53 protein-coding genes (2 of these 53 cut by a window edge) are annotated in these 56,649 nt (G+C 71.2%); 28 read left to right on the plus strand and 25 right to left on the minus strand.

The window, feature by feature from the left end:
• Positions 1-579 carry the 3' portion of a TetR/AcrR family transcriptional regulator gene (locus DFR69_RS17100; protein ID WP_110038550.1) on the plus strand. The gene continues 42 nt to the left of window position 1, outside the view, so only the last 579 of its 621 coding nucleotides appear in the window; its start codon lies off the left edge, out of view; the stop codon is at positions 577-579.
• On the opposite strand, the gene DFR69_RS17105 is transcribed toward DFR69_RS17100, so the two are convergent.
• Genes DFR69_RS17105 through DFR69_RS17115 form a run of 3 tightly spaced genes read right to left on the minus strand, consistent with a single transcriptional unit; the run spans position 545 to position 2,824 of the window.
• The gene (locus tag DFR69_RS17105; protein ID WP_167456299.1) at positions 545-1,375 is read right to left on the minus strand and encodes an SDR family oxidoreductase; all 831 of its coding nucleotides are present in this window, start codon (positions 1,373-1,375) and stop codon (positions 545-547) included. The genes DFR69_RS17100 and DFR69_RS17105 overlap by 35 nt on opposite strands.
• A gap of 5 nt (positions 1,376-1,380) precedes the next feature.
• Positions 1,381-2,025 carry a LysE family translocator gene (locus DFR69_RS17110; protein ID WP_110038552.1) on the minus strand — a complete coding sequence of 215 codons (645 nt, stop codon included), beginning with the start codon at positions 2,023-2,025 and terminating at the stop codon, positions 1,381-1,383.
• Between the two features lie 19 nt (positions 2,026-2,044).
• Positions 2,045-2,824 carry a crotonase/enoyl-CoA hydratase family protein gene (locus DFR69_RS17115; protein ID WP_110038553.1) on the minus strand — a complete coding sequence of 260 codons (780 nt, stop codon included), beginning with the start codon at positions 2,822-2,824 and terminating at the stop codon, positions 2,045-2,047.
• 191 nt (positions 2,825-3,015) lie between these two features.
• Between DFR69_RS17115 and DFR69_RS17120 the strand changes: the two genes are divergently transcribed.
• The 3 genes from DFR69_RS17120 (at position 3,016) to DFR69_RS17130 (ending at position 6,229) form a co-directional block, all read left to right on the plus strand.
• Entirely contained in the window at positions 3,016-3,435 is a 420-nt protein-coding gene (locus tag DFR69_RS17120; protein ID WP_110038554.1) for a YciI family protein, read from the plus strand.
• Positions 3,408-4,739: an RNA polymerase sigma factor gene (locus DFR69_RS17125; RefSeq protein ID WP_373867042.1), complete on the plus strand. Its 1,332-nt coding sequence runs from the start codon at positions 3,408-3,410 to the stop codon at positions 4,737-4,739. The genes DFR69_RS17120 and DFR69_RS17125 overlap by 28 nt, the downstream gene beginning before the upstream one ends.
• Positions 4,740-4,867: 128 nt before the next feature.
• The gene (locus DFR69_RS17130; protein ID WP_110038661.1) at positions 4,868-6,229 is read left to right on the plus strand and encodes an MFS transporter; all 1,362 of its coding nucleotides are present in this window, start codon (positions 4,868-4,870) and stop codon (positions 6,227-6,229) included.
• A gap of 42 nt (positions 6,230-6,271) precedes the next feature.
• Here the strand turns inward: DFR69_RS17130 and DFR69_RS17135 are convergent, their stop codons facing one another.
• The 6 genes from DFR69_RS17135 to DFR69_RS17160 form a co-directional block, all read right to left on the minus strand.
• Entirely contained in the window at positions 6,272-6,748 is a 477-nt protein-coding gene (locus DFR69_RS17135) for a nucleoside deaminase (protein ID WP_110038556.1), read from the minus strand.
• Entirely contained in the window at positions 6,745-7,725 is a 981-nt protein-coding gene (locus tag DFR69_RS17140) for an ornithine cyclodeaminase family protein (protein WP_110038557.1), read from the minus strand. Before DFR69_RS17140 ends, DFR69_RS17135 begins: the two co-directional genes overlap by 4 nt.
• Before the next feature lie 28 nt (positions 7,726-7,753).
• Complete coding sequence (locus DFR69_RS17145) at positions 7,754-8,680, minus strand: ABC transporter permease (RefSeq protein WP_110038558.1); 927 nt, start codon at positions 8,678-8,680, stop codon at positions 7,754-7,756.
• Positions 8,677-9,747 (minus strand): ABC transporter permease, encoded by a 1,071-nt coding sequence (locus tag DFR69_RS17150; protein WP_244198324.1) that lies wholly within the window; start codon positions 9,745-9,747, stop codon positions 8,677-8,679. Before DFR69_RS17150 ends, DFR69_RS17145 begins: the two co-directional genes overlap by 4 nt.
• 107 nt (positions 9,748-9,854) lie before the next feature.
• A complete protein-coding gene (locus DFR69_RS17155) occupies positions 9,855-11,420 on the minus strand; it encodes an ABC transporter ATP-binding protein (protein ID WP_110038560.1) in 1,566 nt (521 codons plus the stop codon).
• 5 nt (positions 11,421-11,425) lie between these two features.
• On the minus strand, positions 11,426-12,418 hold the full coding sequence (locus DFR69_RS17160; RefSeq protein ID WP_110038561.1) for a BMP family protein: 993 nt from the start codon (positions 12,416-12,418) through the stop codon (positions 11,426-11,428).
• A 160-nt stretch (positions 12,419-12,578) separates the two neighbouring features.
• Here DFR69_RS17160 and DFR69_RS17165 point away from each other — a divergent pair, with 160 nt between their 5' ends.
• The gene (locus DFR69_RS17165; RefSeq protein WP_110038562.1) at positions 12,579-13,301 is read left to right on the plus strand and encodes a GntR family transcriptional regulator; all 723 of its coding nucleotides are present in this window, start codon (positions 12,579-12,581) and stop codon (positions 13,299-13,301) included.
• Between the two features lie 76 nt (positions 13,302-13,377).
• On the opposite strand, the gene DFR69_RS17170 is transcribed toward DFR69_RS17165, so the two are convergent.
• Positions 13,378-14,322, minus strand: coding sequence for a LysR family transcriptional regulator (locus tag DFR69_RS17170; RefSeq protein ID WP_110038563.1), 945 nt, complete (start codon positions 14,320-14,322; stop codon positions 13,378-13,380).
• Between the two features lie 71 nt (positions 14,323-14,393).
• Here DFR69_RS17170 and dapA point away from each other — a divergent pair, with 71 nt between their 5' ends.
• Both dapA and DFR69_RS17180 read left to right on the plus strand, forming a co-directional pair.
• Positions 14,394-15,287, plus strand: a complete 894-nt coding sequence (gene dapA / locus DFR69_RS17175; RefSeq protein WP_110038564.1) for a 4-hydroxy-tetrahydrodipicolinate synthase — start codon at positions 14,394-14,396, stop codon at positions 15,285-15,287.
• A 68-nt stretch (positions 15,288-15,355) separates the two neighbouring features.
• The gene (locus DFR69_RS17180) at positions 15,356-16,882 is read left to right on the plus strand and encodes a DHA2 family efflux MFS transporter permease subunit (RefSeq protein WP_110038565.1); all 1,527 of its coding nucleotides are present in this window, start codon (positions 15,356-15,358) and stop codon (positions 16,880-16,882) included.
• Positions 16,883-16,941: 59 nt separating this feature from the next.
• Here DFR69_RS17180 and DFR69_RS17185 read toward each other — a convergent pair whose 3' ends face one another.
• Positions 16,942-17,373: a type II toxin-antitoxin system Rv0910 family toxin gene (locus DFR69_RS17185; RefSeq protein ID WP_110038566.1), complete on the minus strand. Its 432-nt coding sequence runs from the start codon at positions 17,371-17,373 to the stop codon at positions 16,942-16,944.
• 282 nt (positions 17,374-17,655) lie between these two features.
• Between DFR69_RS17185 and DFR69_RS17190 the strand changes: the two genes are divergently transcribed.
• The 5 genes from DFR69_RS17190 to DFR69_RS17210 are packed head-to-tail and all read left to right on the plus strand — an operon-like array spanning position 17,656 to position 21,561.
• Positions 17,656-19,041: an ATP-binding protein gene (locus DFR69_RS17190; protein WP_167456300.1), complete on the plus strand. Its 1,386-nt coding sequence runs from the start codon at positions 17,656-17,658 to the stop codon at positions 19,039-19,041.
• Positions 19,019-19,429: a roadblock/LC7 domain-containing protein gene (locus DFR69_RS17195; protein WP_110038567.1), complete on the plus strand. Its 411-nt coding sequence runs from the start codon at positions 19,019-19,021 to the stop codon at positions 19,427-19,429. The genes DFR69_RS17190 and DFR69_RS17195 overlap by 23 nt, the downstream gene beginning before the upstream one ends.
• Positions 19,429-19,779, plus strand: a complete 351-nt coding sequence (locus DFR69_RS17200; protein ID WP_110038568.1) for a DUF742 domain-containing protein — start codon at positions 19,429-19,431, stop codon at positions 19,777-19,779. Before DFR69_RS17195 ends, DFR69_RS17200 begins: the two co-directional genes overlap by 1 nt.
• The gene (locus DFR69_RS17205) at positions 19,754-20,359 is read left to right on the plus strand and encodes a GTP-binding protein (protein ID WP_110038569.1); all 606 of its coding nucleotides are present in this window, start codon (positions 19,754-19,756) and stop codon (positions 20,357-20,359) included. The genes DFR69_RS17200 and DFR69_RS17205 overlap by 26 nt, the downstream gene beginning before the upstream one ends.
• Positions 20,356-21,561, plus strand: coding sequence for a cytochrome P450 family protein (locus tag DFR69_RS17210; RefSeq protein ID WP_110038570.1), 1,206 nt, complete (start codon positions 20,356-20,358; stop codon positions 21,559-21,561). The genes DFR69_RS17205 and DFR69_RS17210 overlap by 4 nt, the downstream gene beginning before the upstream one ends.
• Before the next feature lie 8 nt (positions 21,562-21,569).
• Here DFR69_RS17210 and DFR69_RS17215 read toward each other — a convergent pair whose 3' ends face one another.
• The gene (locus DFR69_RS17215) at positions 21,570-22,118 is read right to left on the minus strand and encodes a TetR/AcrR family transcriptional regulator (protein WP_110038663.1); all 549 of its coding nucleotides are present in this window, start codon (positions 22,116-22,118) and stop codon (positions 21,570-21,572) included.
• Positions 22,119-22,310: 192 nt separating this feature from the next.
• Here DFR69_RS17215 and DFR69_RS17220 point away from each other — a divergent pair, with 192 nt between their 5' ends.
• From DFR69_RS17220 to DFR69_RS17230, 3 genes are all read left to right on the plus strand, one after another.
• Positions 22,311-23,546: a cytochrome P450 gene (locus DFR69_RS17220; protein WP_110038571.1), complete on the plus strand. Its 1,236-nt coding sequence runs from the start codon at positions 22,311-22,313 to the stop codon at positions 23,544-23,546.
• Positions 23,547-23,971: 425 nt separating this feature from the next.
• Entirely contained in the window at positions 23,972-24,787 is an 816-nt protein-coding gene (locus tag DFR69_RS17225; RefSeq protein WP_244198309.1) for a carbohydrate-binding protein, read from the plus strand.
• Positions 24,788-24,895: 108 nt separating this feature from the next.
• A complete protein-coding gene (locus DFR69_RS17230) occupies positions 24,896-25,288 on the plus strand; it encodes a hypothetical protein (RefSeq protein ID WP_110038572.1) in 393 nt (130 codons plus the stop codon).
• 52 nt (positions 25,289-25,340) lie between these two features.
• Here DFR69_RS17230 and DFR69_RS17235 read toward each other — a convergent pair whose 3' ends face one another.
• On the minus strand, positions 25,341-27,917 hold the full coding sequence (locus tag DFR69_RS17235) for an ATP-dependent Clp protease ATP-binding subunit (protein ID WP_244198310.1): 2,577 nt from the start codon (positions 27,915-27,917) through the stop codon (positions 25,341-25,343).
• A gap of 274 nt (positions 27,918-28,191) precedes the next feature.
• Between DFR69_RS17235 and DFR69_RS17240 the strand changes: the two genes are divergently transcribed.
• Positions 28,192-30,258 carry an AMP-binding protein gene (locus DFR69_RS17240; protein ID WP_110038573.1) on the plus strand — a complete coding sequence of 689 codons (2,067 nt, stop codon included), beginning with the start codon at positions 28,192-28,194 and terminating at the stop codon, positions 30,256-30,258.
• On the opposite strand, the gene DFR69_RS17245 is transcribed toward DFR69_RS17240, so the two are convergent.
• From DFR69_RS17245 to pruA, 4 genes are all read right to left on the minus strand, one after another.
• Positions 30,241-30,852 carry a TetR/AcrR family transcriptional regulator gene (locus DFR69_RS17245; protein WP_110038574.1) on the minus strand — a complete coding sequence of 204 codons (612 nt, stop codon included), beginning with the start codon at positions 30,850-30,852 and terminating at the stop codon, positions 30,241-30,243. The two genes, DFR69_RS17240 and DFR69_RS17245, sit on opposite strands and share 18 nt — an antisense overlap.
• 34 nt (positions 30,853-30,886) lie before the next feature.
• Positions 30,887-32,314, minus strand: coding sequence for an amino acid permease (locus tag DFR69_RS17250; RefSeq protein ID WP_110038575.1), 1,428 nt, complete (start codon positions 32,312-32,314; stop codon positions 30,887-30,889).
• Positions 32,315-32,410: 96 nt separating this feature from the next.
• Positions 32,411-33,370, minus strand: coding sequence for a proline dehydrogenase family protein (locus DFR69_RS17255; protein WP_110038576.1), 960 nt, complete (start codon positions 33,368-33,370; stop codon positions 32,411-32,413).
• Positions 33,370-35,022, minus strand: coding sequence for an L-glutamate gamma-semialdehyde dehydrogenase (pruA, locus tag DFR69_RS17260; protein ID WP_110038577.1), 1,653 nt, complete (start codon positions 35,020-35,022; stop codon positions 33,370-33,372). The genes DFR69_RS17255 and pruA overlap by 1 nt, the downstream gene beginning before the upstream one ends.
• 125 nt (positions 35,023-35,147) lie before the next feature.
• Here pruA and DFR69_RS17265 point away from each other — a divergent pair, with 125 nt between their 5' ends.
• A complete protein-coding gene (locus tag DFR69_RS17265; protein WP_110038578.1) occupies positions 35,148-36,752 on the plus strand; it encodes a PucR family transcriptional regulator in 1,605 nt (534 codons plus the stop codon).
• A 215-nt stretch (positions 36,753-36,967) separates the two neighbouring features.
• On the plus strand, positions 36,968-38,881 hold the full coding sequence (locus DFR69_RS17270; protein WP_373867076.1) for an alkyl/aryl-sulfatase: 1,914 nt from the start codon (positions 36,968-36,970) through the stop codon (positions 38,879-38,881).
• A 49-nt stretch (positions 38,882-38,930) separates the two neighbouring features.
• Here DFR69_RS17270 and DFR69_RS17275 read toward each other — a convergent pair whose 3' ends face one another.
• On the minus strand, positions 38,931-39,734 hold the full coding sequence (locus DFR69_RS17275) for a VOC family protein (protein ID WP_110038667.1): 804 nt from the start codon (positions 39,732-39,734) through the stop codon (positions 38,931-38,933).
• Between the two features lie 259 nt (positions 39,735-39,993).
• Between DFR69_RS17275 and DFR69_RS17280 the strand changes: the two genes are divergently transcribed.
• The gene (locus DFR69_RS17280; protein ID WP_244198311.1) at positions 39,994-42,033 is read left to right on the plus strand and encodes a CocE/NonD family hydrolase; all 2,040 of its coding nucleotides are present in this window, start codon (positions 39,994-39,996) and stop codon (positions 42,031-42,033) included.
• An 88-nt stretch (positions 42,034-42,121) separates the two neighbouring features.
• A complete protein-coding gene (locus DFR69_RS17285; protein ID WP_110038668.1) occupies positions 42,122-42,604 on the plus strand; it encodes a gluconokinase in 483 nt (160 codons plus the stop codon).
• Here the strand turns inward: DFR69_RS17285 and DFR69_RS17290 are convergent.
• The 3 genes from DFR69_RS17290 to DFR69_RS17300 form a co-directional block, all read right to left on the minus strand.
• On the minus strand, positions 42,595-43,341 hold the full coding sequence (locus tag DFR69_RS17290) for a M50 family metallopeptidase (protein ID WP_110038580.1): 747 nt from the start codon (positions 43,339-43,341) through the stop codon (positions 42,595-42,597). The genes DFR69_RS17285 and DFR69_RS17290 overlap by 10 nt on opposite strands.
• Positions 43,342-43,350: 9 nt before the next feature.
• On the minus strand, positions 43,351-43,956 hold the full coding sequence (locus DFR69_RS17295; protein ID WP_110038581.1) for a pyridoxamine 5'-phosphate oxidase family protein: 606 nt from the start codon (positions 43,954-43,956) through the stop codon (positions 43,351-43,353).
• Between the two features lie 79 nt (positions 43,957-44,035).
• On the minus strand, positions 44,036-45,028 hold the full coding sequence (locus DFR69_RS17300; protein WP_110038582.1) for an LLM class flavin-dependent oxidoreductase: 993 nt from the start codon (positions 45,026-45,028) through the stop codon (positions 44,036-44,038).
• Between the two features lie 145 nt (positions 45,029-45,173).
• Between DFR69_RS17300 and DFR69_RS17305 the strand changes: the two genes are divergently transcribed.
• A complete protein-coding gene (locus DFR69_RS17305; RefSeq protein ID WP_244198312.1) occupies positions 45,174-46,589 on the plus strand; it encodes an amino acid permease in 1,416 nt (471 codons plus the stop codon).
• Positions 46,590-46,723: 134 nt separating this feature from the next.
• Positions 46,724-47,731: a hypothetical protein gene (locus tag DFR69_RS17310; RefSeq protein ID WP_110038583.1), complete on the plus strand. Its 1,008-nt coding sequence runs from the start codon at positions 46,724-46,726 to the stop codon at positions 47,729-47,731.
• Between the two features lie 59 nt (positions 47,732-47,790).
• On the opposite strand, the gene DFR69_RS17315 is transcribed toward DFR69_RS17310, so the two are convergent.
• On the minus strand, positions 47,791-48,339 hold the full coding sequence (locus DFR69_RS17315) for a hypothetical protein (RefSeq protein ID WP_110038584.1): 549 nt from the start codon (positions 48,337-48,339) through the stop codon (positions 47,791-47,793).
• Between the two features lie 108 nt (positions 48,340-48,447).
• Between DFR69_RS17315 and DFR69_RS17320 the strand changes: the two genes are divergently transcribed.
• Together DFR69_RS17320 and DFR69_RS17325 are read left to right on the plus strand one after the other, a co-directional pair.
• A complete protein-coding gene (locus DFR69_RS17320) occupies positions 48,448-49,599 on the plus strand; it encodes a sensor histidine kinase (RefSeq protein WP_110038585.1) in 1,152 nt (383 codons plus the stop codon).
• Positions 49,596-50,237 (plus strand): response regulator, encoded by a 642-nt coding sequence (locus DFR69_RS17325; RefSeq protein WP_110038586.1) that lies wholly within the window; start codon positions 49,596-49,598, stop codon positions 50,235-50,237. The genes DFR69_RS17320 and DFR69_RS17325 overlap by 4 nt, the downstream gene beginning before the upstream one ends.
• A 3-nt stretch (positions 50,238-50,240) precedes the next feature.
• Here the strand turns inward: DFR69_RS17325 and DFR69_RS17330 are convergent, their stop codons facing one another.
• The 3 genes from DFR69_RS17330 to DFR69_RS17340 all read right to left on the minus strand — a co-directional run bounded on the left by DFR69_RS17330 (position 50,241) and on the right by DFR69_RS17340 (position 53,508).
• Positions 50,241-51,017, minus strand: a complete 777-nt coding sequence (locus DFR69_RS17330; protein ID WP_244198313.1) for a class I SAM-dependent methyltransferase — start codon at positions 51,015-51,017, stop codon at positions 50,241-50,243.
• A 208-nt stretch (positions 51,018-51,225) separates the two neighbouring features.
• Positions 51,226-52,659: an MFS transporter gene (locus DFR69_RS17335; protein ID WP_110038588.1), complete on the minus strand. Its 1,434-nt coding sequence runs from the start codon at positions 52,657-52,659 to the stop codon at positions 51,226-51,228.
• Between the two features lie 99 nt (positions 52,660-52,758).
• Entirely contained in the window at positions 52,759-53,508 is a 750-nt protein-coding gene (locus DFR69_RS17340; RefSeq protein ID WP_110038589.1) for an IclR family transcriptional regulator, read from the minus strand.
• Positions 53,509-53,720: 212 nt separating this feature from the next.
• Between DFR69_RS17340 and DFR69_RS17345 the strand changes: the two genes are divergently transcribed.
• The 4 genes in view from DFR69_RS17345 to DFR69_RS17360 are tightly spaced (at most 1 nt apart) and all read left to right on the plus strand, a layout consistent with a single transcriptional unit that may run on beyond the window.
• Positions 53,721-54,758: an NrtA/SsuA/CpmA family ABC transporter substrate-binding protein gene (locus DFR69_RS17345; RefSeq protein WP_110038590.1), complete on the plus strand. Its 1,038-nt coding sequence runs from the start codon at positions 53,721-53,723 to the stop codon at positions 54,756-54,758.
• 1 nt (position 54,759) lies between these two features.
• Complete coding sequence (locus DFR69_RS17350) at positions 54,760-55,575, plus strand: ABC transporter permease (RefSeq protein ID WP_110038591.1); 816 nt, start codon at positions 54,760-54,762, stop codon at positions 55,573-55,575.
• Complete coding sequence (locus DFR69_RS17355; RefSeq protein WP_110038592.1) at positions 55,572-56,336, plus strand: ABC transporter ATP-binding protein; 765 nt, start codon at positions 55,572-55,574, stop codon at positions 56,334-56,336. The genes DFR69_RS17350 and DFR69_RS17355 overlap by 4 nt, the downstream gene beginning before the upstream one ends.
• Positions 56,333-56,649, plus strand: partial view of an ABC transporter substrate-binding protein gene (locus tag DFR69_RS17360; protein WP_110038593.1) — the 5' portion only. The gene runs 709 nt beyond the window's last position; the window shows 317 of its 1,026 coding nt (coding positions 1-317); its start codon is at positions 56,333-56,335; its stop codon lies off the right edge, out of view. The genes DFR69_RS17355 and DFR69_RS17360 overlap by 4 nt, the downstream gene beginning before the upstream one ends.

Below are 56,649 nucleotides of genomic sequence, written 5' to 3' on the forward strand. Positions count from 1 at the left end.
GATGCGGAGGCCTCGCGCCGGATCATCGCCGCGGCGGTGGAACTCATCGGCCGGACCGGGGCGGAGATCAGCATCGCCGACGTGGCCGAATCGCTCGGGGTGATCCGCCAGACCGTCTACCGGTATTTCCCCAGCGCGGACGCGCTGATGACGGCCGCCGCGATCGCCTCGGTCGACGGCTTCCTCGACCGGCTGACCGCGCACGTGCGCGGGCTCGACGACCCGGCCGCCGCGATGATCGAAGCCGTCGTCTACACCCTCACCGAGGTCCGCCGGACCCCGCACCTGGGCATCCTGCTGTCGAGTTCCTACTCGAACCTGCACACCGACAGCCTCACCTCCGACGAGGCGCAGGCCTTCGGCATGACGATGATCCGCCGCTTCGACGTCGACTGGGCCGCACACGGTTACGACGACTTCGCGCTGAGCGACCTCGTGGAATACGCCCTGCGGACGATGCAGTCGTTCTTCCTGTCGCCGGGTCATCCGCCGCGCACCGACGACGAGCTGCGGCGCTATCTGTGGCGCTGGATGGGCACCGCGATCAGCGCGCAGGCGGAGTCCGCGCCGGGCCGATGAGGTCGGTCAGGGCGGCGTCGACATCGGGACCGGTGTGGGGGTGGCAGACGCTGCGCAGGATCAGCCGACGCGGGCGCGGGCAATCCGGTGGCGCGGAATCGATGTCGGTGGGCACGATCCGCGTCGCCGCACCGAGCCGGTCGCGCACGCGGACCATCAGGTCGTAGCGGCTGATCGGCTCGACGCCCGCGAGATGGACGACGCCGGTCTCGTCGAGGAGTTCGACGAGCAGCGGTGCGAGCGCGGGCAGGTAGAGCGGGGTACCGACGATGTCGGTGCGGGCCTCGACGACCGGTGCGGTGAAGCGGGCCAGGAACTTGTCGGAGGCGGGGCTGCGGCCGTACACGAGGGGCAGCCGGATCACCAGGTGCCCGTCGCGCTGGAGCACCCGCTGCTCGGCGGCGGCCTTGGTGCAGCCGTAGACGTTGATCGGGCTGCGCAGCGCGGTCTCGTCGTAGGACTCGCGGGTGCCGTCGAAGACGTTGTCGGTCGACAGGTACACCAGCTTGGCGCCCGCGTCGTCGACCGCGTCGAGCAGGGCGGACATCGGGGCGACGTTGGTCGCGTAGGCGGCGTCGGGATCCCGTTGGGCGGCAGCCAGATCCACCAGTCCGGCCGTGTGGACGACCACGTCGAACCCGCCGACGAGCGCGCGGACGGCGTCGGCGTCGGCGAGATCCAGCGGGACGAGACCCCCTCCGCGCCTGCTCGTGCCGACGACCTCGTGGTCGCCGGCGAGCTGGACGAACAGCGCGCTGCCGACGAACCCCGAGGCGCCGAGGATCAGAATCCGCACGGGCGTCAGTCTTTTCGCCCGGTCAGTGCCAGTGACGCGCCCAGCCCGATCATGGCGAGCCCGCCCGTCCCGCCGACGGCGGCGAGACGGCGCGGCGAGCGACCGAACCAGTCTCTGGCCGCGCCGGCCGCCAACGCCCACACCGAGTCGAGCAGCACGCCGAACACGGGGATGCAGACGCCGAGCAGCATCATCTGCAGGGCGATCGATCCCCGTGCGGGATCGGCGAACTGCGGCAGCAGCGCCGCCAGGAAGACGATGGTCTTGGGATTGGCGACGCCGACGACGAATCCGTCGCGCAGCGCCGGCCACGCGCCGGGACGCGCCGAGTCGGTGGCGGGGGAGAGGGCGGTGGCGATGTCGTGCCGGTGCCGCACCGCCTGCACACCCAGCCACACGAGGTAGGCGGCGCCGATCAGCTTGATCGCGGTGAAGATCGTGGCCGAGGCCAGGACGACGGCGCCGAGCCCGACGGCGACGGCCACGACCTGCAGATAGACCCCGACCGCGTTGCCGAGCACCGTCAGCAGGGCGACGCGCCGCCCCACCGTGATCGCCCGGCCGATGGTGAACAGCACACTGGGGCCGGGGATCACGACGAGGACGAACGCCAGACCGGCAAAGGCGAGCAAACTCTGGGTGGACACCACCCGAGCAAGCCTAACCGCCTCAGCGCGCCTGCCAGTTCGGCTTGCGCTTCTCGGCGAAGGCGAGCGTGCCCTCGCGCACGTCCTCGGTGCGGGCCACGGTCATGATCTCGCGGTTGGTGAGATCCCAGGCCGCGTCGTCGTCGATCCTGCCGTCGACGAGCCCGAGCGCCACGCGCTTGCTCGCCTGCACGGCCAGCGGCGCGTTGGCCGCGATCCGGCCAGCGAGCGCGAGCGCGGCGTCGAGCACCTGCTCGGCCGGCACGACCCGGTTCACCAGACCGAGCTCGAGCGCGCGTGCCGCGGTGATCGGCTCGCCGGTCAGGATCATCTCCATCGCGACCTTGCGCGGCAACTGCTCCGGCAGCCGGAAGGCGCCGCCCGCGGCCGCGAACAGACCGCGCGCCACCTCGGGCAAGCCGAAGGTGGCGGTCTCGGCGGCGACCGCGAGGTCGCTGGCGAGGACGAGTTCGGTGCCGCCGCCGAGCGCGAAGCCGTTCACCGCGGCGATCGTCGGCTTGCTGATGGGATGGCGCACGTATCCCGCCAGGCCCCACTCCTCGTGGCCGGGAGCGAGAATGTTCTCGCCGCGGCCGATCGCCTTCAGGTCGGCGCCCGCGCAGAACGCACGCTCGCCCGCGCCGGTGAGCACCACGGCCCGGATCGTCGCGTCGGCCTCGGCGCGCTCGAGCGCCTCGCCCACCCCGGTACTCACCTCGGCGTCGACCGCGTTCATGGCCTGCGGCCGGTTGATGACGACGACCAGCACATGGTCGCGTTGCTCGACGAGGACTGCGCTCACGTTCGACTCCTTGTTTCGATGCCCGTCCGCCGCGTCGCGTGACAGGTCTGATCGAGATGTATCACGTCGGCTCGGCCCCGTCGTAGGCTGCGCAGTACTCGCGGGAAACAAATCTCTGGATCGGTGTCGATCGGTGGCCGCGCCGTTCGACCTAGGCATGAACGAACACCACCAACCCGAGGAGTCCGACCATGAAGTACATGCTGATCATGCGTTCCACCGACGAGGCCGCCGCCCAGTGGGAGAACGTCTCCTTCGACGAGATGCTCGAGAAGATGGGCCGTTTCAACGACGAACTGATCAACGCCGGTGTCCTCGTCGCGGCCGAGGGCCTCGACGACGCGGCCGAGACCGTGGTCGTCGACTATTCCTCCGACCCGCCGGCGGTCACCGACGGTCCTTACGGCGAGACCAAGGAACTCTTCGGCGGCTACTACATCCTGAACGTGGCCTCCAAGGAGGAGGCGATCGAATGGGCCAAGCGCGCCCCGATGGGCGGGTCCGGCTCCAAGATCGAGATCCGCCGGGTGCCCTCGATCGATGAGTTCCCGCAGGACAACGAGTACATCAAGCGGGAGAAGGCCTGGCGCGAGGCCACCGGTCAGCTCTGACCCGGGCGATGCCGCATTCCGGCCGGGAGGCCGTGGCCGCCGTGTGGCGGATCGAATCGGCGCGGATCGTCGGCGCGCTCGCGCGCTACACCGGCGATTTCGCGCTCGCCGAGGATCTCGCGCAGGAGGCACTGGCCGAGGCGCTGGTGACCTGGCCGCGCGACGGCGTGCCACGGCAACCGGCCGGCTGGCTGCTCACCTGCGGACGGCGCCGCGCGATCGACGCCTTCCGGCGCCGCGCCGCCCTCGACGACCGCTACGCCACCCTCGCCGGGACCCTCGGCGAGGGTGGCGTGCTGACCGGGGGTGAGGCCGCCGACCCGGCCCGCGTCGGCGGCGACGTGCTGTGGGATCCCGATCAGATCGACGACGACGTGCTCGCGCTGATCTTCATCTCCTGCCATCCGGTGCTGTCGAAGGAGGCGCGGCTGGCGCTGACACTGCGCGTGGTCGGCGGTCTGACCAGCGACGAGATCGCCAAGGCGTGCCTGGTCCCCACGGCGACCGTGCAGGCACGGATCACCAGGGCCAAGAAGACGCTCGGCGCGGCCGGGGTGGCCTTCGCGGTGCCGCCCGCCGCCGAGCGCCGCGCCCGGCTGGGATCGGTGCTCGGGGTGATCTATCTGATCTTCACCGAGGGTTCGTCGGCCAGCACGGGCGAGGACCTCATCCGCTTCGATCTGGCCGGGGAGGCGCAACGCCTGGCCCGCGTGCTCGCGCGGCTGATGCCGGGTGAACCGGAGGTCTTCGGGTTGCTCGCGCTGCTGGAGTTGACCGCGGCCCGGTTCCCCGCCCGGATCGGCGCCGACGGGGAGCCGGTCCTGCTCGAACAGCAGGACCGGCGCCGCTGGGACCGTTCGGCCATTCGGCGCGGCAGGGCCGCGCTGGCCAAGGCCGCCCAGGTCGGGCGCGGCCTCGGCGCCTACGGGCTGCAGGCCGCGATCGCGGAATGCCATGCCGTCGCGCCGTCGGTCGAGGAGACCGACTGGGAGCGGGTGGTGCTGCTCTACGAGGCGCTGGGCCGCCTCGCGCCGTCGCCGGTGGTGGAGCTGAACCGGGCGGTGGCGGTGTCGATGGTCAGTGGGCCCGCGGCCGCGTTGCCGATCGTGGACGAGCTGGTCGCGGCGGGCGCGCTGGCGGGCTCGCACCTGCTGCCGAGCGTGCGCGGCGAGCTGCTCACCCGGCTCGGTCGCACCGCGGCGGCCAGGCAGGCGCTGACCGAGGCCGTGCGGCTGTGCGGCAACGCGCGGGAGCAGGCGGTGCTCGACCGGAAATTGCGCGCCCTCGACGCGTCGGCCCCGTAGATTGCCTCGAATTCAATAGGGTATTTCCGCAGCACAACCAGCGGATTCGGGTCGTCGTCGCACGCTCGCAAAGTTTCCTCGGCGAACTACCCGGGTAGCCCGAAGAGGCGACGACGAGAGGTATGTGGATGTCACAGGAATCGAAATCGGTGCTGCATCGGGCCATCGGTGCATCGGCGATCGGCAATGCGGTCGAATGGTTCGACTACGGCGTCTATGCCTACTTGGCGACCTACATCGCCGCGTCGTTGTTCCCCGGCGACGGTGCGGGCTCGAGTGTGCTCTACACCCTGCTCGGCTTCGCCGTCTCCTTCTTGATCCGCCCGATCGGCGGCATGATCTGGGGCCCGCTGGGCGATCGGATCGGCCGCAAGCGCGTGCTGGCGACCACGATCGTGCTGATGGCGGCGTCCACGCTGTGCGTCGGCCTGATCCCCAGCTACGAGGTCATCGGGATCGCCGCGCCGATCCTGCTCTACCTGCTGCGCATGGTGCAGGGTCTGTCCGCGGGTGGTGAATACGGCGGCGCCGCGACCTTCATGGCCGAATACGCGCCGGACCGCAAGCGCGGCTTCTACGGCAGTTTCCTCGAGGTCGGCACGCTGGCGGGATTCACCCTCGGTAATCTCGTCGCGCTGCTGCTGGTGAACGTGCTCGACGATCCGGCGATGGAATCGTGGGGCTGGCGTATTCCCTTCCTGATCGCCGCGCCGCTGGGCCTGATCGGCATGTATCTGCGGAGCCGGGTGGAGGACACGCCGGTGTTCCGCGAGATCGACGAGAAGGACGAGACCGAGGAAGCGGTCGGCGTCTACCGCGATCTGGTGACCAGGTACCTGCGCCCGGTGCTCACCCTGTTCGGGCTGGTGATCGCGCTGAACGTGGTGAACTACTCGCTGCTGAGCTACACCCCGACCTATCTCGGCTCCACCCTCGGCATGGAGGAGTCCGACGCGCTGCTGGTGCCGCTGATCGGCCAGATCGCGATGCTGGTGACGCTGCCGTTCCTCGGCGCGCTCTCCGACCGGGTCGGCAGGCGCCCGATGTGGCTGTTCTCCTGCGCGGCGCTGATGATCATGGTGATCCCGGTGTACAAGCTGATCGGCACCTCGCTGACCGGTGCCATCGTCGGCTTCGCCATCCTGGGTCTGCTCTACGCGCCGCAGCTGGCGACCATCTCGGCCACCTTCCCCGCCATGTTCCCCACCATCGTGCGCTTCGCCGGAGTGGCGATCGGTTACAACGTGGCCACGTCGATCTTCGGTGGCACCGCGCCGGTGATCAACCAGGCGCTCATCGACGCCACCGGCGATCATCTGTTCCCGGCCTACTACATGTTCGGCGCCTGCGCGGTCGGCCTGATCGCCGCGTACTTCCTGATCGAGACCAAGGGCATGTCGCTGCGCGGCACCCAGGTACCCGGTACCCCGGAGGCCCTCGAGGAGCAGCGGGAACTGGGCGAGATGGACGACTCCGTCGCGGCACGCTGAGCCGGTCCGCCGGTCGCGCTCGACGCGACCGGCGGGCAGGGGTCAGCGCGCGGCGGCCGCCCGGAAGACGGCGAGCGCCTCCTCGCCCAGGTGTGGCCCGCTCACCTCGACCGGCACATTCGACGAGGCCACGAGCTCCGCGCAGGTGAGGGTGAAACTCGGCCCGCCGGGCAGGATCGGCCCGAACTCGGCGGCCGCCGCGGCGAACACGATCCGCCCGACCTGCGCCCACACCATCGCGGCCGAACACATCGGGCACGGCTCGCCGCTGGCGTAGACGGTGGCCCCGCGCAGGTCCTCGGCCTTGCCCGCCGCGGTGGCGACGGTGATCGCGACCAGCTCGGCGTGCGTGGTGACGTCGCCGGTGCTGCTCACCGCGTTCGCGCCCTCGGCGATCACGGTGCCGTCGCGGTCCACGGCGACGGCGCCGAAGGGCCGGTCGCCGCGCTCGGCGGCGAGTGCGGCGAGGTCGATTGCGCGGCGCAGGTGGGTGCGGTCGATGTCGGTGAGGTCGGTCATGCGCTGAGGTCCACTTCCGTTCCGATGCCGTTGGCGCGAGCCTTGTCGATGAGCAGCCGGGCGGCGGCCAGATCCTGCAGACCGATGCCGACCGAGTTGAACAGGGTGATGTCGGAGTCGGCAGTGCGGCCGGGCGCCCGGCCCGCGATCACCTCGCCCAGTTCGGTGCGCACCGCCGCCTCGGTGATCGCGCCCTCGGCGAGCGCGAGCAGCGTGTCACCGGACTTGGTGAGCGTTGTCGCGATCGAGTCTACGACCACCCGCGCCCGGCGCATGGCCGCCCCGTCGACCTCCCGGTGATCGGCGCGCGGCGGCGCGCCGACCGCGTTGACGTGCAGTCCGTCGCCGAACCAGGCGCCGTGGACGACCGGCTCCCGGGCAGGGGTCAGCGTGCACAGGATGTCGGTGGCGCGGGTCACCGCCTCGGGCGTGGGCAGCGCCCGCACGTCGAGGCCGAGATCGGCGACGGCGGCACGGAAGCGGTCGACGGTCGCGGTGGTGCGCGACCACACCAGCACCGTCTCCAGCTCCCGGACCCTGGCGATCGCGCGGGTGTGCTCGACGGCCAGGCCGCCTGCGCCGATCAGCCCGAGGGTCGAACTGTCCTGGCGGGAGAGGTGTTTCGTGGCGACCGCGCTGGCGGCGGCGGTGCGGACGGCGGTGACCAGCCTGCCGTCGATGAGCGCCTCGCACGCGCCGTCGGCGGCGGAGGTCACCACGATCACCGAGCGCTGGACCGGTAGTCCGCGGTCCCGGTTGGCGGGCAGGTCGGCGAGCAGTTTCACGGCGGCCGCGCCCGCGGATTCGGCGGCGGCCACCATCGGCACGAAGGCGGCGTCGCCGAGGGTCACGGCCGGGGGCGCCGGTACCAGCGCGGTGCCCAGCGCGAGGTCGGCGTGGGCCCGCTCGACCGCGGCGAGCACCTCAGCGCGGTCGAGGACGGCGGTCACATCGGAATGCGACAGGATCAGGGTCACGGGGGCAGCTCCTCGAAGTGGGGGCGGGTCAGGAGGTTCGGGCGAAGGCGACGGTCAGGTCGCGCGGCGAGCGGCTGTTGCCGACCAGGCCGCTGACGGCGACGATCGCGATCAGGTAGGGCAGCATCACCAGCACCGCGAACGGCACGTCGACCCCGAGGGCGGGCAGCGCGAACTGCAGCGCCTGCGCGATGCCGAAGAACACCGACGCCCAGATCACCCCGAGGGCGCGCCAGCGGCCCGCGATCACCGCGACCACGGCGAGGTAGCCGATGCCGCCGGTCATGTTGTCGCTGAAGGAATGCACCTCCGACAGCGCCAGCTGCGCGCCGCCGAGGCCGGCGGCGCACGCGGCCAGCAGCACGCAGCCCGCCCGGACCGCGCGGACGGACAGGCCGGTGCGGTCGGCGGCCACGGCGTCCTCGCCGATCGCGTCGACGACCAGGCCGAGCTTGGTGCGGCGGGAGAACACCACGGCCAGGACGGCCACGACGGCGAGGCACACATAGCCGAGGGCGGTCTGCCCGAACAGGGCCGGGCCGACGACCGGGATACGGTGCAGCAGCGGGATGGGCAGGGGATCGAAGCCGGGCACGCTGTGTCCCTTGCCGTCGGCGAGCAGCAGCCGCGCACCGTAGGTGGTGGCGCCGAGCGCGAGCGCGTTGCTCGCGATGCCGACCACGATCTGGTCGGCCCGCAGCCGGATGCTCCAGATCGCCTGCAGCACACCGAAGATCAGGGCGGCGGCCACGGCGGTGAGGGCGCCGAGCACCGGCGATCCGGTGCTGACGGCCCCGAGCACCCCGGCGAAGGCGCCGGTCAGCATCATCGCCTCGAGGCTCAGATTGAGCACCCCGGCCCGTTCGCTGACCAGCTCACCGCTCGCGGCGACGAGGATGGGCAGGGTGAAACCGATACCGCTGGTGGCGATGTCGGTGACCGTGTCGAGGCTCATCGGGGCGCTCCTGCGAGATCGGTGGTGTCGGTGCTGTCGACCGGGGCGCTCGGCGCGGGATCCGACGGTGCGGAGCCGCGCGTGCTCCTGGTCCACAGGGCGGCGCCGGCGATGAACACGATCATCAGCGACTCGACGACCGAGATCGTCGAGGCGGGGACGTCGACCGCCAGCTGCAGGTTGATCCCGCCGGAGACGAGGAAGCCGAGCAGCAGCGAGACGGCGACCACGGCGGCCAGCGAGCCGCGCGCCAGCAGCCCGACCACCAGACCGGAGAAGCCGTACCCGGAGGAGAAACCCTCCGCGAGCACGAACGGCGCGGTGGCGACGAGCAATCCGCCGGCCAGACCGGCGAACGCGCCTGCGCCGGACAGACTGAGGAAGCGCAACCGCCCCACCGGCACACCGAGCCGTGCGGCCGCGTCGGGATTGAGCCCGACCGCGCGCAGCCGCGTGCCGAGTGCGGTGTGGCGCACCAGGATCGCGGTGCCGAGCGCGGCGACGAGGGCGATCCACAGGGCGACGGTGGCCGGGGAGCGTTCGATCCCGAGTAGCGGCAGATGGGCCGCGGCGGTGAGCGGTTCGGACTGCGGAAGCGTCTCGGAGGAGGTCACCGGCTGGCGCAGCAGCGCGGGCTCGTGCACCACGAGCAGGACCGCCGCCAGGCCCACGAAGTTCAGCAGCAGCGTGGTGATGATCTCGCTGGTTCCGCGCCGGACCCGCAGGTAGGCCGCGATCGCGGCCCACAGCCAGCCCGCCGCGGCCGCGCCGCACAGGACGGCGGGCAGGGTGAGCGCGGCGGGCGCGCCGGTCAGGGTGGTGCCGATGGCCGTGGCGGCGATGCCGCCCGCGCAGATCTGGCCCTCGCCACCGACATTCACCAGCCCGGCCCGGTGCGCGATGGTGAAACCGACGGCGACCAGCATGAGCGTGGCCGCGACATTGAGCGAGGCGCCGACGGCGTAGCCGCTGCCGAACATCCCCTCCCACAGGGCGGTCATCGTCGCGCCCGGCGCCGCGCCCGCCGCGGCGGCGAGGGCCAGGCCGATCACGCCCGCCGCGACCATCGCCGCGACGGCGACGACGACCGGCTGGCGCGTCCATCGCCGGAGGTCGATCCGGCGCGCGGCGGTCTCGGCCGGCGGCGGGGGGAGCGGGTTCTGCGTCGTGGCGGTCATGCCGACACTCCCATCATCAATTCACTGATCTGTTGTGCCGCAGTGGGGTCCGCGGTCTCGACCGGTCCGGTCAGCGCGCCGCGATAGGCGACGAACACCCGATCGCACAGGGCGAGCAGCTCGGGGACCTCGCTCGAGACCACCAGCACGCCGCAGCCGTCGGCGGCCGCGCCGCGCAGCTGGGTCAGGACGAAATCGACCGCGCCGATGTCCAGTCCCCGCGTCGGCTGTCCGGCGACCAGGCAGCGCAGGTGTGCGGCCGACAGCTCGCGGGCCAGCACCACCTTCTGCTGGTTGCCGCCCGAGAGCGCGCCCATCCGCACCCACGGCCCGGCGGCGCGGACGTCGAAGCGGGCCAGCAGGTCCGCGGCGGCGCGACCCATCGCGCGCTTGTCGAGCAGTCCGAAGCGGCGGAACCGGGTCAGCTGTCCGAGGAAGAGGTTCTCGGCGAGGGTCATGTCGGCCACCATCGCGTCGCGGTGCCGGTCCTCCGGCACGACGCCGAGGCCGAGCCGGGTCCTGGTGGCCGGTGTCGCGGTGGTGATGTCGACGCCGTCGAGGGCGACGGTGCCGCCGCGCACCGAGGTGCTGCCCGCGAGGACGGCGAGGAGTTCGCTCTGCCCGTTGCCCTCGACGCCCGCGATGCCGACGATCTCCCCGGGCCGCACGGTCAGGCACGCGTCGTCGAGCGCGGTGCTGCCGTCGTCGCGGCGCACGCTGACACGGTCGACGGTGAGAACCGGCGCGGAGAGGTCGGTGTCGCCGGGCGCACGGCCGATGGTCGGCGCCGGCTCGGCGGCGGGTTCGAGTCCGATGGTCGCGGCGACCGTCGGATCCAGTTCGGCGGCCGTGCGCCCGACCATGGCCGTGAGCAGTTGCGCGATGCCGGTGTTCGACATCCGCCCGCCGCCGGCGACGGTGCCGCGCCGCAGCACCGTCGCGGCATCGGCGACGCGGGCGACTTCGCCGAGCTTGTGCGTCACCAGCACCACGGCCTTCCCGTCGGCCGCCACGGCCCGGCAGGTGTCGATGAGCGCGTCGATCTCGGCCGGATCGAGCACACCGGTGGGCTCGTCGAGCAGGATCAGGGACGGATCGGGCAGCAGCGCCTTGACGATCTCGACCTTCTGCCGCGCGCCGACCGGCATCGTCGCGACCCGCTGGTCGAGATCGACCCGCAGGCGGTAGCGCGCGGCGATCTCGTCGAGCCGGTCGGTCAGCTCACGGCGGCGCAGCCGGGCGCCCCGCTGGGTGAGCAGCAGATTCTCCGCGACCGTCATGGTGGTGACCAGGCTGAAATGCTGATGCACCATCGCCACCCCGGCGGCCATCGCGGCGGCGGGGGAGTCGGGCCGGAACTCGGTGCCGCCCAGCGTCATCCGGCCGGTGTCGGGTCGGCAGCCGCCGAACACCAGGTTGCACAGCGTCGACTTGCCCGCCCCGTTCTCGCCGAGCACACAGTGCACGGTGCCGGATTCCACGGTGACGTCCACATCGTGCAGGGCCCGCACGTCACCGAAACTCTTGCCCAATCCCTGCAGGGTCAACGCGGGTGTGCTCATGCCGGTCAGTACGGCTGCACCGCGCCGGTGGCCAGCGCCGACTTCGCCTTGGCGAGCGCGTCGGCCACGGCGGTGTCCTTGCTGCACAGCACGAAGTCGGTGCCGTTGTTGGGCGAGGTGAGCCCGAACCGGACGTTCTCGGCCTTCCACGAGTTGTCCAGCGCGGCGTTCACCGCGTACTCGAGCTCGGCGCCGATGTCGGTGTGCACGTAGCCGAGGTAGACGGGGTTCGCGCAGTCGCCGGGGATCGGTCCGCCGACCATGGTCGCGCCGGACTGGGCCGCGGCCTGCTCCATGCCCGCCTTGCCCAGGTTCACGATCTGCCCGAGCGCTCCGGCGCCCGCGCCGTAGTCGGCCAGGGCGGCCTGCTTGGCCTTGGCCGGATCGTTGAAATCGCCCACGTACTGCGGGGTCAGGACCTTCACGTCGGCCTTGGCGAAACGGGCGCCGTTGCCGAAGGCGGTGGCGGCGTTGACGATCGCGGGCAGTTCGACACCGCCGACGAAAGCCACCGCGCCGGTCTTCGCGCCCGCCGCCGAGACCGCGCCGCTGAGGAACTCGGCCTCGGCCTGCTGCGGATCGTAGTAGGCGAGATTGGCCATCGGCTTCGCGTCGGCGGGACCACCGATCTCGACGAACTTCACGTCGGGGAACTGGGGGGCGACCTTGCGGACATCGGCGTCGGTCTGTCCGCCGAGGGAGATCACCAGGTCGTTGGTCGAGGCGAAGCGCACCAGCGCCTGCTGGTAGTCGCTCGCGGCGACCTGCTCGACCTTGCTCAATTCCACCTTGTCGCCGAGCTTCTCGGCGATGCGCTGGTAGCCGAGGTACCCCGACTGCATGAACCCGGTGTCCGACAGCGAGCCGGGGAAGAACACGCCGACCTTCAGCTTGTCGCCCGAGCTCGCCGAGTCGGAGGAGCCGCAGGCCGACAGCAGAGCGGCGGCGGCCAGTGCGGCCGAGCCGAAGGCGATCGCGCGCCGAGTGGACTTGTGCACGGGGTACTCCTTGATCTGACGAACCGCACGCTTAGCGGTATACCGTTAAGTGTCAGCCTGGGGCCCGCAGATGACAGGCGGATTACCGAAACGTAAGAAACGGTCGCTCGCCTGCGTCGCCGCTACGGTTGGAGACGTACAGGAGCGGAAGGACGGTGCGGTGGCGGAGGAACCGGCGAAGAAGTCGCTGCGGGATCGGGCCTACGAGGAGTTGCGCGATCGGATCGTGGACCTGCGGCTGAGCCCGGGGCAGCGGCTGGTCGAGCGCGATCTCGCCACCGAGCTCGAGATCTCCCGCATCCCGCTGCGCGAGGCGCTGCAGCTGCTCGAGCGGGAGGGGCTGGTCGTGATCGTGCCGCGCCAGGGCGCGATCGTCGCGCCGTTCACCGTCACCGACGTGCGCGATCTGTTCGATGTCCGCGAGAGCCTGGAGGTCCTGGCCGCGCGGCTGGCCGCCGGGCGCGCCGAACCCGCCGACCTGGCCGCGCTGCGCGAGCAGCTCGACGCCGCCCGCCGCGCCACCGCCGACGGCGATCAGGCCGCGATCGCCGCGGCCAACGCCGGATTCCACGCGCGCATCGTCGAGGCCTCGGGCAACCCGCTGCTGCAATCGTTGCTGCGCCCCTTGGAGTCTCGCGTGCGCTGGCTGTTCCACCTGACCAAGGAGCGCGATCCGGGTACCCAGTGCGACGAGCACGAGGACCTCTACGCCGCCATCGCCGCGGGCGACGCCGAGGCGGCCGCCGGGATCGCCTATCGGCACGTGGCCTCGGGGCGCGAACCCAGCCTGGCGCTCTCGGCGCAGTGGTCCATGCCCGAGATCGACCCCGTCACGGCCACTCGCACCCGGCAGCGCGGACCGCAGCGGGAGAAGTCGGCCTGAGCGACCGCCGAGAGGCGGTGCCGGCGTGGCGGTCGGGCCGGCACGCCGCCTCGGCAGGCCGGACTGCCGTCGGGATTCAGGCGCGCGCGTCGCGCGGGGATTCCGGCTGGTCCGCTGCCCGTGTGATGGTCGCTGCCTCGGTGGCGGTGGCCGCCGCGGCGCGCAGGGCGAGGCGGGCGGCGCGCAGGGCCGGGTGCGAATCGGTGCCGTTGCGGTAGGCGAGATGGCTGTGGCGGCGGGTGGTCAAGGGAGCCAGGGCCACGCCCGGCGGTGCCGGGTGCAGGGCGAGGGCGGGCACGATGGCGGTGCCCGCACCCGCCGCGACCAGGGCCAGGACGGTGCTGAAGTCGTCGGCGTGGTGGCGGATGTGGGGTGTGAAACCCGCGGCCTGGCAGGCGCGCAAGGTCACGGTGTGGCAGAGCGTGCCGGGTGTGCCCGCGATCCAGGGGGAATGGCGGTGGGCGGCCAACGGGTCGTCGGCGGGGGCGGGATCGCGCGCGGCCAGGTGGACGGTCTCGGTGTAGAGGGGTTCGGTGTGGATGGCGGCGTCGGGCGTGGCGGGGACCAGGTCGTAGTCGTGGGTGAGGGCGATGTCGAGGGTGCCCGCGCGCAGGGCGTCGGGCACGTTCGCCGGATCGATCTCGGTGACGGTCAGTTCCAGGCGCGGGTGCTCGGTGCTCAAGCTGACCAGCGCGGGGGAGAGCAGCGTGCGTGCCGCGGTCGGGAAGGCGCCGATGCGCAGGGTGCCGACGAGTTCGTCGCCGACCCTGGCCAATTCGGCGTCGGCGCGTTCGAGGGCGGCGAGGATGGTCTCGGTGTGCCCGACGAGCACGTGCGCGGCGGGAGTCAGCGTGACGCGCCTGCCGGTGCGCACGAGCAGGGCCACCCCTGCCTCGCGCTCGAGTGCGGTGAGCTGCTGGGACACGGCCGAGGGCGTGTAGCGCAGCGCCTCGGCGACCGCGGCGATGGTGCCGCGATGAGCGAGTTCGCGCAGCAGTCGGAGCTTGCGGACATCGAGCATCAGTTCAGCTTACGTACCTCGTCATGAATGTGAACTGGACCTGAAGTATCGCCGGGCTCGACGATGGACCCATGACTTCCCTGCACGGACTCTTCGTCCCGATGATCACGCCGTTCACCGCCGACGGCGCCCTCGCGCCCGCCGCGCTGGAAGCGCACGCGCACCGGGTCCTCGACGCGGGCGCGACCGGACTGGTCGCCCTGGGCACCACCGCCGAACCCTCCGCGCTCACCGCCGGCGAGCGCGCCGAGGTCCTCGATCGCTGCGCCGCGGTGTGCGCCGAGCGCGACGTGCCGCTGATCGTCTGCGCGGGCGGCAACGCCACCGCCGAATCCGTGCGTGCCGTCGGCGCGTTGCGGCATCCGGTGGCGGCGGTGCTCGCGGTGGTGCCGTACTACGTGCGGCCGAGCGAGGAGGGCGTGGTCGCGCACTTCACGGCGCTGGCCGCGGCCGCTCCCGCGCCGCTGCTCGTCTACGACGTGCCCTATCGCACCGCGCGTCCGCTGAGCGGGGACACGCTCGTGCGGCTCGCGGGGATCCCGAACATCGCCGGGTTCAAGCATTCGGTCGGCGGGGTCGACGCGGCCAGCGTCGAACTGATGGCGCGGGCCGGGTCCACGACGACGGTGCTGTGTGGTGACGACCGTTTCGCCTCGGCCCTGCTGGCGCTCGGCGCGCGGGGCGGGATCCTGGCCGCGGCCAATGTCGCGCCCGCCGAGTACGCCGGGCTGATCGCGGCGTGGCTCGCCGACGACGCCGCGCGCGGGCGAGCGCTCGGGCATCGTCTGGACGCGCTCGGCGCCGCCCTGTTCGCCGAACCCAATCCCACTGTCGTCAAAGCGGTCCTGGCCGAGCAGGGGCTCATCCCCAGCGCCGCGGTCCGGCTGCCGCTGCTGCCCGCGGCACCGGAATCGACCGCCTTGGCGCTGCGCGCGGCGGCGAGCGCGGCCGTCGCGCCGGTCTGACCCGCGCGGTCTTCGACGAACAGAAAATTTCACTGGTCATCGGGCGCGAAAGGTGCCAGTGTGAAGCGGTGACGAAACCTCCGGATATCGGCGCCGCCGATCCCGCTCCCGACAAGCTCGACGCCGCCGTTCTCAAGGTGGCCGGCGTGGTCGTCCTCGGTGCCGTGATGTCGATCCTCGACATCACCGTGGTCACCGTCGCGATTCCGACCTTCATGACCGACTTCCAGGCCTCCGTCGAGGTCGTCGCCTGGACGATGACCGGCTACACCCTGGCCCTGGCCTCGGTCATCCCGATGACCGGCTGGGCCGCCGACCGCTTCGGCACCAAACGCCTGTATCTGGCGGCGCTGACCTTCTTCATCATCGGGTCGGTGCTGTGTTCGATGGCGTGGAGCATCGAATCCCTGGTGGCGTTCCGCGTCATCCAAGGCATCGGTGGCGGCATGCTCATGCCGCTGGGCATGACGATCATGACCCACGCCGCGGGCCCGCAGCGGATCGGCCGGGTGATGGCCGTGCTCGGCGTGCCCATGCTGCTCGGCCCCATCTGCGGCCCGATCCTGGGCGGCTGGCTGATCGACTCGTTCAGCTGGCACTGGATCTTCCTGATCAACCTGCCGCTGGGCCTGGTCGCGCTGGTGCTCGCGGTCGTCGTCTTCGAACCTGACAAGCCCAAGCCGTCGGAATCGTTCGACTTCGTCGGCATGCTGCTGGCCTCGCCGGGCCTTGCGCTGTTCCTGTTCGGTGTCTCGTCCATCCCGGAGAAGGGCACCGTGCTCGCCGGGCGCGTGCTGATCCCGGCGATCATCGGCGCGATCCTGCTGGTGGCCTTCGTCTTCCACGCGCTGCGCACCGAGCATCCGCTGATCGATCTGCGCCTGTTCCGCAACACGTCGCTGCGCTACTCGGTGCTCACCATGTCGCTGTTCGCGACGGCGTTCTTCGGCGCGGGCTTCCTGCTGCCGAACTACCTGCAGCAGGTCCGCGGTGAGACCGCCTTCGACTCCGGTCTGCTGATGGCGCCCCAGGGCATCGGCGCCATGCTGACGATGCCGATCGCCGGCTTCCTGGTCGACAAGATCGGACCGGGCAAGATCGTGATGGTCGGCATCACCCTGATCACGCTCGGCCTGGCCGGGTTCACCCAGCTGGGGGCCGACACCTCGTACCTGGTCATCGGCGGCGCGCTGTTCGTGATGGGCCTCGGCATGGGCTGCACCATGATGCCGGTGATGACCGCCGCCATCCAGACGCTCACGCACGCGCAGGTCGCGCGCGGGTCGACGTTGATGAACATCATCAACCAGACCGCCGCCTCGATCGGCACGGCGACGATGTCGGTGGTGCTGGCCGCCCAGCTCAACGACCATCCCGAGGCGAAGATGGCCATCGGCGCCACCGTGAAACCGGAACTCGCCGCGCAGATCCCGCCCTCGATCATCGAGCAGGGGCTGGAACTGGCCGCCGACGCGTTCAGCACCACCTACTGGGTGACCGTCGTGCTCGCGCTGCTGACGCTGGTCCCGGCGTTCTTCCTGCCGCGCACCAAGCCGCAGGCGCCGGTCGACGCCGAGGCCGTTGCGCTGGTCTGATCCCGTCCACCGGAAAGCCCGGGCCGAACACCGTGTTCGGGCCGGGCTTTCGTGTGCGCTCAGCCGTAGAGCTTGACGAAATTCTCCAGGGACCGTTCGATGTCGCCGCGCAGCGCCTTGGCCACCGCCGAGCCGATCGGCCCGAACAGCGGCGCGCCGCCGAGGTCGATGTCGACGCTCACCTTGGAGCCGCTGCCCGCGGGCTCGACGAGCAGGCCGAGCCCGAACTTGGTGCCGCCGATCCCCGCGCCGGTCAGCGCGAGCCGCCGCGGTGGTTCCGCGGTGCGCACGGTCCAGGTGACCTTGTTGCGGAAACCCTTCACGCGCGCGATGCCGACGAGCACGGTGCCCGGGGTCAGGTCGTCGGGCAACTCGCCGCGCCATGCCTCGTGAATGGTCAGCCAGTCGCCGAGGGCGGGCAGGTCGGCCGCGTGCGCCCACGCCTGGTCCGGCGGGACGGGGACATCGACGGAGAGCTTCAGTTTCGCCACGCCCGGATGGTATCCGGTACCCGTGGTTCTGTGACGCCCGGTCCGGGCCCGGCGCGTCAGAATAGTGCATGGTCCAGCCCATCCGGGTCGGAATTATGATGGCGGACAGGATGATCCACGACGAGGTCCGCACGGTGCTGCTACTGTGTGCGAGTCGCAGGCAGCGGGGCATGTGAATCGGATATTCGCGCCCGCCTCGCGGTCGCGCGCACGCCTCCCCGGGCCGACCGGTGAGGGACCCACCGACCCAGCCGTGTGTGGTCGACGACGACGAAAGATCTGATGAACTCAGGAATCGCGGTGCTGTTACTCGTCATCGGAGCGCCGCTGTTGCTGCTCGCGATGGCCGTGACGATCCTGGCCATGCGCAACGAACGCCAGCAACGGCGCCGCGCCGACGCGGCCATCCGCGAGCGCGTCGCGTGCGAGAACGCCCTGATCCAGCTGGCGCACACCACCCTGCCCGCGATCACCGAGGCGGTGCGCCGCCACGACATCCCCGCCGTCGCGGTGGATGTGCCCGTGGAGCTGCGCGACTCGCGCTACGCCGAGGTGCTGCAGCAGATCGCCACCGGCCACGCGGAGGACCTGCGCACGGTCACCGAGGAGACCAGGGTCATGGTCGAGCGATACGGCGAGCAACGCCGGCTCGCCGAGGTGCAGGCCGCCGACGAGGCGGCCAGGGCCGAGGTGGCGGCGACCTCGCGGGCCGCGACGAGTGCCGCGGTGCGCTCGTTCGGCACCTCGGTGGTCAGCCTCGGCACCGACCTCGGCCAGGTGGTGAGCGCCGCCCTGCGCGAGCACCGCGACGACGCGATCTACGAGACGCTGACCCGCATCGACCACACCGTGCAGCAGATGATCCGCCAGGCGCAGTCCTATGTGATCGTCTCCGGCGGTCTGCCGGGCCGCCGCTGGCCGCAGCAGTCGCTCACCGACGTGGCGGGTGGCGCGACCGGACGGGTCAGGGAATTCCTGCGGGTGCGGTCCGGGCAGTCGGATCGCGTGGTCATCAGCCGCGCGGTCGAACCGCTCGTGCACACGCTGGCCACGCTGCTGGACAACGCGTTGCGGTACTCGCCGCCGTCCTCGTTCGTCGAGGTCGGGTTCCAGGAGGGCCACCACGGCGTCACCGTCATCATCGACGACGCGGGCATGCGGATGAGTCCCGAGCAGCTCGAGGACGCCCGCCAGGTGCTCAGCGGCGAACGCGCCGTCGACATCCACGATCTGGGCCCGGCGCCCAAGGTCGGGTTCCCCGGTATCGCGGCGCTGGCGCGCCGGTACGGGTTCTCCGTGCACGTCGACGGGCCCAACATCTTCGGTGGCATGCGCGCGATGGTCTACGTGCCTTCGGCCCTGCTCGTCAGTGGCGCCGCGCCGCGGCTGCCGGAGCCCGAACTCGCCGCGCCCGCCCATGTTCCGGTGCCCGTCCCGGTACCGGCCGAGAACGAGACACCGGGAGCGGAGATCCACGAGATCACCAGTGGGGGATTACCCAAGCGCCGCCGCAGGCCGGTCGCGCCGGATCGGTCGGGGGTGCCCGGCGAATCGGGGCAGCCGCGCCCGGAACTCGCCGCTGCCTGGCACAGCGGTTCCCGTAGCGGCCGCGCGGCGGCCGAGCGAACGACGGAAGGAACAGCCGATGAGCACACCGGTGGCCGATAGCACGAACCGATTGGCGTGGCTGCTCGAGGATCTGCAGATCCCCGGGGTCCGTTTCGCGGTGCTGCTGTCCGACGACGGACTGCGGATCGCGCACTCCCGCGGCGTCGCCAAGGACGACGCCGAACGGTTCGCGGCGGCGGCCTCGGGGCTCCGCTCGCTCGGCAAGGCGCTCGGCGAGTTCTGTGGCGGCCCGTCGAACGCGGTGCGCCAGAACATGACCGAGTACGACGAGGGCATGATCATGATCACCGCGGCGGGCGCGGGCGCGCTACTCGGCGTGGCGACCACGGTCGACGTCGACGTCGCCCTGGTCGCGCACCGGATGAACGAACTGGCCTCCCGGGTCGGCCACGAGATCGGCAGCGCGCCCCGCAACGGTGGCCGGTAATGAGCCGGGGCAGGCGGGATCCCGACCTGGTCAGGTCGTATGTGCGCACCGGCGGCCGGGTACGGGCCGCGCATGAACTGGATCTGGTGACCCTGGTCCGCGCCGTCGCCGACGCGCGCCCCGATCATCGCCCCGACGAGCGCCGGGTCCTCGCGCTCACCAGCCGGCGCGGCGCGCTGTCGATCGCCGAGCTGTCGGCGTATCTGGACCTGCCCGCGTCGGTCGTCAAGATCATCGTGTCCGATCTGCTCGACAGCGGACATCTGCACTGCCCCACCCCGGCTCAGGTGAAGCCGGAACTCGCGTTGATCAAGGAGGTGCTGCATGGTCTCCGTGCCATCGCGGGCTGAGGTCGATTACGTCCCCGAGACCGTCACCCGGTCGGTGAAGATCCTGGTCGCCGGGAACTTCGGCGTCGGCAAGACGACGTTCGTCTGCGGGGTCTCCGAGATCCGCCCGCTGCGCACCGAGGAGACCATCACCGAGGCCAGCATCGGCGTCGACGACATGGCCGGGCTCGGCACCAAGGTGCAGACCACCGTCGCGCTCGACTTCGGCCGCATCACCCTGAATCCGCAACTGGCGCTGTACCTGTTCGGCACGCCCGGCCAGGAGCGCTTCGCCCCGCTGTGGGAGGAGCTGGCCCGCGGCGCGCTCGGCGCGCTGGTCCTCGTCGACACCCGGCGCATCGAGAAGGCCGATGACGTGCTCGCCGCGCTGGAACTGCGCGGCGTGCCGTACGCGGTGGCGGTCAACGAGTTCGAGGGCTTCCGGCGCTACCCGCTCGAGGAGGTCCGTGAGGCGCTGGACCTGGCGCCGGAGACCCCCGTGGTCGCCGTCGACGCCCGGCGCCGCGATCACGGCCTGCGCGCGCTGATCACGCTGGCGGAGTACCTGTTCCAGCGGCAGGAAGCCGCGGCGGTGTCATGACGCTCGACCTCGCGGTCGGCGAGCGGGTGCCCATGTACGCGCCCGAGTTCGCCGCCGACCCGCAGGCCGCCTACCGCGCGATGCGGCAGCGTTTCGGCGCCCTGGTGCCGGTGGAGCTGTCGCCCGGCATCAACGCCACGCTGGTGATCGGCTATCACACGGCGGTCCGGATCCTCAACGACCCCGAGCACTTCCCGGCCGATCCGCGCATGTGGCAGCGCAACATTCCGCAGGACTGCCCGGTGCTGCCGATGCTGCAGTTCCGCCCGGCCGCGCTGCGCACCACCGGCGCCGAGCACACCAGGTACCGGCAGGCCAATGTCGCCGCGATCGCCGGGGTGGATCTCTACGCGATGCACAGCACCGTGGAACGGTTCGCGATCCCGCTGATCAACAGCTTCTGCGCGACCGGGTCGGCGGACCTGCTGAGCCAGTACGCGTTTCCGCTGGTGTTCCAGGCGCTCAACGCCATGCTCGGCTGCACGCCGCAGATCGGGCAGCGCGTGGCCACCGGAATGGCGCAGATCTTCGAGGGCAACGACGCCGAGGCGGGCAACGAACTGCTCGCCACCGCGCTCGCGGACCTGGTGACGCTGCGTCAGCGCGAGCCGGGCGACGACGTCGCCACGCGCCTGCTCGATCATCCGGCCGCCCTCACCGACGAGGAACTGGTCCACCAGCTGCTGGTGCTCTACGGCGCGGGCATCGAGCCCATGCTGAATCTCGTGGTCAACACCCTGCGATTGATGCTCACCGACCGGCGCTTCGCCGGCGATGTGCTCGGCGGCAGCATGTCGACCCGCGATGCCCTCGACGAGGTGCTCTTCACCGACCCGCCGCTGGCCAACTTCTGCATGACCTACCCGCGCCAGCCCATCCTGGTGGACGACACCTGGCTGCCCGCGCACGAGCCGGTCGTGATCAGCATGTCGGCGTGCAACAACGATCCGGCGATCGCCGGACGCGACGTCGTCGACAACCGGGCGCATCTGGCGTGGAGCGCGGGTCCGCACGGCTGCCCCGCCAAATCGGTGGCGTACCTGATCGTGCAGGACGCGATCGACCAATTGCTCGACGCTCTGCCGGAAATGCGGCTGGCGGTGGCCGCCGAGGACCTCGTGTGGCGTCCGGGCCCCTTCCACCGGTCGCTGGCCGCGCTGCCGGTGGAGTTCCCGAAGACCGCGCCGCTGCCGATGCCCTGACCGTGCCGTCAGGCGGTGCGCAGGGCCGGTCCCACGAACCGTTCCACCAGCTGCCGCTCGGCCGCCGCATCGGGCAGCGGCCAGGTGAGCAGCGACAGCACCACCCGTACGATCCAGCCCGCGGCCGCGTCGGCGGGGGCGATGTGGGTCAGCGTGGTCGCGATGCGACCGAGTTCCGGAGCGCCGGCCAGCAGGTCGTCGGTGTCGGGGGAGCGGTGCCGGATCAGCCACTGCCGCAGGACCGGGTCGGCGCGAATCGCGGCGACGGCGGCCAGGATGGCCTCGACGGGCCTGCGCCGCGGCGGAACCCGTGCGACGGCCGCGTCGACGCGCGCCACGACGGTCTCCGCCGCCCTGACCATCACCGCGCGCACCAGTCGCGGCTTGCCGCCGACGTGCCGGTACAGCGTCGCGCGCGAGCACCCCGCCGCGGCGGCGATGTCGTCGGCGGTGACCTTGTCGATGCCGCGTTCGAGGAACAGCGCGAGGGCCGCCCGTTCGATGCGGTCGACCGCGACGGCGCCGCGATCACCGTCGGTGAGCCAATCGGACGGCATCGCCACTCCTTCTCGTGCTGAGACAGTTCACGAGATATGTCTAGCCCACTGTGTCCTGGCCGGAGGCTGTTTCGGCTGCGACGCCGCTGACTGCTGGGCGGCGATCCTGTCTCGAGGTGAGACAGGTGTTGTCGGGACGGTCCGCGCCGGGAACCGTGAGCGCCGACGAACCGACCAGGAAAGGCGGCGGCCATGACCACCGGACTCGCGGCGATCGACCCCTTCGACCCAGCGGTGCTCGACGATCCCTACCCGCTCTATCGCGCCCTGCGCGAGCACGCGCCGGTCCACCGGGTCCCCGGCACCGACTTCTTCCTCGTGTCCTCGTGGGCGGCGGTCACCGAGGCCACCGCACGCCCGGCCGACTTCTCCTCGCACCTGACCGGCGTGCTCGTCGCCCGGCCCGGCGCGGCGCCGACGACCTTCGATCTCGATGCCACGGGCCAAGCCGTGCACGTGCTCGCGACGGCCGATGCCGATGTGCACGCGGTGCATCGCGGCATCGTCGGCCCCGCGTTGGCCAAGCGGGTGCGGGGCATGGGGCCGACGGTCTCCGCGCTCGCCGAAAGGTTGTGGGCGGAGGAACTCGACGGCGACCGGATCGACTGGGCGACCGGGATGGCGGATCGCCTGCCGCTGGCCCTGATCGCCGAACTCGTGGGCCTGCCCGGCGCCGATGTGCCCCGGCTGCTCGGGTGGGCCTACGACTCCACGGAGATGCTCGGCGGCGTCGTCGCCGACGACCGGATGACCGCCCTGGTGGGTTCGGCCGCCGAACTCGCCCAGTACGCCCACCGAGCCGTCACGGCGGCGAAGGACCGGCCGGTCGCTGCGGACTCGCCCGCCGCGCTGATCGATGTGCTGGCGGCGGCGGTGGCGGCCGGCCGGATCGACGACCAGCAGGCGGTCCTCATCCTCGTGCAGTTGATCGGCGCGGGCGGTGAATCGACCGCGGGATTGATCGCCGCGGCGGCGCGGCTGCTCGCCGCCGATCCGGAGCTGCAGGCGCGTCTGCGCGCCCGGCCCGACCTGCTGCCCGCGTTCCTGGAGGAAGCGCTGCGGCTGGAATCGCCCTTCCGCGGCCACCACCGGCACGTGGTCGCCGACACCCAGCTCTGCGGCGTCGACCTGCCCGCCGGCAGCCACCTGCTGTTGCTGTGGGGTGCCGCCAACCGCGACCCCGCGATGTTCCGCGACCCGGACACCCTCGATCTGGACCGTCCCCGCGTGCGCGCGCACGTGGCCTTCGGCGCCGGCGCGCACTTCTGCATCGGCTCGGCACTGGCCCGGCTCGAGGCGAGCGCCGCCATCACCCTGCTGCTCGAGCGCAGCACCGAGTTCACCCTGCTCGAGGAGATGCCGCCGCGCTGGGTGCCGAGCCTGTTCGTCCGCCGCCACGCCACCCTGCCGCTGCGCGTGACCCGCTGAGCCGCCGTGCCCGGCGGACGAATTCGCCGGACCTCGCGCAACATTCGCGAGCCCGCGGACACGGCGTCGCCGGAGTACCGCGGCGCCGCGCTCCCGGCCGCCGTCCGCGCGGGCGGCCAACTTCCCGCAAACCCGTGCGCCGCTGTGAACTGGCCGATTAGCCGAGCGGTTGCCTCCGGATCGAACCGGTCGGGTTGAAACACGCACACTTCGCAACTTCGCACGGGCATCCATTCCGTCGCCGTCTACCCGCCGGTAATCGAATTCGCCGCTGCGCCACTCCTTGACGGGTGCACCACCTCGCCCTACCGTTCCCCATCACAGTTCGATATCGAAGTGTTCTGCAGCGTCACCCGAAAATCGTTTTCCTGGACGGTATGTCGGCTCCTGCCGTCCATCCGTGTGCATTTCAAGGAGTACTGAGAGTGCGAAATCGAATTCTGTCCGTCGCCGGTGCCGTGGCCTTGGCGCCCCTGGCGAGTCTGCTCGCTCCCGCGGCGGATGCCGGAGCGCACGGCTGGGTCACCGGACCGGCCAGCAGGCAGGAGCAATGCGCCAGGGGCCTCGTCCCGTGCGGTGCGGTGAAATACGAACCGCAGAGCGTGGAAGGGCCGAAAGGTCTCACCAATTGCAGTGCGAACAAATATCCCGAGCTCGACGACGACAGCCTCGGCTGGGTGCCGCAGAAGGTGTCCGGCCGCACGACCTTCACCTGGAAGAACACTGCCAATCACCGCACCCTGAATTGGGAGTATTTCCTCGGCGACACCCGTATCGCCGTGATCGACGGCGGAAACGAACAGCCGCCGATGGAAGTCACGCACACCATTGATCTGTCGAATTATTCGGGCCGCCAGAAACTGCGCGCGGTGTGGAACATCGGCGACACCGCGGCCGCCTTCTACAGCTGCGTCGACCTGGAGATCGGCGGCTCCGGCGGCGGCACCCCGACCACCACGACGCCGAAGCCGACCACCACGAAACCCCCGACCACCACCCCGCCCGCGACGACCACGAAACCGCCGGCCACCACCACCACCACCCCGGCACCGACGACCACCCATCAGCACCCGACGACGACCACCGCCCCGGCGGCGGCGGCCTGGCGGCAGGGCGCGACCTACGCCGTCGGCGACAAGGTCACCTACCAGGGCCGGACCTACACCTGCCGGCAGGCGCACACCGTCCACGATCCGAATTGGACGCCGCCGAACACCCCCGCCCTCTGGTCCGCGGCCTAGCGATTCGTTCGTGTGTTCTCCCGACATCGGTCCCGCGATGGGGTGAGGATGGGGGTCGACTCGCCGGCCTCGCGTTCGGCCGGCCCCCGCAGCACAAGGACGTGAGATATGAGTGACCGGAAATTCGCCTTCGCCATCGCGGCCACCGGGACAGCATTGCTGGCCATGACCATCGGTTCCCCCTCGGCCGGCGCCGCGGTCTCGCAGCTGACCGTCGATCCCGGCCTCAGCGTCGGCAGCGCAACCAATTACGGCACGGGGTGCACCCATCACCTGGTCGCCCGGCTCAGCGTCGGCATCGAGCCCGTCTCGTTCTACGACAACGGCGCCCTGCTGGCGGTGGTCACCCCGACCGACGGCATCGCCGACCTGACCTGGGTGCCCACCAGTACCGGCCCGCACACGCTGGCCGCGCTGCAGGGCGGGGTGGGTCGCGGCGCCGACGTGCACGTCGGCCGCGGCTACCGGTTCGGGGAGTCCTGCGTGGTCACCGGCGGCTGAAACGAACACGACGGTGGCCCGGTCCCGAGCGGACCGGGCCACCGTCGCGTCGCTACTTCTTCGCCGCGACCTTCTTGTCCTCCCCCTTCTTCTTGGCCTGCTTCTTCACCGATTTCGGCGCCGCGCCGTTGGTGTCGGCCGTGCCGCCGCTCGGCGCGACCGCGGTGACGACCAGGTCGTCGTCGGCGGTGTCGACCCGCACCGTGGCCCCCGGTTCCAGCCCGCCGTCCAGCAGCAGGCGCGAGACCCGGTTGTCGAGTTCGCGCTGCACCGTGCGCCGCAACGGCCTGGCGCCGAACTCGGGCTGGAAACCGCGTTCGCCCAGCCAGTCGACCGCCGAGTCGGTGATGTCGAGCTCGATGTCCTGGGCGGCCAGCAACCGGCGGGTCTTGTCCAGGATCAGGTTCACGATCCGTTCCAGCTGCGTCTTGTCGAGGCGGTGGAACACGATCTGCTCGTCGATCCGGTTGAGGAACTCCGGCCGGAAGTGCCCGCGCAGGCGCTCTTCCAGCTGCGGCACGACCGAATCCAGGTCGCCCTCCGGCGCGGCCAGGATCAGATCCGAGCCGATGTTGGAGGTCATGATGACGATCGTGTTCTTGAAGTCGACGGTGCGGCCCTTGGAATCGGTGACCCGGCCGTCGTCGAGCAGCTGCAGCAGCACGTTGAACACGTCCGGGTGGGCCTTCTCCACCTCGTCGAACAGGATCACCGAGTACGGCTGCCTGCGCACCTTGTCGGTGAGCTGGGCGGCGTCGTCGTAACCGACGTAACCGGGCGGGGCGCCGACGAGCCGGGAGACCGTGTGCTTCTCCTGGAACTCGCTCATGTCGAACCGGATCAGCCGGTCCTCGTCGCCGAACACCGCCTCCGCCAGCGCTTTCGCGAGCTCGGTCTTGCCCACACCGGTCGGGCCGAGGAACAGGAACGAGCCGATCGGCCGGTTCGGGTCCTTGAGCCCGGCTCGCGCGCGGCGCACCGCCTCGGCCACCGCGACGATCGCCTCGTCCTGCCCGATGACGCGCTTGTGCAGCACGTCCTCGAGCGCGAGCAGACGCTGCTTCTCCTCGGCGGTGAGGTCGGCGACCGGGATGCCGGTCTGGCGCGAGATGACCTCGGCGATGGCGAGCACGTCGACCTCGGGTTCGGCCGCCAGCTCCCCGGACTCCGCGAGCTCTTCCTCCTTGGCCGCGATCTCGGCCTTGAGGGCGGTGGCCTTCTCGTAGTCCTCGTTGTCGACGGCGGCGTCCTTCTCGCGGTACAGCCGCGCGATCTCCTCGTCCCTGGCCTTGGCCTCCGGGTCGGGCGTGCCCGACCGCAGCCGCACCCGCGCGCCCGCCTGATCGATGAGGTCGATCGCCTTGTCGGGCATGAACCGGTCGGTGATGTAGCGGTCCGAAAGCTGCGCCGCGGCCACCAGCGATTCGTCGGAGTAGCGCACCTGGTGGTGCTCCTCGTAGACGTCGGCGAGGCCGCGCAGGATCTCGATCGTGTCCTCGACCGAGGGCTCCGACACCAGCACCGGCTGGAAGCGGCGCTCGAGCGCGGCGTCCTTCTCGATGTGCTTGCGGTACTCGTCGATCGTGGTCGCGCCGACGACGTGCAGATCACCGCGCGCGAGTGCGGGTTTGAGCAGATTGCCCGCGTCCATCGAGCCCTCGCCGCCACCGCCCGCGCCGACGATGGTGTGCAACTCGTCGATGAACACGATCTGCTCGTCCTTGTGGGCGCGCACCTCGTCGAGGATCTTGGTGAGCCGCTCCTCGAACTCGCCGCGATACTTGCTGCCCGCCACCAGCGAGCCGATGTCGAGTGCGATGACCCGCCGATCGGCGAGTGTGGCGGGCACGTCGTCGTTGACGATGCGCTGCGCGAGCCCCTCGACGATGGCGGTCTTGCCGACGCCGGGATCGCCGATGAGCACCGGATTGTTCTTGCGCCGCCGCGAGAGGATCTCGATGGTCTGCTCGATCTCCTCGGCCCGGCCGACCACCGGGTCGACCAGCCCTTCGCGGGCCTCGGCGGTGAGATCGCGCCCGTACTCGTCCAGCGTCGGCGTGTCCGACTTGCGCTGCCGCTTGGCCGGTGTGCCGCCCGGGGACGCCGCCGGGCCCGCGGAGTTGCCGCTCTGCGTGGCCGCGATCCCCGCCATCAGCGCCTGCGCGGCCACGCTGTCGGGGGCCGAGGCGATGCCGAGCAGAATGTGCTCGGGACCGATGTAGCTGCTGCCCGCCTGGGCGGCCTGGCGCTGCGCCGCGCGCAACGCCGTCTTGGTGGCGGGACTGAGTGTGATGTCGGACAGATCGTCCTCGCTGGGCGCGCCGGTGTCGAGGTGGTCCTGCATCTGTTCGGCAACCTGGTCGGGATCGAGGCTGAGCTCGGCCACGATGCTGCGGCCGGGCTCTGCCTCGGTGGCCGCGTAGAGCAGATGCTCCGGGGTGATCTCGGGATTTCCCCATTCCTGGGCGGCCTCGCGCGCCGTGGCGATGAGCCCCTTGGCGTTGTCCGTCATGAGTCTGCCCAGGTCGATGCGTTGAACGGGCGGTTTCGCCGACATCCCAGGGCCGAAGAATCGCTGGAAGATGTCGTCGAAGGAATTCATCGAACTACCCGGCCAGCTCGCTGTCATGTCCCACCTCTTCGCTCGTCGTGCCGCGGCGCGGCGACTTCCTGCAGATCGGGTTGGTACTGCTGGCAATACTTCGGCATCCCCCGGCGAGGTGCAAGGAGTTGGACAGTTTCACATCGGCAACATCGCGAGGTATGGCGCACGAACCAAATTCCGGTGGAACCGGTCCCAAACCACCGGTTTTGTCCGATTCTTGATCCTGGAGCGGCACGGAAAGGTAGCGTGACGAGCCCGACCGAGCTGGTCGAACAGGCCGACGGGAAGAGCACGGAGTTTGGTCACCGACGTCATCGATGTCACCGCGGATTTCACCATCGCGCGGCAAGCCCTGTGGAATGTGCTGCTGGATCCGCAGAGCTATCCACGGATGTTCACCGGCATCGGCAGTTGCGAACAGGTGGAGGGACCCGACGGCGCGGTCCTGTGGCAGGTGCGGGTCGGGTCGGCCGCCGCCGGGATCGAGAGCCACGATCTCATCCTGGAGATCGGGCGCTGGTACGAGAGTTTCGAACTGCGCTGTTCGGCGCTGGGCAGTTTCGTGGCGGTCCGGTTGCGCGGTGACGAGCGGCGCACGCGCCTCGACATCACCCTGTTCGCCGCCGCCAACGTGCACCCCGCCCTGGCCGAATGCGGCAATTCCGCGGTCACCGACTGGGTGAAGGCGGGTTTGCGCCGCACCGCCGACGTCATCGCCGGCACCCGGTCCTCGGTGGTGATCAACGCCGAACGCTCGCCGCTGCGGCGCAACGCCGGGGTGGCGCGCAGCATCGCCGCGACCGGACTGGTCCGAGCCGAACCGCGCTCGATGGTGCGCCAGCTGCGCTCGCTGACGAAGTGGGGATTCAACCTGGCCGGCGGGTACGCCGCGGGCGCCGCGCACGCCCCGGACCGGCTCGCGCTGATCGATCCGCACGGCACCCGCACCTTCGCCGAGATCGACGCCGATTCCACCGCGCTGGCCGCGGCGATGTACGCCCAGGGCCTGCGCGCGGGCGATGCCATCGGCCTGCTGGCGCGCAACCACGCCGGCATGGTCGAAACCATGGTCGCGGCAGGCAAACTCGGGGTCGACGTGGCCCTGCTCAACGCCGGACTGTCCGGGCGGCGGATCGAGGAGATCGTGCAGCGCCACCGGCTCAGCGCGGTCTACGTCGACGGGCGGCTGGAGACCCTGATCCGCTACCTGCACAGCGCGGTGCCCCGCATCACCACCGACGCCGAGCCGCCCGATCCCGAGCGCACCACGATCGCGGGCATGATCGCCGGCGCCGGCGCCGATTTCCCGGTGCCCGCGCATCCCGGCCGGTTGATCGTGCTGACCTCCGGCACGAGCGGGTCGCCGAAGGGCGCGCGCCGCCCGCACGCCAAGGGTTTCGGCACCATCGCCGCGCTGCTCTCGCGGATTCCGATGCGGGTGGAGGAGGTGATGCTCATCCCGGCGCCGCTGTTCCACACCTGGGGTCTGGCGGGGCTGCAGTTGAGCACCGCGCTGCGCGCCACCGTCGTGCTCAGCGACGGTTTCGACGCGCTCGACTGTCTGCGCGCCGTCGCCGAACACCGGATCACCACCCTGATCGTGGTGCCCACCATGGTCGAGCGCCTGCTCGATGTGCCCGAGGCGGTGCGCGCGGGCATCGACCTGTCCAGCCTGCGCCATGTGATCAGCTGCGGCGCGCCACTGGCCGGCGCCACCGTGCTGCGCTTCCTCGACACCTTCGGCGACGTGCTCTACAACGTGTACGGCTCCACCGAGGTGTCGTGGGCGAGCGTGGCCACGCCCGCCGACCTGCGCGTCTCACCGACCACCGCGGGCCGCCCGCCGCTGGGCACCAGGGTGGCCGTGCTCGGCCCTGACCTGCGCCCGGTGCCGGTCGGCGTCACCGGGCACATCTTCGTCGCCAATCACATGCTCTTCGACGGCTACGTCAACGCGGCCCCGCCGGAGGAGGCCGACGGCATGCTCGACACGGGCGATCTGGGCTACCTGGACGCCGCGGGCCGGCTGTTCGTGGCGGGCCGCGACGACGAGATGATCATCTCCGGCGGCGAGAACGTCTTCCCGCGACCGGTGGAGGAGGCCCTGGCGCACCTGCCGCAGATCTCCGAGGTGGCCGTCGTCGGCGTCCCGGATCGCGAGTTCGGGCAGCGACTGGCCGCGTTCGTAGTGAAACGCGAAGGGGCGGGCCTGGATTCGGACATGGTGCGCACCTACATCCGCAACCGGCTCAGCCGCTTCTCCGTCCCGCGCGACGTCACCTTCCTCAACGCGCTGCCGCGCGGGGAGACCGGCAAGATCCTCAAACGCGTGCTGGTGCCGTCGGAGTCAGCGCTGAGCGAGTAGCAGCCGCAGCGCCCGCTCGATCGCCGCCGTCGCCGCCTCGCCGGAGTGACCGCGCCGATCCTGCAGGTGGTGGCGCGCGGGCCAGGCCAGGGCGGCGTCGACCAGATCGAGCAGTTCGTCGTCGCCGGCAAGTTCGGGGGCGAACAGCGCGGCCAGGGTCGCGCGGATGCGGTCGTCGGTGCGGCGCATCCGCGCGTCGATGGCGGCGACCGTGCGCGATTCCTGCAGGCCGGGCAGCCGCGGTGTGCGCTGCAGGTCGAAGATCGCCCTGCTCTGGCGCGCCGCGAGCGCGATCCGCTCGGCCAGCGGCAACCCGGGATCGGGCTCGACCAGACACGCCTCGACCATCTCGGACTGCCGCTCGACGGCGGCGATCAGCAGGGCCTCGCGGTCCGGGAAGTGCACGAAGACACTGCGTTCGGAGGCGCCCGCCCGCGCGGCGATCGTGCGGGCGGTCGGCGCGAAATCACCGTCGGCGATCGCGGCCAGCAACCCGTCGATGATGGCTTCCCTGGTCTTCTCCGGATCGCGGCGCCGACGCGGCGGACGCGCCTGCTGCTCGTCCGCCGCCTCGATCCCGTGCCCTGCGCTCATCGCCCCATCTCAGCACAGGCCACCAGGGGCCGGGCTACTCGCTCGGCTGGGGCGCCGTCCGGTTCATCACCGAATGGGTGCGGGAGTACCCGAAGTAGACGATCAGACCCACCACCAGCCAGGCCAGGAACCGCACCCAGGTCTGCCACGGCAGCGAGTAGATGAGGTAGGCGGAGAAGCCGATGCCGATCAGCGGGATCACCGGCATCAGCGGCAGCCGGAACGAGCGCGGCGCGTCGGGCCTGGTGCGGCGCAACACGATCACCGCGACACAGACCACGATGAACGCCATCAGGATGCCGATGTTGGTGAGCTCGGCGACGGTGTTGATGGGCAGCACGCCGGCCAGGATCGCCGCGCCGATGCCCACGATCCAGGTGACCCTGGTCGGCACCTTGCGGGTCGGGTGAGTCTTGGCGAACCACTCCGGCAGCAGACCGTCGCGGCTCATCGCGAACCAGACGCGGGTGACGCCGAGCATGAACGTCAGCACCACGGTGATGATGCCGACGATCGCGCCGATCGCGATGATGTTGGCGACGCCCGGCATCCCGACCGCCTCGAACGCGGTGGAGAAGCCGCTGGTCGGGCTGATCTCGGTGTATTTCTGCATGCCGGTGAGCACCAGCGTGGCCAGCACGTACAGCACCATCGCGATGGCCAGCGAGTAGATGATCGCCTTGGGCAGGTGCTTGCGCCCGTCCACGGATTCCTCGGCCGCGGTGCTCATCGCGTCGTAGCCGAAGACCGCGAAGAACACCGTCGCCGCGCCCGTCCAGACCGCGCCGGCGCCGAACGGGAAGTACGGGTCGTAGTTGGCGCTGTCGATGTGGAACACCCCGAGCGCCACGATGAGCACCACCAGCGCGACCTTGATGCCGACCGCGACCGTCTCGAACCGGCCGACGCTGCCGATGCCGCGCGAGAGGATCCACGCGGTGCCGAGGCAGAACAGCACGGCGAACAGGTCGACGACCCGCCCGTCGCCGGTGTCGGGCGCGCCGAGCATCCACTCCGGCAGCGTCAGGCCGACCTGGTCGAGCAGGAACCCGAAGTACCCGGACACGCCGATCGCGACGACCGCCGCCACCGCGATGTACTCGAGCAGCAGGTCCCACCCGATGAACCAGCCCGCGAGCTCGCCGAGCGAGACGTAGCCGTAGGTGTAGGCCGAGCCCGCTTTCGGGACCATGCCGGCGAATTCGGCGTAACACAGGGCCGCCGCCGCGCTGGCGACACCGGCGATGAGGAACGACAGCAGCACCGCCGGACCGGTGACCGAATGGGCGACCGACCCGGCGAGGGTGAAGATCCCGGCGCCGATGATGCCGCCGACGCCGATGGCGGTGAGCTGCCACAGACCGAGCGATTTGGCGAGCCGCTCATCGCTCGGAATCTCGTCCTCGACCTCGACGAGCGGTTTGCGCCGCAGCATCTGGGCGCGCAACTCTGCGAATGACATTCGCGTTCCTTCCGTCGGCACGCACCGCCGCTGCGCGATGCACGCACCCGAGTACACCGCCATCGCTCGACCGCGGGCACCGAGAGTGAATATTGTTCAGCGCCCACCGGCGAGTGCGCGCAGGAAGAACCCGAGGTTGGCGGGCCGTTCGGCCAGCCTGCGCATGAAATACCCGTACCACTGATCACCGTAAGGGATGTACACGCGGACATGGTTTCCCGCGTCGGCGAGTCGCTGCTGTTCGTCGGCGCGGATGCCGTACAGCATCTGGTACTCGTACTCCTCGGTCTTGCGCTGCGCCGCCACCACGGCCACGCCCGCCGCCGCGATGACCGCCGGATCGTGCGAGGCGATCATCGGATACCCGGACCCGGCGGTGAGGATCGCCAGGCAGCGCAGATACGAGGCGTCGACCTCGGCACGGTCACGGAAGGCGACCGCGGCGGGCTCGTCGTAGGCGCCCTTGCACAACCGGATTCGTGATCCCGGACCCGCCAGGGCGCGGCAGTCGTCCTCGGTGCGGCGCAGATAGGCCTGCAGCACCGTGCCCAGCCACGGGTAGTCGGCGCGCAGGTCCCGCACGATCGCCAGGGTCGAGTCGGTGGTGGTGTGGTCCTCGGCGTCGACGGTGACCCAGAGGCCCGCGGCCTCGGCGGCGGCGCAGATCCGGCGGGCGTGCTCGCGGGCGACCGCGTGCCCGTCGCGTGGGAGCGCCTGGCCGAGGGCGGACAGTTTCACCGAGACCTCCAGCGGCCGCACGGCACCCGGGGCCACCTCGGCGTGGGGGAGGCGACCGAGGGCGTCGATCAGGTCGAGGTACTGCGCGACCGTCGCCTCGGCGGCGGCGAGGTCGGTGGTGTCCTCGCCGAGATGGTCGATGCTGACGAAACGTCCGGAGCGCAACAGGGTTTCGGCCGTGCGCACCGCGTCGGCGGTGGTGGTGCCCGCGACGAACCGCGCCACGACCGACCGGCTGACGGGCAGCCGGGTGATCGCGCGCTCGAGGCGCGGCGAGCGCGCGGCGGCGAGCAGGGGCGAACGCAGCAGGGCCGACATCACCGGACCTCCGTCTCGGGCGCCTGATGGGGATAGCGATGGTCGGTGGGCGGGGTGAAGGTCTCCTTGATCGTGCGCGCGGAGGTCCAGCGCAGCAGGTTCAGCGCCGACCCCGCCTTGTCGTTGGTGCCCGAGGCGCGGGCGCCGCCGAAGGGCTGCTGGCCGACGACCGCGCCGGAGGGCTTGTCGTTGATGTAGAAGTTGCCGGCCGCGAAGGTGAGTCGCTCGGTCGCCGCGGCGATCGCGGTCCGGTCCTCGGCGATGATCGAGCCGGTCAGGCCGTAGGCGCTGCCCCGGTCGACGAGGTCCATGGCGTCGTCGAAGCCGGTGGGGCCGCTGTCGTCGTAGACGTGCACCGCGAGGATCGGGCCGAAGTACTCGGTGCGGAAGACCTCGTCGGCGGGATCGTCCCCGACGACGATGGTCGGTTCGACGAACCAGCCGACGCTGTCGTCGCCGTGCCCGCCGGCGACCACGGTCAGCCCCTGGGTGGCCTTGGCCCGTTCCAGCGCGGCGGTGTTGCGCTCGAAGGCGCGCCGATCGATCAGCGCCCCACCGAAATTGGTGAGATCGGTGACGTCGCCGTAGCGCAACTCGGCGGTCTCGCCGATCAGGTCCTCCGACATCCGCGCCCACACCGAGCGCGGGATGAACGCCCGCGAGGCCGCCGAGCACTTCTGGCCCTGGTAGTCGAACGCGCCGCGCAGCAGCGCGGTGGTGAGCACCGCCGGGTCGGCCGAGGGGTGCGCGAGCACGAAATCCTTGCCGCCGGTCTCGCCGACCAGCCGGGGATAGCCGCGGTAGGTGTCCAGGCGCTGGGCGACCTCGCGCCACAGCTGCTGGAAGGTGGCGGTCGAGCCGGTGAAGTGCACACCGGCCAGGCGTGGGTCGCTCAGCACCACGTCGGAGATCTCCGGGCCGGGTCCGTGCACGAGATTGATCACGCCGGGCGGCAACCCGGCCGCCTCGAGCAGCCGCATCGTCAGATAGGCCGCCACGGCCTGGGTCCTGGCCGGCTTCCAGACCACCGTGTTGCCCATCAGCGCGGGCGCGGTGGGCAGATTGCCCGCGATCGCGGTGAAATTGAACGGGGTCACCGCGTAGACGAAGCCCTCGAGCGACCGGTACTGCGTCCGGTTCCACACGCCGGGGGAGGAGACGGGCTGTTCGGCCAGGATTTGGCGGGCGAAGGAGACATTGAATCGCCAGAAGTCGACCAGCTCGCACGGTGCGTCGATCTCGGCCTGATAGGCGGTCTTGGACTGCCCCAGCATGGTCGCCGCGGCCAGCTTCGCCCGCCACGGTCCGGCGAGCAGGTCAGCCGCGCGCAGGAAGATCGCGGCGCGGTCGTCGAAGGACATGGCGCGCCAGGCGGGCGCGGCGGCGGTGGCCGCCTCGACCGCGGCGGCGGCCTCGGCGGTGCTCGCGTTGTGCAGGGTGCCGAGGACCGCGGCGTGGCGGTGCGGCTGCACCACGTCGAAGCCCGGACCGTCGCCGCGCAGGTGGCGGCCGCCGATCACGTGGTGGATCTCGGTCGGTGTCGCCGACAGGTCGGCGAGGGCGGTGCGCAGTGCGGCGCGTTCGGGGGTTCCCGGCGCGAAGGTGCCGACCGGTTCGTTGACCGGCGGCGGGGTGGTCGCGATGGCGTCCATGGCGGCGGCTCCTGCGTCTGAGGGGGCGGGATGTGACGTAGTCAACACCGATGCACGGCGGTCATAATCATCTGATCGGACAAAGAACGAGTGGATAGCTCGTCCGATCGGACAAAGGAGTCGGCATGCCGGAGGCGGCCACCACGCTCGGCGAACTGCTCGCCGCGCTCGACCACACCGTCGCGACCCTGGTCGACGCACCGGCGGGGGAGACGGTCACGGTGCGTTCGGTCGCGCTGGCCGAACCCGCCGATCTGCCCGAACAACTGGAGACCTCCGCTCGGCTGCCGCACGTGTACCTGCTCGTCGGTGTCGACCCCGCGGCCACCGCGGCCTGGCTCCGCGCGGTCGCCGCCCGGGAACCCGGGCACCGGCCCCGCGTTCTGATGACCAAGAGCGCCAACGACTCTCCCGAGATCCGCGCCGCGGCCGCCGCCGGGGGCATCGCGCTGGTCCACGTGCACCGGCAGGCGCGATGGGACCAGGTGTTCGGGCTGGTGCGCCGGCGGCTGACCCGCGTCGCCGGCGACGACGAACCCGACCTGCTCGCGCCCGACACCGACCTGTTCGGACTGGCCCAGGTCGTCGCCAGGGAAACCGGGGGCATGGTCTCGATCGAGGACCCGCAGTCCCACGTGCTGGCCTACTCTGCGTCCGACGCCTCCGCCGACCAGTTGCGCATCCGCTCCATCCTGGGGCGCGAGGGCCCTGCCGACTATCTGCGCATCCTGCGCGACTGGGGCGTGTTCGACCGGGTCCGCGCCGGCGACGAGGTCGTCGACGTGCCCGAACATCCCGAACTCGACATCCGCCGCAGGCTCGTCGTCGGCATCCGGCGGGGGACACCGGCCCGCATGCTCGGCACCATCTGGTTGCAGCAGGGCGACCGGCCGCTGCGGCCCGACGCCGCCGAGGTCCTGCGCGGCGCCTCGGCCGTGGCCGCGCGGATCATCGCCCGCGGCCTCGACGCGCCGTCGACGGAGGCGCTGCTGGTGCGCAGGCTGTTCGGCGCGCACGGCGAGGGCGTCGACGTGCCGTCGGTGGCCGCCGCGCTGCACCTGCCCAGCGCGGGGCCCGCCGCCGTGATCGGCATCGCGGCGCTCGGCCCGGTCGCCGATCTGGCCGCGTCCAGCGGACTGATCCGCCTGCACGCCAGCGCTTTTCGCGAGGACTCGGTGACCGAGGCGATCGACGACCGGGTCTATGTCCTGTTGCCCGCCTATCACTCCGAACGGGCCGTCGGCTCGTGGGTGCGCCGCCTGGTGGCCCAGCTGGAGCAGGCGCGCGGGCTGGTCGCGCGCGCCGCCGTCGCCGCCCCGGTGGCGGGACTGACCGCGGTCGCCGGTGCCCGCGCCGAGGTCGACCGCGTCCTGGACAGCCCGGCGACCGGCGGCGACCGCGTCAGCACCCTGGCCGAGGCGCGCACGGCCGTGCTGCTGGCCGAGATCGTCGGGCTGATCCGCGACCGCGCGGAACTCCACGACCCCCGCCTGACCGCCCTCGACGCCTACGACCGGGAGCACGCGGCGGACCTGCGCACCTCGGTGCGCGCGTATCTGCGGGCGCACGGCGAGGTGAGCGCCGCCGCGGCGGCCTTGCGCGTGCATCCGAACACGCTGCGCTACCGACTGCGCCGCGCCGAAGCCGTCCTCGGGCTCGACCTGACCGATCCGGACGATCGGCTGCTGCTCGAGATCCAGCTGGCCGCTGTGCCGATTGCCCGGACATAACCACGCTATTGCAGTTATGCTGCAATAGCGGCGCCGGTCGCACCGCCGGCGACGGCGGCACAGGATCGTCTGAATGAGGTTGGGCAGTGGTGGATGGTGCGCACGGAGACCGGTTCGCGGTGTCGCGACGAGGACTGCTCGGGGTCGGGGCGGGTGCCGCGGCCGCGGTCGCCGTCGGCCTGACCGCCTCCGGATGCGCCGACGAGGCGGCGGGCATCGCGCCATCGGCGACGCAGACCGACCCGACCGAGGCCATCGCCGAGGCTCAGCGCGCGCTTGCCGACACGTTGCCCTTCGGTGACACCGCCGACTTCGCCGACGCCGATCGCGGCTGGATCGCCTCGCTGGAACCGGGCACCGTCACCGACGCGTCGGGAAAGGTGGTGTGGGACACCGAGTCCTACGACTTCCTCGCCGGATCCTGTCCACAGTCGGTGAATCCGAGCCTGTGGCGGCAGGCCCAGCTGGCGGTGAAACAGGGGCTCTACGAGATCGCGCCGGGCTTCTACCAGATCCGCGGCCTCGATCTGTCGAACATGACCCTGATCGAAGGCGACACCGGCGTGATCGTCATCGACCCGCTGATCTCCGCGGAAACCGCGGCGGCCGGACTCGCGTTGTACCGCAAGCATCGTGGCGACCGCCCGGTGACGGGCCTGATCTACTCGCATTCCCACGTCGACCACTTCGGCGGCAGCTACGGGGTGATCACTCCACAGGACGTGGCCGCGGGCCGCTGCCCGGTGATCGCGCCCTCCGGATTCCTCGAACACGCCGTCGCCGAGAACGTCTACACCGGCACCGCGATGGCCCGTCGCTCCGCCTACATGTACGGCGCCGCCCTGCCGCGCGGGCCGAAGGGGCAGGTCAGCGCCGGGCTGGGGCAGACCACCTCGACCGGGACGGTCAGCCTCGTCCCGCCGACCCTGCACGTCACCCGCACCGATCAGGAGGAGATCGTCGACGGGGTGCGCATGGTCTTCCAGCTCACCCCGGGCACCGAGGCGCCGTCGGAGATGAACTTCTGCTTCCCCGACCGCCGCATCCTGTGCATGGCCGAGAACGCCACCCACACCATGCACAACATCGTCACCCTGCGCGGCGCGCTCGTCCGCGATCCGCACGTGTGGGCGAAATACCTCACCGAGTCGATCAACCGCTACGGCCGCGCCTCGGATCTGGTGTTCTCCTCCCATCACTGGCCGATCTGGGGCACCGAGCGGATCGTCGAGTTCCTCGGGCTCCAGCGCGACATGTACGCCTACCTGCACGACCAGACCCTGCGGCTGCTGAATCAGGGCTACGTCGGCGCCGAGATCGCCGAGATGATCACCATGCCGCCCGCGCTCACGCGGTCGTGGTCGACCCGCGGCTACTACGGCTCGGTCAGTCACAACGTCAAGGCCGTCTATCAGCGGTACATGGGCTGGTTCGACGGGAACCCGGCCCACCTGTGGGAGCACCCGCCGGTCGAGAACGCCCGGCGCCACGTCGCCGCGATGGGCGGCGCCGCCGCCGCGCTCCAACACGCGCAGCGGGCCTACGACGCCGCCGACTACCGGTGGGTCGTGCAGCTGGTGAACTACGTGATCTTCGACGACCCGGCCAACGAGACGGCGAAAGCCTTGCAGGCCAGCGCTTTCGAGCAGCTGGCCTACGGCGCGGAGAACGCCACCTGGCGCAACTTCTACCTCAGCGGCGCACACGAGCTGCGCCACGGCTCGTTCGGCACGCCGACCACGGCGAACTCCGCCGCGTTGGCGACGGCGCTGAGCGTGGAGCAGGTCTTCGACGCGATGGCGCTGCGCCTGGACGGACCCAAGGCCTGGGACGTCCGGATGTGCACGGACTGGCGGATCAGCGACGAACGCGACCGGGTGCACCGCGTGGAACTGCGCAACGGTGTGCTCGTGCACCACGACCGGTTCCCCGGCGACCAGCTGCCCGCGCCCGACGCGACGCTCACCCTCACCCGCGCGGTGCTGATCCGCGCCCTGATGGGCCGCGGCGACCTGAAGAAGGAGGTGGCCGACGGCGCCATCGTCATCGACGGCGACGCCACCGCGCTCGCGAAGCTGCCCACTCTGATCGACAAGCCGAACCCGGATTTCGCCATCGTCACGCCGTAGGCCTCGCACGCGCCGGAGATCCGCGCACCGGCGCGTGCCGCCCCGCGGATCAGGACCCGGTGGGCACCTCGCCCACGGCCTTGGCGGGATCGATGATGCCGAAGACCTCGCCCTGCGGCGCCTGCAGAATCCCCATGCGGCCGAACGGGCTGTCGTCGGGACCCATGATCACCGACGCGCCGAGTTCGGTGGCCTTGGACAGCGCGCCGTCGGTGTCGTCGACCTGGATCCAGGTGAGCCAGTAGGTCGGCGTGCTCAGGGCCGAGGCGTCCATCATGCCGCCGACCTCCTCGCCGCCGCTCGGCAGTTTGAACGTGGAGTAGGTGAAACTCTCGCCGTCGCCGATCTCGGTGTATGTCCAGCCGAACACGGCGTGGTAGAAGTCGTGGGCCTGCTCGTAGCCGCCGGTGTGCAGCTCGTTCCAGCAGTAGGCGCCCGGCTGGTTGAAGATCCCGGCGCCGGTGTGCGCCTTGGCCTCCCACACGCCGAACACCCCGCCGGTCGGGTCGGCGCCGATGAACATGCGGCCGACGTCGAGGACGTCGAACGGCGGCATGAACACCTGCCCGCCCGCCTTGCTCACCTTCTCCGCGATCTCGTCGGCGCGCTCGGCGGCGAAGTAGGTGGTCCACGTCGACGGCATCATCCGCATGTTGTCGGGTTTGGGGCCGATGCCCGCGGCGGGCCTGCCCTCGAGCGTCGCCATCAGGTAGCCACCCGCGTCGGCGGGGCCGTCCTGCACGGTCCAGCCGAACAGGGCGCTGTAGAAGTCGCGGGCGGCTGCGGTGTCGTCGACCTGACAGTCGATCCAGCAGGGCGTGCCCTGCGGCCAGGCTTCGTCACGTGTCGGCATGTCGAACGTCCTCCTCGGCGATGGAATGGAAACCGGCCGGAACCGCTCCGGCATGCGCTCAGTCAACCACCAGCCACCGACACCGCGCGCGCGTTCGCGCGCGACCGGCAGGCCGCTGAACTGGAACAACACGTAGTCACTGCGACAGTCCGAGCGGGCCGAGGCTGCCCGTCCGCGGTCGTGAGCACTGCTACAGTTTCGGCGCTGTTCCTGCGGTGCTAGGTCAACTGTGCAGACGAACCGGTCGGGGAGCGACACAATGGCGGGTAGAGGTTCGGAACGCGGGTTCGTCCGGATGGCGGTGACGATGCTCGCGCTGATAGTCGTGCTCGGGTGCGGCGGCGGTCCGGCGGCGGGACAACCGCCGGAGACGCCCGCCGCGCGCTGGACCGCGCAGCACGACGCACCCGGCGCCTACCCGGAGGTCCGGGTCGAGCGCGGCGTCGAGATCGCCATGAGCGACGGCGTCGTGCTCAAGGCCGACGTCTACCGCCCCGCCGACGCGGCGGGCGTGATCGAGACGCGGCCGCTGCCGACGATCGTCAGCCTCACGCCCTACTCGAAACTGATGACGGGCCTGATCGAGTCGGCCGCGGCCGTCCCCGGCCTGCAGGCCACCGCCGTCGACATCGTGCGCAGGCTCAATCTGTCGACCACGCCGATCAGCGGATTCGGCGATCTGATGCAGGCACTCGACGGCGGCATGATCCAGACCATGCTCGGGGTCGACCGCAAGCTCATCGCCGGCGGCTACACCGTCGTCGTGGCCGATGTGCGCGGAACCGGTCTGTCGCAGGGCAAGTGGGACACCTTGGGCGCCAGGGAACAGCTCGACACCCGCGAGGTGATCGAATGGGCCGCGCGCCAGCCGTGGTCGAACGGGCGGATCGGGATGAGCGGGGGCTCCTACTCCGGCATCAACCAGCTGCGCGCCGCGGAGAACGCGCCCGCCCCGCTGCAGGCGATCTTCCCGGTGGAGCCGGGCAGCGACCTGATGCGGGACGTGGTCGCGCCCGGTGGCGGAGTCGGGACCACCTTCCTGCCGCTGTGGCTGAACTCGGTGAACCAGCTCAAGCTCGTCCCCGACGTGGCCTCGATGGCCGACGGCAGTTTCGACTGGACCTGGTTCCACGACCGGCTCGCCGATCCGACCACCAACTTCGATCTGCTCGCGCAGTCGCTGCTCACCCCGTCGCTGGACGAGATGCCCTCGGCGCTCGACGGCGCCCTCGACGACACCTCGGCCTTCCGCGAGGCGATCATGGGCCATCCCGACCGGGTGAACGTGCCGACGTTCGTCTACGGCGGCTGGCACGACATCTTCGCCAACAGCGCGACCAAACTGTACGAGCAGATTCCGCTGCCCGCGGGCCGCAAACAGCTCGTCGTCGGCGACACCTATCACGCGAATCCCGGTGCGGGAACCGGTGTTCCGGGCGCGCCGCCACGGCTGGACGTGCTGCAGCGCGCCTGGTTCGACAAGTGGCTCAAGGACATCGACAGCGGCATCGAGTCCTTCGGTCCGGTGACCGTGAAACAGCAGGGCGGCAGCTGGGTGACGCTGCCCGAGTTCCCGATGCCCGGTGTGACGCACCGGCGGGTCTACCTCTCGGCGTCCCCGAGCGGCAGCACCGAGGACAGCCGCCACGACGGATCGCTGAGCGCGACCGGTCCCACCGTGGTCGACAACCTCACCGTCGCACCGGGATTGAGCACGATCTGCTCGCGCGACGCCGCGCAGGGCTCGGCGGGCATGACCGCGGCGCTCGACATCTGCGCCAAGGACTCCCGCATCGCCGAACGCAACGCGCTCACCTTCACCAGCGCGCCCATCACCGAGCAGACGGTGATCTCCGGCCCGATCAACGTGCGCCTCAACACCGTGCACGACGCGGCCGACGGCTTCTGGAACGTCACCGTCAACGATGTCGCCCCCGACGGCACCTCGACGGTGCTCACCACCGGTCAGCTGACCTCGTCGATGCGCGCCATCGACGAGCGGCGCAGCGCCCGCTCCGTCAACGGCGACCTCACCGCCCCGTTCAATCCGCTCACCGTCGACCGCCTGCTCCCGGTGGAACCGGGCGCGCCGACCGACCTGGACGTGGCGGTCATCCCGACCCAGGCGGTGCTGGCGCCGGGGCACCGGCTGCGGATCGACGTCTACGCGGGCAACGCGCCCAAGGCGCTGCCGTTCCGGCCGATGCTCAACGCGACCGAGCTGGCGCCCCAGCACGTGCGGCTGGATCCGGCCGCGCCGAGCTTCGTGAACCTGCCCACGGACCGGCCGATTCCCTGATCGGCGCGTGGTCGGCGCGAAGGCACGTACGGTGGGGTGAGCCGTTCGCCTGGAGGAGGTCGCCGTGGTTCAACCCGTCATCGTGGTGATGGGCGTGTCCGGGTGTGGCAAGACGACCGTCGGCGCGCTCGCCGCGCAACGGCTCGAGGTGCCCTATGCCGAGGGCGACGACTTCCACCCGGTCGAGAACATCGAGAAGATGGCCGCGGGGATCCCGCTCACCGACGAGGACCGCTGGCCCTGGCTCGACACCGTCGCGACCTGGCTCGGCGACCACCAGGGCTCCGGTGGGGTCGCGTCGTGCTCGGCCCTGCGCCGCACCTACCGCGACCGCTTACGCGCAGGCGCCCCGGACACCTACTTCGTGCACCTGGCCGCGACCAGGGAGGAACTGCTGCGCCGGATGACCGGCAGACTCGGCCACTTCATGCCGACGATCCTGCTCGACTCCCAGCTCGACACCCTCGAGCCGCTGGAGCCGGACGAGCCCGGCGTGAGCCTGAACGCCCTGGCGCCACCGAACATCCTGGTGACCGAGGCGATCGACGCCTGGCGCACCGATCACCGCTGAAGCAGCGGGTGCAGCTGTTCGACCGGCGCCAGCAGCAGGCCACCGCCGACGACCAGCGCGGCCAGGCACAGCACGGTGAAGAACAGCACCCACAGCAGCGCGGGCAGATGGGTGAGGCGCGCCAGCTGGTCGGCGTCGGAATCGGTGCGGCCCGGCTGCCTGCGCCTGCCGCGCTGCAGCTCGATCACCGGCCGCACCGCCGCGGCCAGCAGGAACCAGGCGGCCAGATACGCGAACGCGGCCTGCAGCTGATCGGTGCCGAACCACGAGACCCCGAACACGAGCGCGCCGAGCACGGCGACGGTGAGCAGGCCGTAGATGTTGCGGACCTTGACCAGGACCGCGGCGAGCATGAGCAGCGTCGCCCAGAGCATCAGCGTCACCCGGCCCGTGCCGAGCAGCGCCGCGTAGCCGAGGCCGAGCGCGGCGGGCGCGGGGTAGCCGGCCGCGGCGGTGAGGATCATGCCGAGTCCGGTCGGCTTGCCGCTGGACACGGTCAGCCCGGAGGTGTCGGTGTGCAGCGTGATCGCGTGCAGCCTGCGCCCGGTGAGCAGGGCGACCAGCGCGTGCCCGCCCTCGTGGACCACGGTCACCGCCGCCCTGGTGAGCCGCCACAGCGGCCGGTACCCGACCAGGATCACCGCGGCCGCGGCGGTGACGAGCACCAGCCACCACGCGGGCGCGGGTTGGGTGGCGAGGAGACGGTCGAGCAGCGAGCTGGCGGATCCGGTGTTCACCGCCGCACTTTAACCGTCCACGGCGCCAGGCGTGCGCTCGCGCGAAACCTGGGAGGGCAGCGGATGATCGGGCTCGAGCGCGGGCAGGCCGTCGATGCTGGCGGCATTGTCGCCCGCGATCCGGCGGGCGAAGTCGGCGTCGGTGCGGCGGGCGTGCGCCTCGTCCAGAACGGCGCGTTCCTCGACGAACTCGAGGGCGGGCACCGACCAGCCGCAGGAGTCGGCGATCCGGTCCACCGAAATCGACACCACCGCGCGAATTCCGGGATGCTCGGTGCCGAAACGATCACGCAGCGCGGCGAATTCGGCCGAATCGGGACGCACCACCCGGCCGGTGCCGAACAGGCGCACGATGCGGGCGGGCCGGGTGAACGAGCAGAACATCAGGGTGATGCGGCCGTTGTCGCGCAGGTGCGCGATCGTCTCCACGCCGCTGCCGAACAGGTCGAGGTAGGCGACGGTGTGGTCGTCGAGCACGGCGAAGGTGTCGCGATATCCCTTGGGGGACACGTTGACACGGCCGCCCGCGGACGGCGCGGTGCCGACGAAGAACATCGGCTGGTCGGCGAGGAAGGCCCGCAGCTTGTCGTCGATCCGGTCGAACACCTTGGCCATCACACACTCCCCACTCCCGCCGGGCGGCGGGTCGTCCCGCGTCCATCGTATCGGCGCGCTGTTGCGCGCCCGAGCCGCCTCAGCCGTTGATCGCCTTGCGGGTCAGTTCGAGTGAGCGGACGCGGGCGTCGAGGTCGTAGACGAGCGTGTTGAGCATCAGTTCGTCGGGGGCGGTGTCGGCGAGCAGCCGCGCGGCCTGCGCGCGCACCGTCTCGGGCGAGCCCTGCAACTGCCCTGCCTTGCGTTGCGCGGCGAAGCGGCGCTCGGCGTCGCTGCCGGGGAACGCCGCGGCCTGCTCGGGGGTGGCCAATGCCTGCGGCCTGCCCGAGCGCAGCTGGGCGAAGGCGAGATCGCGGGGAGCGGCCAGCCGGTCGGCGGCCTCGTCGGTGTCGGCGCAGATCGCCGACGCCGCGACGATCGTGTACGGCTCGCTCAGCGTCTCGGAGGGCCGGAAGTTGTCCCGGTAGAGCGCCAGCGCGGCGGTGGTGTTGTCCGGGGCGATGTGATGGGCGAAGGCGAAGGGCAGTCCGAGGACCGCCGCGACCTGCGCGCTGTAGCCGCTGGAGCCCAACAGCCACACCTGCGGTTCGGCGTCGCGGCCGGGGCTGGCGACGATTCCGTGCGGGTCGGCGCCGCGGAAGAAGCCGAGCAGCGCGGTGAGTTCGCGGGGGAACTCCTCGCCGCCGAGGCCCTCGGCGTTGCGGCGCAGCGCCCGCGCGGTCACCGGATCGGTGCCCGGCGCGCGGCCGATGCCGAGGTCGATGCGGCCGGGATGCAGGGATTCGAGGGTGCCGAACTGTTCGGCGACCACCAGCGGCGGATGGTTCGGCAGCATCACCCCGCCCGAACCGACCCGGATCCGGGAGGTCGAGGCGGCCAGATGCGCCAGCACCACGGCGGGCGCGGCACTGGCGATGCCCGGCATGTTGTGGTGCTCGGCGACCCAGAAGCGGTGAAAGCCCAGTTCCTCGGCGTGCTGGGCCAGGCGCGTCGTGGCGTGCAGCGCCTGGCCCGCGGTCGCGTCCGCCTGGACCGGCGCGAGATCCAGAACCGACAGCGTGACCGTGCTCATGAGCCTCCTCGACAGTGGACATCCCCGCAACAGGCCAACCCGCGCCGAGCCGCCGGTATTTCCGGGTGGCGGTGGTGGTGACCGGGCCCACGGTAGCCAGCCGGTAGCGTGCAGCACTGATCGATGCGAGGGAAGGACACCATCCATGGCAGCTGACGGCCCCGGCCTCACCACCGAAGCCGTCTCGGCGCCCGCCTCGGCGGCCGACTCGGAGGGGTACGCGCGCGGGCTGAGTCCGCGCACCATCCAGATGATCGCCATCGGCGGCGCGATCGGCACCGGCCTGTTCTACGGCGCGGGCGCGGCGATCGAACAGGCCGGACCGTCGTTGATCCTGGCCTATCTGGTGGCGGGCCTGGCCATCTTCGTGATCATGCGCGCGCTCGGCGAGCTGCTCACTTATCGGCCGGTGTCGGGCAGTTTCGCGGAATACGCGCACGAATTCCTCGGCCGTTTCGCCGGATTCGCGACCGGCTGGTCGTACTGGGCGGTGTGGGTGTCCACCTGCATGGCCGAGATCACCGTGGCGGGCAAGTACGTGCGGTACTGGTTCGACATCCCGGAGTGGGTGACCGCGCTGGTGGTGCTGGCCGTGCTGTTCGCGGCGAACCTGATCTCGGTGCGGATCTTCGGTGAGGGCGAGTTCTGGTTCTCGGCGATCAAGGTGACCGCGATCCTGGCGATGATCATGATCGGCATCGGCGTGCTGGTGTTCGGGTTCGGGCACGCCGCCGACCCGACGGTGACCAACCTGTGGGCCGACGGCGGCGTGTTCCCGCACGGCTTCGGTCAGACGCTGCTGGTGCTGCAGATCGTCGTGTTCGCCTATGTCGGTGTGGAACTGGTCGGCGTGACCGCGGGGGAGGCGCGCGACCCGAAGACGACGCTGCGCAAGGCCATCAACACCCTGCCGTTCCGGATCGGCCTGTTCTATGTCGGCGCGCTGGTGGTGATCATGTCGGTGGCGAGCTGGCGCAGCTTCCACGCGGGCCGCAGCCCGTTCGTCGAGGTGTTCGAGCAGATCGGCATCCCGGCGGCCGCCGGCATCATCAACTTCGTGTTGCTCACCGCCGCGTTGTCCTCGTGCAACTCCGGCATCTACTCCACCGGGCGGATGCTGCGCAGCCTCGCCCTGCGCGACGAGGCGCCGGCGAAGTTCGCGGCGCTGAGCAAGCAGTCGGTGCCGTTCACCGGCATCTGCGCCTCGGCGGGGGCCATGGTGATCGGTGTCGTGGTGAACGTGGTCTCGCCGGACAAGGCCTTCGCCTACATCACCTCCGTGAGCACCGTCGGCATCATCGTCGTCTGGAGCGTGATCCTGGTGTGCCACATCAAGTACCGGGCCAAGGTCAGGGCGGGGGAGCTGCCTGCCAGCGACTACCGGCTGCCCGGCGCGCCCGTGACCACCTGGGCGGCACTGGGTTTCCTCGGCCTGGTCGTGGTGTTGCTGCTGTGGACCGAGGGTGGCCGGACGGCGTTGCTCGTCGGCGCGGTGTGGGCGGCGCTGGTCTGCGCCGGCTACTACGCCTTCGGCCGTCGCGGGGTGGCGCACACCGCCTGACGCGGGCGCCCCGTTTGCTGGAAAGCCGCTGGCAGACAAGCGTTTTCTGTCATACCCCACCGGTATCGTCGAAGGGTCACACAACGAGCCCGGCGGCGAGTGTGGCCGGGCGGTGCGAGAACGGGGGCACGGGGATGAGTGACGACGACCGTGGCGAACTGCAGCCACCGAGCAGGCATGGCACCACCTGGCGCGAATCGGAATACCGGGTGCTGGCCGACGACCTGCGCGCCGGGGCCGACCTGGCGCGCACCGCGCGCACGGTGGGGCGCACCGAATCCGCGGTGCGCGCCGCCCTGCGCAACTTCGTGCCACCGGAGGAACGGGTGCCGACCGCCGAGCGCGAGCACTGGATCCGGCGGCGCCTGGTCGCCGAACCGGAATGGGACTGGTGGGCCGTGGTGGTCGAACACCATCGGCGCTCCCGCGGCGGATTGTGGTTCACCCGGCACGAGCACTGCGCCCGGATCGGCTGGCGCCGCCGCACGCCGATGCCGGCGCTGGCCCAGGAGCTGGGCACCTCCGAGCTGTCGGCCGCCGAACTGCTGCGCTCACTCGGCCTGGTCGAGAGCATCGAGGAGGCGGCCGAGCGGCTCGGCGCCACCCCGGGACTCGCCCTGGCGAAACGGGTGGCGGCCCGCCGCGACGACGCGGTGGGCGCCCGCTGGATCCTGATCGTCGACGGCGCGGCGGGCACCACGCGTTCACGCAACGCGCCGATCCGCCGCCAGGTCTCGCTGCACGAGACCAGGGCCGCCGCCGAGAGCGAACGGGACCGGGTGCTCGCCTGGCACGCCCGCGTCGGTGTGGACTCACCGACGGCACCGGTGTGGTGGACGATCGCCGAACGCGGCCTGGGCGCGATCACCGGGCCCACCCGCTGCGGCGTCTTCGACCCCGCGGAACCGCCGGGCGGTCCGGTGCGCGCCGAGGCGCTGACGGTGGGCGACGTGATCCGGGTCGCCGTGCCCGACGGCGGCTTCCTGCAGGACCGGATCACCGCGATCACGCAGGCGGGCCCCGGTGCGCCGATCGTCATCGATCTCGCCCCCGTCGCCAACTCCCGGGTGCGCCGTGTCGTGGAGTTCGCACCGGGTGAGGTGGTCGAGGTGGTGCGCGGCCTGGCCGAACGCGCGAGCTGACCGGCAGCGGACGTCGCGGTGAGCGAGCGGCCTCACCTCGACGTCCGGGCCCGGCGGAGTCAGGTCCGCCGCGAGCCGGTGACCCACACGGGCCCGGTGAGCAACCAGATGACGGTGATCACCCCGAGCGTGCCGAACACGCCGGACAGCTGTTCCCGCTGCTCGGCATCGGCCACCGTGTAGCTCAGCACGAGGGTGAGCGCGCCCGCGATGGCGGCTGCGCCGAGCCAGCGCAGGAAGTCGGCCCATTCCGTGCGGGTGCGCTCCGGCCCGTACTTCGGCACCCGTGCCGGCGCGGGACCACCGGCGAAGCGGTGGGCGAAACGCTCGTCGAGCCACTGGATCATCCGGTGCCCGAACATCACCGTGCAGCCGAGGTAGATCCCGGCCAGCCGGTGCGCGAAGCCCACCTCGCCGCCCCCGTGCAGGTCGATGGCCACCGCGACCACCAGGACCACGTCCAGCACCGGGACCAGCGCGAGGGTCACCATGCCCGCCCGCGGCAACCGGGCCACATAGCGCAGCAGCAACCCGCCGACCACCAGCACCCAGAAACCGACCTCGCACGCGGCGATCGTCAGCAACACGGGGTTGTTCAGTTCGTCCATTCCTCCACTGTGCGTGGCACACCGCCGCGTGGTCGTCCCGCTGGGGGACCCCGCGCCGTCCGTCCTTCGGGGGACCCGCCGGGCGCGCCGGGTGTGCTGGAATGAGGTATGCCGCTGCCGTCCCGCCTGTCCCCGAGCAGGCTCGCGGTCGTCGCCGACAGTTCGACCGCGGCCGCCGTCGGTGTCTTCCTGGTCGGCCTGCTGCTGTGGGCCGCGGACGGCTGGGCGATCGTCGCCGACCGCGACGTCTATCCGGCGGCGCTGAAGCTGGCGCTGCTGTGCGCGGCGTTCGCGATCCAGATCAGCGCGCAGTTCCGGCCGGGGCTCGCCTTCTTCCTGATGATCGCGCTGCTGGCGCTCGATTTCGGATTCAGCCCGTCGCTGCCACTGTGGATCGCGCTGACCGATGTGATCTTCCTGGCCGTCAGCACCGGCTCGGACCGGTTGGGCACGCTGGTCAGCTGGTTCGCCTTCTTGGTTCCGGTGCTCGGCGCGGCGGTGGCGCTGGGGCTCGGCGGCGTGCGCGCGGGCCTGTACGTGGGTCTGATCGGGATCGCGCTCACCTGGTCACCGCTCGGCTACGCCCGCGCGGTCCGCGCCTCCCGCCGTGCGGTCGACGTCGAACGCCGCGCGGCCAGGGCCGATCTCGCCGCCCGCGACGCCGAGCGGACCGCCGCTCTCGGCGAGGAACGGCGCAGACTGGCCAGGGACCTGCACGACACGGTCGCCGGGCACCTGTCCGCCGTCGCGATCCTCGCGGAGGTGGCGCAGAAGGATCCGGGCAATCTGGCGGTGCTGCGGACGATCCGCTCGGGCAGTCTGGCGGCTCTCGACGAGATGCGCGCGACGATCGACCTGCTGACCGCACCGGACGACACCGCCGTCACCGCCCGGCTGGCTTCCCTCGACGGGCTGATCGACGCGGCGCACGCGGCGGGCGGGGCGGTGACGCTGCGCCGCGAAGCCGACCTGCCGCTGTCGACCGCCGTCGAGGCCGTGATCACCCGCATCCTCGGCGAGACCATCGCCAACGCCACCAAGCACGCGCCGGGCGCGCCCCTGGACATCGACGTCCGTCGCGACGGCGACCGGGTGGTGGTGACCGCGACGAATCCGATCACCTCGGGTGCTTCGGAAGGAGAGGGAAACGGAGTGCGTAACATGATGTTTCGCGCCGAATCGGTGGACGGGACCCTCACCGCGGGCCGCGCGGACGGCCGGTGGCGGGTGCGGGCCAGGATCCCGCTGGTGCAGCGATGACGGTGACGGTGGTGGTGGCCGACGATCACGCCACGATCCGGGCGGGCATCACCATGCTGCTCGAATCCTCCGGTCAGGTCAGCGTGATCGGGGAGGCGGCCGACGGGCTCGCGGCGCTGCGGCAGGCCCGCGCGCTGCAGCCCGACGTGGTCCTGATGGATGTCCGCATGCCCCGGGTGGACGGGCTGGAAGCCACCGCGGCCGTGATCGCCGAGACGACCGCGAAGGTGTTGGTCCTCACCACCTTCGCCATCGACGACTACGTCCTGGGCGCGCTCGCGGCGGGTGCCAGCGGCTTCTTGCTCAAGTCGGTCGGCGGGGACGACCTGGTCCGCGCCGTGCTCGCGGTGGCCGAGGGCGACGCGGTCCTCGATCCGAAGGTGACCCGCGCGGTGATCGCCGCCCTGCCCCGTCCCACGGCCACGGAAGCACCCGACCTGTCCGCCCTCACCGAGCGTGAGCGGCAGGTGCTCGCCGGAGTGGGTGCCGGGCTGTCCAACCACCAGATCGGGACCCGCCTGCGCATCGGCGAAGCCACCGTGAAAACCCATGTCTCCCGGGTGCTGACGAAGCTGGGCGTGCAATCCCGCGTGCAGGCCGCGGTGCTCGCGACCCAGGCCGGGCTCACCCTGCCCTGACCGCTACCGCGGCACCGCGCGGATCACTTCGGTGTGCAGCGGATAGTCGAACTCGCCCGCGGCGGTCTCCGGTCGGGCGCGCAGGTAGTCGCGGATCCGGCGGAGCAGCGCGGCCCGCTGGTCGGCGGGGATGACCACGGTGTGTGAGTGCGTCCCGATGGTCTCGACCAGCGAATCCGCGGTGCGCCGTTGCGCATGCGCGAAGACGGCCTTCTCGAAGGGGGCGAACAGTGGGTGGCCGGGCAGCGGTTGGTCCGGGGGCGGTGGCGTCGTCGATGCTTCCGAGCGCGCCACCCGCTGCAGACCCGCCACCCATTCGGTCGTGCCGTCCTCGATGTTCCAGAACGCCGCGAAGACCCCACCGGGTCGCAGCACCCGCGCGATCTCGGGGAACGCGCGCGACTGCTCGAACCAGTGGAACGCCTGTCCCGCGACCACCGCGTCGACCGAATCATCCGGCAGCGGAATCTCTTCCGCGGTGCCGGCCAGGATCGTCAGCGCGGGGTATCGGCGGACGAACTCGGCGCGCATCGACGCGTCGGGTTCCACGGCCACCGCCTCGGCGCCGACCGCGAGCAGTCCGCCGGTCAGCTTGCCGGTGCCCGCGCCGAGATCCAGTACGGCGGGAGCCTCGATCGCCGCGAGCGGTTCGAGTGCCCACCGGATGGCCGCGACCGCGTAGTCCGGCCGGTGCTCGGCGTAGACCGCCGCCTGTGTTCCGAACGATGTGGCCCGCCGCGCCCAGCGTTCCCGCTCCGCTGAATCCCCGTTTCCCCGCACGGTTCGACGATACCGCGCCGAGGGCCGGCCTCGCCGGTTCCAGTCGTGGCGACCGGCTCGACCCCGCGTGCATCGTTGCGCGGCTTCCCGGATCTGAGACCCGCAGTGGGACAGGATGTTCCGTGCCGCCGGCCCGGAGTCGACAGGGCCGAACCCCATCCGCCGTGCCGCAGCCGGCGCCACGGCGCCGTTGCCCGGGCGTTCCGCGTCAGTCGGCGGTGCTGGACGGGCCCGTGGCCGCGCGTGTGCCCGGCATCGTGGCCGCCGCCGCGAACAGCAGGACGGCCATCGCCAGCAGGGTGACGAAAACCAGGTGGACGGCGTGGGCCAGTTCGGTGGGGTCGGGCCGGTCGACGGCGTCGATCCGGGAGTTGACGATCGCGCCGAAGACCGCCACGCCGACCGCGATGCCGACGGAGCGGGCGAACATCGTCGCCGAGGTGACCACGCCGCGCTCGGACCAGTCCGCGCTGGTCTGGGCGGCGATCAGCGTCGGATTGGCGATCAGGCCCATGCCGGCGCCGATCACGAAGCAGGTGCCCGCGATCTGCCACGGGCTCGATTCCGCGCCGATCGGCGCCAGGGTGGCGCACCCGAGCAGCGCGATCGCGCCACCGATCAGCGCGGTGCCACGGAAGCCGATGCGCAGGTAGAGCGCGCCCGCCTGCGAGGCGGTGATCGGCCAGCCGATCGTGAGCGCGCCCACGGTGAGCCCGGCGACCGTGGCGCTGGTGCCGAGCACACCCTGCGCGAACGTGGGCACATAGGAGGTGAGACCGAGCACGACCGCGCCGATCAGCAACGACACCGCGCCGGCCGCCACCACCACCCGCCGGGTGAAGATCCACAGCGGCAGAATCGGATTCACCGCGCGCCGCTCGACGAACCCGAACACCACCAGCACGACCGCGCTGCCGACGAAGAGGGCTGCGCTCACCGGCGAACCCCACGCCCAGGCCTGGCCGCCCTCGAGCAGCGCGAGGATCACCGCACCGGCGCCGAGGGTGAGCAGCGCGGCCCCGAGGTAGTCGACCCGCTGACGCGGTCCGCGCGGCGCGGTCTCGGTGAACTTGCGCAGCAGCATGAATCCGGCGATGCCCGCCAGCGGCAGATTCACCAGGAAGATCCACCGCCAGCTCGCGAAATCGGCGAACGCCCCGCCCAGCAGCGGCCCGAGCACCGCCGATCCCGCCCACACCCCGGCCAGATAGCCCTGTACCTTCGCCCGCTCCGGCAGGGTGTAGATGTCACTGGCGATCACCATCGTCATCGGCTGCACCGCACCGGCGCCGATACCCTGGATCGCCCGGAACACGATGAGCGCCACCATGTTCGTCGCCAGCCCGCACAGCAGCGAACCGAGCGCGAACACCGCGATCCCGAACAGGATCACCGGCTTGCGCCCGACGGTGTCGGCCACCTTCCCGTAGATCGGCACCGTCACGGCCTGGGTGAGCAGATAGATCGAGAACAGCCACGGGAACAGCGCGAACCCGCCGAGATCGGCGGTGATGGTCAGGACCCCGGTCGCGATGATCGTCGAATCCAGCGCCACCAGACTCGTCGACATCATCAGGGCCCCGAGGATCGCCCCGCGCTCGGAGCGCAGCCCGACCGCCGAGCGCGCGGTATCTGTCGCCACCCCACTCCTTCCCTTACCTCAGCTAATGATTGCGACGCTAACGGCCGGCGGCCGGCGTCGGGCCGGAATCGGGGGAGGTGTGACGCGATCGGATCCCGCTCATTCGGCGGCGGCGAAGGTCGCGGCGATATCGCCCGCTGTCACCTTCGCCAGCTCCACGAAGAACGGCACCCGTTCGTCGATCATCAGGGTCACCGGCCCGCGCAGTCCGAGCGCGAAACGGCACCGGCCGCGCGGATCGAGGATGGGCAGGCCGATGGTGCGGAAGCCGGGATCGAGTTCGCGGTCGTTGAACGCGTAGCCGCGAGCGCGGGTGGCGACGAGTTCGGCTCGGAGCTCCTCGGCGCTCGACACGGACCGCTCGGTGCCTTCTTCGTATGGGAGCGAACGCAATTCGTCGTCGCTCACGTCGGACCAGGCCAGCAGTGCCTTGCCCAGTGCGCTGGCGTGCAGCGGCAGCCGCACGCCCTGTAGTTCGTGGCCGTCGGTCTCCCGCCACCGGCTGGTGCCGAGCAACACCGCGTGGATGCCGTGCCGGGTGGCCACCGAGCCGGTGGCGCCGGTGGTGGCCGCGAGCTGCTCGAGAGCGGGCTCGGCGAGATAGATCTTGTGCTGCCGGTAGGCGATCTGCCCGTATTCGGCCAGGGCGCCGCCCATCCGGTAGCGGCTCGACTCGGCGTCCTTGTCCAGGAACCCCGCCTGGACGAGCGCGCCCAGCAGTCGATGGGTGGTGCTCACGGCCAGTCCCTGCGCTCGCGCGACCTCCGAGACGCCTCGCTCCTCACCGCCACGGAAGCAATCGAGGACCGACAGGGCTCGCGTCACGGTCTGCACGCTGGAGGTCTCCACGAATCCGACGGTAACACAGCGATTCGCGGCAACCTCCTCGGCTGTTCCGTTATTCGGAAAGGGGTGGAGGTTCTTGTCGAGGAATACGCCATAAATCCCGGGGCATGTCGCTGTCAAGCTTTCCGATCTGCGGAATGGCATCCCTCGTTCGGCGCCGTCGCCGCTCCTACGCTGCGAAGGCATCACCCACTGAACCCCGAACAGGAGCCCCGATGTCCCGCAGGCTGCCGGCCTTCACGCGAATCGCGCTCGCGATCGCCCCCGTCGTCGCCCTCGTCGCGGCGTGTGGCTCCGGTTCCACACCCGAGAACGCCGCCGAGGCGTCCTTCGTGCTCGAGGTCGCCGATCCGGGCAACTCCGGACCGCTCGCCGTCGGCAAGCGCGACGGCACCTTCGACGCCGCACTGGCGCCACTGGGCGCCAAGGTCCGCTGGGTCACCACCACACCGGGTTTCAGCTCCATGCTGAAGCTGTTCAACACCGGCGAGCTCGACGTCTCCGGTGCCGCGTTCAGTCCGGTGGTCGGCGCGCTGTCCAAGGACGTCGGCGTGAAGATCGTCGCCGTCGCCGACCCGGCCGGGCAGGACCAGAGCGGCATCCTCGTCAGCCCCGAGTCGGGGGTGACCTCGGTGGCCGGGCTCGTCGGGAAACGGATCGCGGTCAACCCCGCGGGCAAGGGCGAGTACATCACGCTGAAAGCGCTGGCGCAGGCGGGAATTCCCGCCGACAAGGTGACCAGGGTCCCGCTCCAGCAGAAGGACGCGGCCTCGGCCTTCGCCACCGGCAAGGTCGACGCGTGGGCCTCGTTCCTGGTGCCCTACCAGGAGGCCAAGGCGGCGGGCGGGCGCGAGATCGCCACGGAGAAGTCGATCGGCTCCAACGACAACACCGTCGTCGTCTTCCGCACCGAGGTACTCGACCAGCGTCCCGATGTCGCCGCGAAGTACCTGGAGGTCCTGCGGGACCTGACCGCGAAGCAGAAGGCCGCGCCCGCCGATTTCGAGAACGTCTTCGAGAAGACGGGCCCGCGCGCGCTCACCGGTGATCGTCTCGCCGACGCGCTGCGCGTCGGTTCCGAGGTGACGGTGCCGCGCCTGCCCGTCGACTCCGACGCCGCCGATCTGGCCGACGTCGTGAACACCTTCGCCGACAACGGCGTCATCAACCGCCGGATCACCGCCGCCGACATCTTCTACGACCTGCGCGCGAAGCTCAGCCCGGAACAGCTGGCCGCGCTGAAGGACAACTGACATGACCACGCTCGAACTCGCGGCGCCGCGGGCCAGGGTGCCGGCTCCGCGCCCACGCGCCCTCTCCCTCGCGCTGCGCGCCGCGCTGCCCGCCGCTCTCGTCCTCGGCTGGTGGGTGGGGTCGGCGACTAGCGCCCTCTCCCCGCGCGTACTCGCCGGTCCCGCGGCGGTCTGGTCGGCCTTCCTCGAGCTGGCCGAGAGCGGGCAGCTGTTCGATTTCGCGCTGGCCTCCTTCGGCAGGGCCGCCGCGGGCGTCGCCCTCGGTGTCGGCATCGGCCTGGTGTTCGGGCTGCTGTCGGGGCTGTCGAGCCTGGGTGAGGAACTGGTCGACTCGACGATGCAGATCGTGCGGGCCGTGCCCTTCCTCGCGCTGGTGCCGCTGTTCATCTCCTGGTTCGGCATCGACGAGCTCTACAAGGTGCTGCTGATCGCCGTGGCGACCACCGCGCCCATGTACGCCTACACCTATCTCGGCGTCCGCAACGTCGATCGCAAGATGGTCGAGGCCGCGCGCGGTTTCGGGCTCACCGGGTTCCGGCTCGTCGTCGAGGTGATCGTGCCCGCGGCGCTGCCCGGCATCCTGATGGCGCTGCGGGTGTGCCTGTCGATCAGCATCACCGGCCTCATCGCGGCCGAGCAGGTGGGCACCCAGCAGGGCGTCGGCTATCTGGTGACGCTGGCCCAGGAATACAACCGCACCGACTACATGGTGCTGTGCGTGGTGCTCTACGCGCTGCTCGGTCTGGTGTTCGACGCACTCGTACGGCTCGCGGAACGCTACGCGATGCCCTGGCGCGCACAGGTGGCGATCCGATGACCACGACGACAGCCGCACCCGTCGATCGCACCGCCGACCAGCGGGAGCCGGTCGCGGTCTCGATCACGGGACTGCGCAAGACCTTCGGGACCAAGACCGTCCTCGACGGCGTCGACCTCACCATCCGGCGCGGTGAGTTCGTGGTGCTGCTCGGTCCCAGCGGCACCGGCAAGACCACCCTGCTGCGCCTGCTCACCGGACTCGAGACCCCCGACGCGGGCGAGGTGCTGGTGCCGTCCCGGCGCACCACCGTCTATCAGGAGCCCCGGCTCATCCCGTCCAAGCGGGTACTGGCCAACGTCCTCGTGGGACTGCGCCGCACCAGGACGCAGCGTGAGGCAGGCCTGCGCGCCCTGCGCGAGGTGCACCTCGACGGCAAGGCCGGGCAGTGGCCGGCCACCCTGTCCGGCGGCGAGGCCCAGCGTGCCGCGCTGGCCAGGGCGCTGGTCCGGGAACCGGAACTGCTGCTGCTCGACGAACCGTTCGCCGCGCTGGACGCGCTGACCAGGCTCCGGATGCAGGACCTGGTGGGCGATCTCGTCGCCCGGCACCGGCCCGCCGTGCTGATGGTCACCCACGACGTCGACGAGGCGATCCGGCTCGCCGACCGGGTGATCATCCTCGACCACGGCCGCTTCGCCGTCGACGCCGTGATCGACCTGCCGCACCCGCGCGAGCACGCCGCCACCGAAACCCTCGGCTACCGCACGCGATTCCTCGCCCATCTCGGCGTCGGACCAGAACCAAGGAGCACGTCATGACCGAAACCCTGTGGTACACCCGCTGCCCGGTGCCGACCGCCAGCGGCCTCGCGCACAGCCTCGGCTGGCTCGGCGCGACCGCGGCGGACGCGGGCCTGGAGTTCGGCGTCCTGCAGGACGCGGGCCCCGAACTGGCGGGCCACCACTTCCTGCACGAGCTGCCCGGCCTGATCCGTGAGGGCGGCAATGTGCCCGCGCTGGCCGCACGGGCCCAGGGCTCGCCGACCCGGCTGATCGGTCTCACCTGGATCGACGAGGCACAGGCGATCCTGGTCGGGCCGGACTCGCCGGTCACCGACGCCGCCGGTCTGGC

Origin of the sequence: Nocardia neocaledoniensis (genome assembly GCF_003182135.1) — a bacterium.
GTDB classification, from domain to species: Bacteria; Actinomycetota; Actinomycetes; order Mycobacteriales; family Mycobacteriaceae; genus Nocardia; species Nocardia neocaledoniensis.

Excerpts from the sequence above, each read along its gene's own strand:
- DFR69_RS17120 (WP_110038554.1), top strand. The coding sequence starts at position 3,016 with ATGAAGTACATGCTGATCATGCGTTCCACCGACGAGGCCGCCGCCCAG.
- DFR69_RS17130 (WP_110038661.1), top strand. The coding sequence starts at position 4,868 with ATGTCACAGGAATCGAAATCGGTGCTGCATCGGGCCATCGGTGCATCG.
- DFR69_RS17135 (WP_110038556.1), bottom strand. The coding sequence starts at position 6,748 with ATGACCGACCTCACCGACATCGACCGCACCCACCTGCGCCGCGCAATC.
- DFR69_RS17145 (WP_110038558.1), bottom strand. The coding sequence starts at position 8,680 with ATGAGCCTCGACACGGTCACCGACATCGCCACCAGCGGTATCGGTTTC.
- DFR69_RS17150 (WP_244198324.1), bottom strand. The coding sequence starts at position 9,747 with ATGGTCGCGGCGGGCGTGATCGGCCTGGCCCTCGCCGCCGCGGCGGGC.
- DFR69_RS17155 (WP_110038560.1), bottom strand. The coding sequence starts at position 11,420 with ATGAGCACACCCGCGTTGACCCTGCAGGGATTGGGCAAGAGTTTCGGT.
- DFR69_RS17170 (WP_110038563.1), bottom strand. The coding sequence starts at position 14,322 with ATGCTCGATGTCCGCAAGCTCCGACTGCTGCGCGAACTCGCTCATCGC.
- dapA (WP_110038564.1), top strand. The coding sequence starts at position 14,394 with ATGACTTCCCTGCACGGACTCTTCGTCCCGATGATCACGCCGTTCACC.
- DFR69_RS17190 (WP_167456300.1), top strand. The coding sequence starts at position 17,656 with ATGAACTCAGGAATCGCGGTGCTGTTACTCGTCATCGGAGCGCCGCTG.
- DFR69_RS17195 (WP_110038567.1), top strand. The coding sequence starts at position 19,019 with ATGAGCACACCGGTGGCCGATAGCACGAACCGATTGGCGTGGCTGCTC.
- DFR69_RS17200 (WP_110038568.1), top strand. The coding sequence starts at position 19,429 with ATGAGCCGGGGCAGGCGGGATCCCGACCTGGTCAGGTCGTATGTGCGC.
- DFR69_RS17205 (WP_110038569.1), top strand. The coding sequence starts at position 19,754 with ATGGTCTCCGTGCCATCGCGGGCTGAGGTCGATTACGTCCCCGAGACC.
- DFR69_RS17210 (WP_110038570.1), top strand. The coding sequence starts at position 20,356 with ATGACGCTCGACCTCGCGGTCGGCGAGCGGGTGCCCATGTACGCGCCC.
- DFR69_RS17215 (WP_110038663.1), bottom strand. The coding sequence starts at position 22,118 with ATGCCGTCCGATTGGCTCACCGACGGTGATCGCGGCGCCGTCGCGGTC.
- DFR69_RS17220 (WP_110038571.1), top strand. The coding sequence starts at position 22,311 with ATGACCACCGGACTCGCGGCGATCGACCCCTTCGACCCAGCGGTGCTC.
- DFR69_RS17230 (WP_110038572.1), top strand. The coding sequence starts at position 24,896 with ATGAGTGACCGGAAATTCGCCTTCGCCATCGCGGCCACCGGGACAGCA.
- DFR69_RS17235 (WP_244198310.1), bottom strand. The coding sequence starts at position 27,917 with ATGACAGCGAGCTGGCCGGGTAGTTCGATGAATTCCTTCGACGACATC.
- DFR69_RS17245 (WP_110038574.1), bottom strand. The coding sequence starts at position 30,852 with ATGAGCGCAGGGCACGGGATCGAGGCGGCGGACGAGCAGCAGGCGCGT.
- DFR69_RS17250 (WP_110038575.1), bottom strand. The coding sequence starts at position 32,314 with ATGTCATTCGCAGAGTTGCGCGCCCAGATGCTGCGGCGCAAACCGCTC.
- DFR69_RS17255 (WP_110038576.1), bottom strand. The coding sequence starts at position 33,370 with ATGTCGGCCCTGCTGCGTTCGCCCCTGCTCGCCGCCGCGCGCTCGCCG.
- pruA (WP_110038577.1), bottom strand. The coding sequence starts at position 35,022 with ATGGACGCCATCGCGACCACCCCGCCGCCGGTCAACGAACCGGTCGGC.
- DFR69_RS17265 (WP_110038578.1), top strand. The coding sequence starts at position 35,148 with ATGCCGGAGGCGGCCACCACGCTCGGCGAACTGCTCGCCGCGCTCGAC.
- DFR69_RS17275 (WP_110038667.1), bottom strand. The coding sequence starts at position 39,734 with ATGCCGACACGTGACGAAGCCTGGCCGCAGGGCACGCCCTGCTGGATC.
- DFR69_RS17280 (WP_244198311.1), top strand. The coding sequence starts at position 39,994 with ATGGCGGGTAGAGGTTCGGAACGCGGGTTCGTCCGGATGGCGGTGACG.
- DFR69_RS17285 (WP_110038668.1), top strand. The coding sequence starts at position 42,122 with ATGGGCGTGTCCGGGTGTGGCAAGACGACCGTCGGCGCGCTCGCCGCG.
- DFR69_RS17295 (WP_110038581.1), bottom strand. The coding sequence starts at position 43,956 with ATGGCCAAGGTGTTCGACCGGATCGACGACAAGCTGCGGGCCTTCCTC.
- DFR69_RS17300 (WP_110038582.1), bottom strand. The coding sequence starts at position 45,028 with ATGAGCACGGTCACGCTGTCGGTTCTGGATCTCGCGCCGGTCCAGGCG.
- DFR69_RS17305 (WP_244198312.1), top strand. The coding sequence starts at position 45,174 with ATGGCAGCTGACGGCCCCGGCCTCACCACCGAAGCCGTCTCGGCGCCC.
- DFR69_RS17310 (WP_110038583.1), top strand. The coding sequence starts at position 46,724 with ATGAGTGACGACGACCGTGGCGAACTGCAGCCACCGAGCAGGCATGGC.
- DFR69_RS17315 (WP_110038584.1), bottom strand. The coding sequence starts at position 48,339 with ATGGACGAACTGAACAACCCCGTGTTGCTGACGATCGCCGCGTGCGAG.
- DFR69_RS17320 (WP_110038585.1), top strand. The coding sequence starts at position 48,448 with ATGCCGCTGCCGTCCCGCCTGTCCCCGAGCAGGCTCGCGGTCGTCGCC.
- DFR69_RS17325 (WP_110038586.1), top strand. The coding sequence starts at position 49,596 with ATGACGGTGACGGTGGTGGTGGCCGACGATCACGCCACGATCCGGGCG.
- DFR69_RS17345 (WP_110038590.1), top strand. The coding sequence starts at position 53,721 with ATGTCCCGCAGGCTGCCGGCCTTCACGCGAATCGCGCTCGCGATCGCC.
- DFR69_RS17350 (WP_110038591.1), top strand. The coding sequence starts at position 54,760 with ATGACCACGCTCGAACTCGCGGCGCCGCGGGCCAGGGTGCCGGCTCCG.
- DFR69_RS17355 (WP_110038592.1), top strand. The coding sequence starts at position 55,572 with ATGACCACGACGACAGCCGCACCCGTCGATCGCACCGCCGACCAGCGG.